Raw genomic sequence first — 57,671 nt, 5'->3', positions numbered from 1 at the left:
GACTCGCGGCGGCGATGGCAAACGCCACCAGCAACGCAGCCCAGCCCATACGCCGCCATGGAAATGGCCCGGCCTCTTGCGGATCGCCGTGATGGTGGTGATGACCATGATGATGGTGATGCCCGCCGTGGCCGTGGTCGTGGCCGCTGTGGTCGTGAATGTCATGAACAGGCGACTGGCTCAATGGGTGGCTCCTGGTTGAGCGGTGGTGCGGGGGGACGACGGATCAGTCGGCAGTGTGAAAGTACGCAGATCGATGGTTGGCGCATTTGCGCTGCCGCCGAGTCGATGATCGAGTATCAGCAACTTGGCTTTACTCATGCCCTGACTGAGCTGGCTGAGATATTGCTCCAGCACGAAGGCCTGGCCGGCATTGGTGAAAGCTTTCTGTTCGGCGCTGAATTTAAGGTCGGCGGTTTGCGCGGCTGCATTGATCTCCCGCGCATTGGCCATTGCCTGATCCCGCGCCGTGCTCGCCTGCAACTGCGCCTCGTTAGTGGCCTGCGCAGCCGCCCCGCGTTCGCGAGCGATCAACGCCTGCGCGCCGATCTGCGCCGCTTGCACACTGTGATAGGCATTCGCCGCGCCGGCCGGTGGATGAATCGCTTCGACAACTGTGGCGAGGATTTCCACACCGCTGTTCAATCTGTTCAGATCGCTTTGCACTGCGCGACCGATTTCCTCAGCCAGCCCAGCCCTGTCGTCGCCGAGCAGACCGTCGAGGGTGCGCGAGGCAAAATCGTGAACCAGGATGCGGCTGGCGGTGCTGCGAATCAGCGTCGGTACATCGGCGCTGTTATAGGTCGCGGCGAGCGCCGCCTCGTCGTTCAAACCGATGCGATAAACGAAGCGCACGTCCATGTTGACGATTTGCAGGCCCTGTTGCGCGCCGCGGCTGCTGGCGATGACCTGGGATTTGTCGTTGACGTGGCTGGCATCCCACAAACGGTTGGCGGTCAGCGGCGCTGGGCCTTCAGCGGAATCGGATTGCACGGCGGTTGGCTTGTCGCCGACACTGGTGGCCAGTTCATGGACCACACCGTTTTCAACGGAAATCACACGCCCCAATGGCCAGGGCAAACCGGCATGCAAACCCGGGCCGAACACCTGTACCGGTTTACCGAAGCGCTCGTAGATGCCGCGACCTTGCAGGGGAATCTCATGTACGCCGGTCAGCAGCCAGCCGCTCAGGGCGACCACCGCCAGCACCGGCAACAACGCCCGGCGCATGTAACTGAAGGCCCAGATCTGCCGCAGATCGATGCCGAACCGATTGTGCATTTCGTGCTGCAACGCCAGCAACGGCTGCGGCGGCCAACGCAGCATATCGGCGATAAAACTGCGCGCCAGCAGGGTCGGTTCCAGTTGTTCACGCCGCGGGCTGAAGACAGACAGTAACGCGCGCAACAGCAGTTCGCCGGCAACCAACATTGGCAGGACTGCGCTGAGCACCACCACGCGTACCGGCCAGACTGCGTTTTCGCTGGCAAACAACAGACACAGCGCACCGATCAACAGGGTGATGATCACCACCCGGGTCAGTTGCGCCAGCGCAGCCGCTTCCGGCCATTGCGCCGGCGGTTCCTGCGCCAGGTGCCGCTCCAGCACGAGCAGGGCAAACGCCAGCAACAACGCCAATGCCCCACCGATGCTCGCCGACAGCCCCAAGGCCGCCGCAGGCAACGTGAGATTCCACACCTGCTCAATACTGAGCACTACCAGCAACGCCCAGCCGCCGAGCCACAACGTCGGCGCACCGATTTGTCCAAGCAGATGGCGGCTGCGCTGGCTCAAGCGCTCCAGCAGCCTTTCGTACCAGCCCTCGGCTGCGGCGCCCTCCTCCACGACGGTCGATTGCGAAGCGGGCGGATGCATCACCCGCGCGCGCCATTGCGCCACCCACCCCGCCGATTGCAGACCGGCGACCAGCACCAGCAACGCTGCGCCCTGATTGACCAACAACGGCAACCACAGGGACTGCGGCGCAAACAAACCGACGAAAAACGCCAGCACCCAGCCCGACACAGCCACTGCGCCGAGTCCATACGCCAACCGACGCAATTTGCGTGACTGCACGGCTGCCTGCTGAAAGCGCGGCAGCCCGTTGACTGGCGTGGCGTCCAACTCAAGATCGACTTGCATAACACCCCGAAAATATAGGCTCTGCGTTCATAGCGTTACGATATAACGCAAGCTGTGAAATATTCGTACACAATTACGCTTATTCAAGGATGCCGCAGCTGTCGCTTGCCTGAAGCCTTGACCGAAATGTCCGGCGAAGCTCATATTACGCGCATAATTTTTATCGCGACTAATCTTGGCTATCCCCATCGAGCAATCTGGAGCAAGCGCATGAGCAACTATGACGTGGTAATTCTGGGCGGTGGCCCCGGCGGTTATAACGCGGCGATCCGCGCCGGCCAGCTCGGGCTCAAGGCCGCTTGCGTCGAAGGACGTGCAACCCTCGGCGGCACCTGTCTGAACGTCGGTTGCATGCCGTCCAAAGCCTTGCTGCACGCGTCGGAGCTGTACGCCGCTGCGGTGGGCACGGAGTTCGCCAATCTCGGCATCGAGGTCGAACCGAAGCTGAACCTTGCGCAGATGATGAAACAAAAAGACGAGAGCGTCGCCGGCCTGACCAAGGGCATCGAGTTTCTGTTTCGCAAGAACAAAGTCGACTGGATCAAGGGTTGGGGCCATATCGACGGCCCGGGCAAAGTGACGGTGACCGACGCTCAAGGCAACAAGAGCGAGCTCAGCGCCAAGGACATAATCATCGCCACCGGTTCCGAGCCCACTCCCCTGCCCGGCGTAGAGATCGACAACCAGCGCATCCTCGATTCCACCGGCGCGCTGTCATTGAGTGAAGTACCCAAACATCTGGTAGTGATTGGTGCCGGGGTGATCGGCCTGGAGCTGGGTTCGGTATGGCGCCGACTCGGCGCGCAGGTCACCGTGGTCGAATACCTTGATCGCATCTGCCCCGGCGTCGATGGCGAGGCCGGCAAGACCTTGCAGCGCGCGCTGAGCAAACAAGGCATTGCCTTCAAATTGAGTTCCAAGGTCACCAGCGCCACCAGTTCCGCCACAGGCGTGCAGCTGAGTGTCGAGCCTGCCGCTGGCGGCACGGCTGAACTGATCGAAGCCGATTATGTGCTGGTGGCCATCGGGCGCCGGCCGTACACCCAGGGCTTGGGGCTGGAGAACGTCGGCCTCAGTACCGACAAACGCGGCATGCTCGCCAACAAGCAACATCGCACCGAAGCCGCCGGGGTCTGGGTGATCGGCGACGTCACGTCCGGCCCGATGCTCGCGCACAAGGCTGAAGACGAAGCCATGGCCTGCGTCGAGCAGATCCACGGCAAGGCTGGCGAGGTCAATTACGCGCTGATCCCCAACGTCATCTACACCCAACCGGAGCTGGCCAGCGTCGGCCAGACCGAAGAACAGCTCAAGGCCGAGGGCCGTGCCTACAAGGTCGGCAAGTTTCCTTTCACCGCCAACAGCCGGGCGAAGATCAATCACGAAACAGAAGGCTTTGCCAAAGTCCTCGCCGACGAGCGCACGGACGAAGTGCTTGGCGTGCATCTGGTCGGGCCGAGCGTGAGCGAGATGATCGGCGAATTCTGTGTGGCGATGGAGTTCAGCGCCTCGGCCGAGGACATTGCCCTGACCTGCCATCCGCACCCGACGCGTTCGGAAGCGTTGCGTCAGGCAGCGATGAATGTCGAGGGGATGGCGACGCAGATGTAGGTTCCAAACCTTGCCGCCGTCTTCGCGAGCAGGCTCGCTCCCACTTTGGAATGCGTTCCCCCGTGGGAGCGAGCCTGCTCGCGAATGGCGCCACCCGGTCTACACCGGCAGATGCCCCAACGGCAAAGCCCCCGGCGCTTTCACCGTGTGAATGGCAAAGTTGCTGCGAATATCGCTCACCCCCGGCAGCTTCAGCAGGTGCGCGCTGACAAAGCGGTCATAAGCGCGCAAGTCAGGCACCACTACCTGCAACAAAAAGTCCGATTCGCCGGACACCAGAAACGCTGAGACCACCTCAGGCAACGCAGTGACGGCCGCATAAAAAGCCTCGGCGCGTTCTTCGTTGTGCCGCTCGACCTTGACCCCGACAAACACCGTCAGTCCCAGCCCGACTTCATCGCGATCCAGATTGGCCTGGTAGCCTCGAATCACCCCCGCCTCTTCCAGCATGCGCACCCGGCGCAGACACGGCGAAGCCGACAGGCCGATTTCTTCTGCGAGCTCGACATTGCTCAAACGCCCGTTGCGTTGCAGCGCGGCGAGAATCTTGCGGTCATAGGCGTCGAGTTTCATCTTTGGCAGATCCCGATAGTCTGACGGTTGAAAACCAGCAGGTTATGCCAAAGCTGCGAACAATTGAAGCCGACTACGCAAGCACCTGCCCTGCCCTCTCGCTCTAGACTGGCGCGAGCAAATCGACATCGAAAAGGGGTGTGATGTGGCAAGTCTGTGGCTGTTTATTTTGACGCTGGCTGTGGTTCTGCTACTGCCGGGACCGGACATGATCCTGCTGTTGCAAACCGGTGCGCGGCAAGGTCGAGGTGCAGCGCTGGCCACCGCGCTGGGCCTGGCCATCGCCCGCGGCTGCCACGTGGCACTGGCGGCATTGGGGCTGGCGGCGCTGTTCAAAACGGCGCCGTGGACGTTTGACGTGGTGCGCATCGCCGGCGCGGCCTATCTGCTGTGGATCGGCATCCAGTGTTTTCGCAGCTCGCTGGTGCCGAGCGTGCAAGCCCAAGAGCAGGCACCTGCTCCCGGCCAGCGGCGCGATGCGATCCGTCGCGGTTTGCTGACCAACCTGCTCAATCCCAAGGCGTTGCTGTTCTGCTCGGTACTGTTGCCACAGTTTATCGTCAGCGGCGGCGCGCCGGTGCTGACACAGTTCGCCGTGCTCGGCCTGGTGCTGGTCAGCGTCGGCCTGCTGTTCGACAGTGTTGTCGCCATGACCGGCGCGGCACTGGGCCGTTGGCTGCAACACAGTCCAACCGCCCAGCGCGCTCAGCAATGGCTGTTCGGCAGTCTGTTGATTGGCTTCGCCGTACGCCTGAGCTTCATTCAACAGGCCTAGCCTTTGCGCACCTTGCGCTGACGACGGCTGATCAGCAGTAGCGCAGCAACAGCGACCAGGATGACCGCGCCGATCTGCACCGGCCACTTGTACGGCCGCAGCGTCCCACGCACGGCATCGGTCACCTGGGTGACGTAGCGCTTGTCGGCATTCTCAAAATCCGGGTACGGGCATTGATTGCCGAAGTCTTGCGCCCACGGCACATAAGGACCTTCCTTGACGTAGCGCTGATACAGCGCACTCTGGTCTTCAAGGCTGCTGTTCCAGCCGGCGGCATTGCACAACACCGCAGCAAACGCCTGACTGGTGTGCGGCAAGTTATCGGCGGCGCGACTGGCCAGTGCCGTGGCGACAAAACGATAGTGATAACGCTGATCCGGTTGCGCGGCGCTGGCCTGCTGGCGCTGCACTTCCGCCGTGGAAATCAGCGGGCCGACATCCAGCTTCGTGCTCTCCAGCGTGTAATTGCCGCCGAAGGTGGCGTAATCAGGGGCCATCTCATAACCGAGGATGTCCATGCCCCACTCCCGGGCCGTCCATGCGGCGTTGTACAACGCACCGGCGCGTTTGCTCGGCCACCACGCCGACTCGGCCTTGAGCCGTTGCTCGCCATAGAGCCGGGCCTTGTGCTGCAGATCGTCACTGGCGAAATAACCGACCGCTTCCTCGTATCGCCCCTCACGCAGCAAGCGCCGACCGAGCAGATTGCGCAGATTGGCGGCCACCGACAGCGGCACATAGTTGTCGCGCTCCTGCTGCGTCAATGGCGGCGGCGCCGGCACGTTCTCATCGACGTACTGCTTGAGCTCATCGACCGTCAGCACCCGCTCGGCAACGGTGGCGGCATCGAACCAGTAAAGGCTGTTGCTGCGATACAGCTGCACGAACGCTTGCAGGTATTCGCCGCGTTGCAGCGCCAGGATCGCGCTTTCGCCCTCGACCCGGCATTTTGGCTGCACCGTTTCAAACGCCCAGTCCGGCGTGCGGCGATAACCCCAGTCTTCATTCTGCGGAAAGGCCTGGGCGGCTTTGGCGTAGGCGGCGGCAGCAGCAGTCGTGTCGCCGTCACGCACCGCCAGTTTTGCCCGCAGCCACCAGGCCAGTCCGCCGTCCCCGGCGTTTACCAGAAAGGCCTTGGCAGACGCGTAGTCGCCCTGTTGATAACTCATCGCTGCCAGTCGATCGGCATTGTCGAGGCTGCCACGGGTGCTGTTTTGCAAGAGAGTGACGAGTTTCTTTTCATTCGACGGCTGCTCACCGAAAGACCAGCCCTGACGGCTGACCAGCGATGCCGTGACCAGTTGCTGCACTGCTGGCTGCTGCAGCAGTTTGGCCAACTGAGATTCCGGCAACTCGGCCAGTTCGTTCATCAGTTGCTTGAGCGAGGTGTAGCCGACGGCCGAACCGTGCAGGTTCTGTGCTTCGTACAGTTCGATGGCGCCGCTCCAGTCGCCCGCGCTGCGCAACGCCCGCGCCTCTTCACCGAGGCTGGCAACGCCCAGTTCCAACGGATCGCTGAAGCCGTCGATGCTCAGTTGCCGGGCCTGCCGGAAGGCATCGCGCGCTTCTTCCAGCGCTTCGATGCGATCGTGCGCCTCGTTGCTCATGGCGAAGGCGATGCGCCCGAGGGAATACGCCGCCCACGTGCTGCGCAAAGGACGCTGGTCCGCCGGCAGCGCCAGCACCTTGTTGAAATACTCCGTGGCCAATTGATGGTCGCCGGTGGCAAAGGCCACCGCGCCGGCGACGTACAAGCGGATTTCCACCGGCAGACTGGCGCCCTGTTCCTCGGCCTGATGGGCATCGCTGAGCCCGCGCAGGCGCTTGACCACAGCGTATTGCTCGACGCTCAGGCCCACCTGCTCAGCCTGTTCGCGAGCCAGCTCAGCCGCGTTGTCTTCGGCATAGTCGTTGGGGTTATGGGTCGCCGCTGTGACATTTTTCAGCCCGGCAATGGTTTTACCGAGGCGACTGACTTCGAAGCTGAAACTGCCTTCGGGCAGATCGGCGAGGGTCTGCGCGCGGTTGTCGAGCAGGCGCATCGGGAAGTCCGGGCCGCAGGCCAGCGCCGAACCCAGCGGCAGGCTGAGGCTCAGGCAAAGCAGATGGCGGGGCCAGTTACGGGTCAACATGCGAACCTCCTTGATCAATATGTGCACAACGCGCCCAACCGACAGCGCGCTGTCCGCCCGCCGGCAAGCGGCCGTCACGCAGGCGGGTGAAGGTAAGCAGATTGGCACTTTGTTGCAACGAGTAACCGGTGAGCGCATCGGCGCCTGCACAATCCCGCGCCTTTAGGGTGATTTGCGCGGGCCACGGGCTGTCGAGATTGCCGCGGTTATCGAGCTGGATGTCATACAAACCGCCCTGCTCTTTGAATGACAGGCGCAACTGACTGTTCAGCACATCTCCGCGAGCCACCGCGCGTAAAGTAGCCAGGCTCCAGGCGCGACGATCGTTGGCCAGCGGCAGGCGAAACCAGATCAAACCGGTCAGATGCTCAGGCGGATCCTCGCGCAAAGTCTTGGCCAATTGGCTGAGTTGCTGCGGATCGGCGAGCAACTCCCGGCGCTGCCCGCCGCGCTCCAGTTGCACTTCGCTTTCCACTACCGGCGCGCCACCGTCATCGCTCAACAGCGCAACGCCGTAGGCCGGCAGCGCCAGATAGAACGGTTTGTCGCTGATACGTGCCCAGGCCTTGGCCCATTTCAACGCCTGCTCGGGATCGAACAGACCCAGTCGCGGATCGCTCACGGCGTGGACTTGCAACACGCTGCTGTCGACGCTTCGCAACAGCGCCGGCAACTGCGCGCTATCGAGCCACGCCGGTAGCGCGGTGATGCTCAAAGGCAACGATGGCGGCAAGACCGCACGCAAGTGTTTGAGGAATTCAGCGTACACGGGCAGCCGTGCATTGCCGGCATCGTGGTCGATTTCGATACCGTTCAGCGTGAGGCCTTGCGCTTGCCAATCGGCAATGACCTGCAGAATCTGCTCGGTGACCTGCTGCTGGTCCAGCGACTGCAACTGGCCATCGAGGCGAATCACTGCGATCAGAGCGCGACCATCAGCTTTCAACAACGCCGGATCAACTCGCGCCCTGCTCCACCGCTCGCCGGGAAAGGCCTGCAATGCCAGCACGCGCAGCGTCGAGAAATCGTCGTGGCTGTCACGCAGTGCCGGTTCATGGGCAGGTGTCCATTGCCGTTGCCAGACGTAAAGTTGTTGGTCGAGAGGCGGCGCGACGTGTTGCTCGCAACCCGCAAGCAAGACGCCGAGAAACAGACCCACAATAAACCGCATACCTTGAAAATCCCCGAAACCACAGGCCGCAAGGTTACACAAAAACCGTGTAGGAGCTGACGAGTGAAACGAGGCTGCGATCTTTTGATCTTGCTTCAAGACTCCAGATCAAAAGATCGCAGCGTGCCGCAGCGCCTACAGGGATGCCGCTGGTTTGCGCGCGATAATCACCTGACTCTTGGCCACCACCGCATCCAGCGCCTGCTTGATCTGTGCACCGCGCGGGGAATCCAGCACCGCTTGCCACGTGTTGGCCCAGTGCTCGAGCATCGGGTGATCGGGGTTGCTGAGATCGACCTTGGCTTCCCAGAACAACATCATCCACATCGACCAGTAGAAGCCATATTGGCTGTGGCTGATGATCTCCAGCCCGGCCTCGCTGACCATGGCCTTGAACTGGTCTTCGCTGATAATGCGTATGTGGTTGGGTTTCTGAAAATACTCCGGCGCGGCGATGTCCTTTTGCAGGTCCTCGGAGCTGGGATGCGGCACGCTCAGCAGATACAACGCGCCCGGTTTACCGACACGCACCAGCTCGGCAAGAAACTGCGCGGGATCATCAACGTGCTCGATCACCTCGGTGGAGACCACACGCGTTGCCGTTGCGTCGGCAATCGGTAGCGGGTTGCAGTCGGTAACGTGGCATTCGATGTCCCGGGCCGACGTGTCGCTCAGACGCTGGCGGGTGGCTTCGACCTTGGCCGCATCGATATCGGCAAGAATGATCTTCGCCCCGCGCATACCGCAGAAGTGCACGTTGCCGCCATCACCGCAACCGACATCCAGCAACGTGTCGTCAGCACTCACAGCGAATCCCGTATACAGCTCGTGGGTTGCCTGGTTGTACCAGCCGCTGAGTTTCGCGTCGTAAAGGCCGAGCGAGAACGGATCAACCTTGTCGGCAACCGCAGCGACCGGTTCTGCTGCAGTCTGTGCAGGCGTTATCGCCGAGAGTTTCTTCAAAAAGCTCAGCATGAGGTGGCTCCGGTGGAGGTAACAGCAGTTCGGGAAGCATTGAGGCGCTTGACCAGTGCAGCACCGCGATTGCGCATCGGCATTTCGACCAAGCGATAGTTGAGTTCGCTGAGCAGCGCGATCAGGCCAAAGGCAATCAGCACCGTAAGGATGGGATGTCCGGCCGGGCTCGGCAGACCGCTGCTCTGCAAGCGAAAGATCAGCTCACGCAGCAGCAGATAAGCGGGGATGTGGATCAGGTAGATGCCGTAGGAGCGGCTGCCGATCCAGGCCAGGCAGCGCTGAATGCGTCCGGCAGGCATCAGGTAGTCACGGTTGTACGAGGCGATCCAGACCAGCAGCGCACTGAGCACGGCGATCGAACCGATGCGGAAACTGGCCAAGGTAAAACGGTCGGTCGCCATGAAGCTCAACAGCGCTGCAATGACAATCAAGGCTGAAATGCCAAGCCATGGTCGGCGCAAGAACGAGGGCTGCCAGCGCTGATAACCCGGCTGCGCACTCCACATCGCCAACAGTACGCCAAGGGCCAGCGCGTCGGTGCGTACCACCATCAGCAACGGCGTGCGCACAGTCAGAATCTGCACCGCCACCAGCGCCAGCAATGCCCAGACCAAGCGTCGACGAAACAACAGGATCAGCAACGGAAAAAGCAGGTAGAACTGCTCCTCCAGCGCCAGGCTCCAGTAAACGAAACTGCTGCCATATTCGTATTGGAAGAAGCTGTCGGCGAAGCGGAAATTGGCGTATTGCAGCACCCCGGCCAGGGTCGCCTGAAGATTGGCGGATAGCGTGCCGAACGCACCGGATCGATTGAAAAACATACAGGCCAGCAGGATCAGCGCCAGCCACAGCCAGGCTGAAGGCAGCAACCGAAAAGCCCGGCGCAGCCAGAAATGGCGGACCTGTTGCCAGCGCTCCCGGCCCGTCGTGCAGCCTTGCAGCGCCGGGATCAAGCTCCGGGCGATGACAAAACCGGAGATCGCAAAAAACAGGTCAACGCCCCACCACGTCTGCGCCCATTCGTGGATCCGGGCCAGCGACGGCACCGGGTCGGTGAACAGATTGTCCGCCAGATGGTGGAACAACACCGCGAGCACCGCGACCGCACGCAGGACTTCAACGTCCATAATGCGCTTGCCGTTCATGCCTGGGGGGCTTCCAAGGCAGGCGCACGATGCTCGAACAACTGCGTCAGAAACCCTCGCAAACGCTGTTCAGCCACAGCCTGGCTGCAGAACGCCTGCAAACTGTCGACTGCCTGCGCGGACATATCGGCATAGCGCTGCGGCTGGTTTTTCGCGACGTCATAACTGGCCCGATAGGCCTCGCATAACGAGGTCCAGTTGGTCACGTAACGCAGGGTTCTAAAGGCCTTGCGCGGGTCGTGAGGCCAGGCTGTCAGCTCATCCGTGGACTCAATGAGAAAGGCATTCGCGGTGCTCAGGTAATCGATCATCGCCGTGGTACGCGGCGCGACCGCCGGCTTGCCGCAGGACATGAACTCCATCAGCGGCAGGCACTGCCCTTCACCGTACGAGGTGTTGACCACATACCGCGTGGCCTGCACCAGTTGCTCGTAGTCCGGATCGGCGAGGTAGCCGTAGATCAGAACGATGCGGCAGCGATAAGACTGGTTTTTGTACAAGTGATGAAGAATATCGCTGAGCGCTTCTTCGGCGTCATGGTGAGTGAGCTTGAGCACCAGCGTCGCGTCTTCGACATCGCGGAAACACACACAGAACGCACTGAGCATGTCTTCCCAGTTCTTGCGCCCGTCACCGGGATTGAACACCGAGGTGTAAACCACACCGTCAAGCATCAGCGTCTGTTCGGAGGCCGGCGCGGCGAAGTCGATGCCGTCGCCGCTGCGCAGGTGCGCCGGCCCGAATGCATTCAGATTGAGGGTGCGGCTGTCCGCGACCAGGCCTTTGATCGTCAGGCTGTACGCGGCGGCCAGCGCTTGCTCGGGCATCTTCGCGCCACGGGCCGCAAAACGGTCCCAGACCGGCGCCGGCACCGCGACGATCGGGTACTCGGCACCCATGGCCTCACGCACGGCGTTGACCGTATAACTGGAATGGGTAATCGCCGCCCCGCAGGCATGCAAGACGCTACGCCAGTCGTTGCGCGGCTCGCCCGCGAAGGCTTCGTTGGGGATCGTGCTGAACTCCCACGCAAACACCGGCAGCGTCGGACAGGCCAGGTGAACGGGGGTGCGATGCGGCGGCGAGAACGACAGAAACACGCAAGGCTCGCCACGGCTCAGGCATTCCAGATACAGCGCATCGACTTCTGTCTGCGGATCGGCCACTTCCACCACCCGACCGATGCGTTCGAGCACCGGACGATATTCCTTGAGCACGAAGTAATAGCTGTACTCCGAACGCCCGAGGTTCTGCGCAATGGTGTGCCGGTTGGTTTCCGAATGAATGATGATCAGCATCACGCGTTATCCTTCGCGAACACGACATCCCCAACCTTGGGCAAAGGTTGGAAGAAATTCGACAGGCGCGTTTGCACCTCGCTTAAACCACAATAACGCTGCATGCGTTCTACCGCCGCTGCCGACATGCGGTGGTAAGCCTGTGGCTGCGTCGTGGCCATGCGGTAGCTGCGTTCGTAGGCAGTTTTCAGCGAGCCCCAGTCGGGACGATGGCGCAGCGTGCGATAGATCAGGCGGCTGTCCTGCGGCCAGATGGCCGGCTCCTCGCTGGACTTGACCACGAATGCCACCGAATCATCGATGTAGTCTTGCATCGCCGTATGGTCCGGTGCGATCACCGGTTTGCCGCTGCACATGAACTCCATCAAGGGCAGGCAAAGACCTTCACAACGCGAAGCATTGACGTAAAAACTCGCAGCCTGATAGAGCCGAGCGTATTGCCCATCGTCCAGGTAACCGTGCAGGACCACCACACGGCAGGCGAACGGCGTGAGCTGGGCGAGCAGGGTCATCAGTTCGTCATAGTAGAGCGTCAGATCGTTCTGAGTGATTTTCAGCACCAGCGTCGCATCAGCCGTCTCACGAAACGCCCAGCAGAACGCCGTGATCAGTTGATGCCAGTTCTTGCGCCCGTCCTTGGGGTTGAACACGCTGACGTAGATAACGCCGTCAACCTGGGTTTCGACCACCGAAGAGGTGTCCGGCAGATTGCGCGGAACAGGTTCGACAATTGGCAGCGGTGGCGCGGCGCAAACGGCCGGCAGACGCTGCTCGAGCCAATCGTGAACGGCATCAGGCAGCAGATCGCGAACGCCCTCCCAATACCAGTTGGACAAGAATTTGACTCGATGTACCGGTTCGGCTTGCTGCTCACCGGCGTTCAACAGCCATAGCCGCAGGTAGTGCCGGGCAATGATCAAGCGCCGCTTGAGCGTCAACGGTGGTGGACGGGCCGCCTCCAGTTCCGCCGCCAGCGCAGCCTCTTCTTCGGCAGTCAGCGGGACAGGAAGCAAGCTGTCGGCCGAGAGACCCAATGTACGGCTGTCGAATATGCAGCCCTTGATTGCCAGTGCAGTGCCCGGGTTGACCGGCATCGGTTGGTGTTGCTGACGAATCGTTGCGAAGCTGTCCCACAACGGCGTCGGCAAAACCAGCACCGGGAACGCTTCGCCCATGGCGCGGCGGATGGCCGTTGCCGTGTGGCTCGACAGGGTGATTATCCGACCGTGGCGCGCGAGCATGCGTGTCCAGTCCTGACGCGGATCGTCGTCCCACTGTTCATCGGGGATCGAATCGAACTCCCAGGCCACCACGCAAATCGTCGAGCATTGCAGATCAACCGGAGTTTTCTGCGGCGGGGTGAAGGACAGGAACACACTGTCTTCGCCAGCGGCGAGCAATTGCCGGTAAATCACATCGACGTCGGCGACAGATCCGGCCACGTGCACGCGCCCAAGGCTTTCCAGCACCGGGCGATAGGCTTTGAGGACAAAGTAATAGCTGTATTCCGGACGCCCGAGACTGGCACTGATGGAGCTGTCGTTGACGTCCGAATAGAGAATGAAATTCATGGCATCCCACGATGAAGCACCATCCCGGCGACTTCATGCTATGACGGCCGCGCGGCGGATCGGGTCGGCAGGGCCGGCACTCGTCCGTCATCATCGGGCACGTCTCTGTTCTTGTTTTAGTGGTCAGTTTCACCCCGCGTCGCGGCGTCCGGAAAACAACCGGCCAACTCACGACGAAGGCCATTCTAAACACATCCATCGCGAGTCCGGGAACCGCCGGGCGAGAATAAATCGGACTATGCTGACGAGAACTGACCAGTCACGGTTTGCCCGGTTGAAATTGCCGAGCAATTGGCACAGATTGGCAACCAAACAACTACAACAACGGCTTCGCCTGCTGTTTCACCGGATATTTCCTCCGGTCTGACAGGGCTTTCCTCAAAGCGTGTAAGGAAAGCGGCGCGAGTCATGACCAAGGGGTCGCTGTTTGAAAAAACGTCTGTTCGTCACGGGCCTCAGCGGCTTCGTGGGACAACACATTCAGTCTCGTCTGGCTTCGCCGGGATCGTCGTGGGCGCTGCTGCCTGCCGCATCGGCCTACGACCTTACGAACGCCGACAGCCTCATCGACCTTTGGCCCGAGATGCCGGATGCAGTCATTCATCTGGCCGGCCAGACCTTCGTGCCGGAAGCCTTTCGTGACCCGGCCCGCACCTTCGATATCAATCTTTTCGGCACCCTCAACCTGCTGCAGGCGCTCAAGGCTCGCGGCTTTTCCGGCACTTTCCTGTACGTCAGCTCCGGCGACGTTTACGGGCAAGTCGCCGAAGAGCATCTGCCAATCACCGAGCAACAACCGCCGCTGCCGCGCAATCCTTACGCGGTGAGCAAACTTTCAGCGGAGTTCCTCAGTTTGCAATGGGGCCTGAGTGAAGGCTGGCCAGTGCTGGTGGCGCGTCCGTTCAACCACATCGGCACCGGGCAAAAAGACAGCTTCGTCATCGCCAGCGCCGCCCGGCAGATCTGCCGTATCAGACAGGGTCTGCAAGCGCCGCAATTGCAAGTCGGCGATATCGACGTTACGCGGGATTTTCTTGATGTCGGCGACGTGATCGCAGCGTATTTCGCCCTGCTGGAAAACGGCGCACCGGGGCAGGTCTACAACATCTGCTCGGGCCGCGAGCAAAGCATTCGCAGCCTGATCGAGCAATTGGCCGATCTGGCCGAAGTCGACGTAGAACTGGTGGCGGATCCGGCGCGCATGCGGCGCGCCGACCAGCGCCGCGTCTGCGGCAGTCACGCAAAACTGGCCAGCGCCACAGGATGGGCGCCAGCCACCACCACACAACAATCCCTGCGGGCGATCCTGTCCGACTGGGAGATGCGAGTACGACAACAATGACAAAAAGTGCACTGATTACCGGGATCACGGGCCAGGACGGCGCCTATCTGGCCAAACTGCTGCTGGACAAGGGTTACAAGGTTCATGGCCTCGTCGCCCGGCGCAGCAGCGATTCACGCTGGCGCCTGCGCGAGATGGGCGTCGAAGCCGATATTGTCTACCTCGACGGCGACATGGCGGACGCCTGCTCGGTGCAGCGTGCGGTAATCAAATCGGCACCGGACGAGGTCTACAACCTCGCCGCACAGAGTTTTGTCGCCGCCTCGTGGGATCAACCGGTGACCACCGGCATCGTCGATGGGCTGGGCGTGACACACCTGCTCGAAGCGATCCGCCAGTTCAGTCCGCACACGCGTTTTTATCAGGCCTCGACCAGCGAAATGTTCGGCCTGATCCAGGCTGAGCAGCAGGACGAGAACACTCCGTTCTACCCGCGCAGCCCTTACGGCGTGGCCAAGCTCTACGGCCACTGGATCACCGTCAACTACCGCGAAAGCTTCAACCTGCACGCCAGCAGCGGCATCCTCTTCAACCATGAATCACCGCTGCGCGGCATCGAATTCGTTACCCGCAAGGTCACTGACGCTGCCGCGCGCATCAAGCAGGGCAAACAGCAGGACCTGGCGCTGGGCAACATCGACGCGAAACGCGATTGGGGCTTTGCCGGCGATTACGTCGAAGCCATGTGGCTGATGCTGCAGCAGGACAAACCCGACGACTTCGTGGTCGCCACGGGCGTCACCACCACGGTGCGCGAGATGTGCCGCATTGCCTTCGATCACGTTGGCCTTAACTACCGCGATTACGTGAAGATCGACCCGGCGTTTTTCCGCCCGGCCGAAGTCGAAGTGCTGCTCGGCAACCCGGCCAAGGCCCAGCGTGTACTGGGCTGGAAACCGAAAACCGACCTGGATACCTTGATCCGCATGATGATGGATGCGGACATGAAACGCGTCGCCAAGGAGTAGGCCATGCTGATTCCGGTGATTCTGTCCGGCGGTGCCGGCACCCGTTTGTGGCCGGTGTCCCGCGAGGGCCACCCCAAGCCGTTCATGATCCTGCCCGACGGCCAGTCGCTGCTGGGCAAGACCTACCAGCGCGCGGCGGCGTTGCTGGACGGCTGGGGCGACATCGTCACCGTGACCAACCGCGAGTATTACTTCCAGAGCAAGGATCACTACTGCGCGGCGCATGTGTCGCGCCATCGCGGGCACTTTCTGCTGGAGCCGAGCGGGCGCAACACCGCACCGGCGATCGCAGCGGCAGCACTGTCATTGCAGGCGCTGCATGGTGACGACGCAATCATGGTGGTGATGCCGGCGGATCATTTGATCGTCAATCAGGACGCCTTGAAGAGTGCGGTCGAGCACGCAGTGAATCTGGCGAAGGACGGTTATCTGGTGACCTTCGGCGTGATACCAACCGCGCCGGAAACCGGCTTCGGCTATATCGAGACCGGTGCGCCGCTGGATGCCAAGGGTGCGGCCAAGGTGCAGCGTTTCGTCGAGAAACCCGACCTGCAGACCGCCACGCATTACCTGGAGAGCGGCAACTTCCTGTGGAATTCGGGGATGTTCTGCTTCACCACCGCGACGCTCATTGCCGAACTGCAACTGCACGCACCCGAGTTGCTGGAACAGACCCGCGCCTGCATGGCCGCCAGTGCACCGGTCGAAACGGTCGGCTGCCTGCAACAGGAGCTGTCACCGACGCTGTTTGCCGAAATCACCGACATCTCCATCGACTACGCGCTGATGGAGCGCTCGGAAAAAGTCGTGGTGGTACCTGCCGGTTTCGACTGGAGCGACATCGGTTCGTGGAATGCGGTCGCCGCGCTGATTCCCGCCGACGCCGACAACAACCGCGCCAGTGGCGAAGCGATCTTCATCGACAGCCACAACAACTTCGTGCAGAGCGAAGGCCGGCTGGTGGCAACCGTCGGTGTGGATAACCTGATCATCGTCGACACCGCCGATGCGGTGCTGGTGGCCCATGCCGACCGTGCACAGGATGTACGCCGCGTGGCGAAGCAACTCAAGGACAAGTCCCACGAAGCCTATCGCCTGCATCGTACGGTCAGCCGTCCCTGGGGCACCTACACCGTTCTGGAGGAAGGTCCGCGCTTCAAGATCAAGCGCATCGTGGTCAAACCCGGTGGCAAGTTGTCGTTGCAGATGCACCATCACCGCAACGAGCACTGGGTGGTGGTCGAAGGCATGGCCAAGGTCACCAACAACGGTTCCGGCACGACTCTGGTCGCCAAGAACGAATCGACGTTCATTGCTGCCGGCCACAAGCATCGCCTGGAGAACCCCGGAGTGATCGACCTGGTCATCATTGAAGTGCAAAGCGGCGAATATCTGGGCGAGGACGATATCGTTCGCTTCGAAGATCAATACGGCAGGACGGTCTGAATGCTGCTTTCCCTGTACCGCTCGCTGTACAGCTACCGTGGGTTCATCCTCGGCAGCGTGCAGCGCGAGTTTCAAGCGCGTTATCGCAACTCGCTGTTCGGCGCGCTGTGGCCGATCTTCAATCCGCTGTCGATGATCATCGTCTACACGGTGATCTTTTCCCAGATCATGCGCGCGCGCCTGCCCGGTGTGGACGACAGCATGGCCTACAGCGTCTACCTGTGCGCTGGTCTGCTGGCCTGGGGACTGTTTTCCGAAATCACCCTGCGCAGCCAGAACATGTTTCTGGAAAACGCCAACCTGCTGAAGAAAATCAGCTTCCCGAGGATCTGCCTGCCGGTGATCGTCCAGATCAACGCCGGGATCAATTTCGCCATCATCATCAGCCTGTTTCTCGGGTTTCTGCTGGTCACCGGGCGCTGGCCGGGGATCGCTCTGCTGGCGCTGATTCCGCTGATTGCTCTGCAAATGATGTTCTGCGCCGGGCTGGGCATGGTCCTTGGCGTATTGAACGTATTCTTTCGCGATGTCGGCCAGTTGTTCGGCATCTGCCTGCAGTTCTGGTTCTGGCTGACACCGATCGTCTACCCGATCACGATCCTGCCGGAATGGGTGCAGCGCCTGCTGCAACTCAACCCGCTGACCAACCTGTTCAGCAGTTATCAGAACCTGTTTCTCTACGGTCAGTGGCCGGTATGGAGCTCGCTGCTGCCGGTTTTCATTACTGGCGTGGTGTTCTGTCTGATCGGTCTGCGGCTGTTTCGCCAGCGCGTCGGCGAAATGGTGGATGAACTCTGATGGGACATATTCGTGTCACCGGCCTAGGCAAGGCCTATAAGCAATACCCCAACCGCTGGGCGCGCCTGGCCGAGTGGCTGATCCCGTTTTCGCCGATCCGCCATCAACAGCATTGGGTGCTGCAAGATGTCGAATTCGAGATTGCTCCGGGTGAAGCGGTGGGTATCGTCGGCGCCAACGGTGCAGGCAAAAGCACCTTGCTGAAAATGATCACCGGCACCACTCAACCCACCCAAGGCAAGATTGAATTGCAAGGGCGCGTCGCAGCCCTGCTGGAGCTGGGCATGGGTTTCCATCCGGACTTTACCGGTCGGCAGAACGCAATCATGGCCGGTCAGTTGTTCGGCATGCAGCTTGAAGAAATCCAGGCCCTGATGCCCGATATCGAGCGTTTTGCCGAAATCGGCGAAGCCATCGATCACCCGGTGCGCACTTACTCCAGCGGCATGCAGATGCGTTTAGCGTTCAGTGTCGCCACCGCCCGGCGCCCGGACATCCTGATCGTCGACGAAGCGCTGTCGGTGGGCGACGCCTATTTTCAGCACAAGAGCTTCGAACGCATCCGCAGCTTTCGTAAATCCGGCACGACGTTATTGATCGTGTCCCATGATCGTTTCGCGATTCAGTCGATTTGCGACTCGGCGATCCTGCTCAAGGACGGGCGCGTGGCCATGCGCGGCAAACCGGAGCCGGTTCTGGATTATTACAATGCGCTGATGGCCGAACGGGAGGGTCAGGTCGTACGCCAGGAAACGCTCGCCGGCGGCGAGGTGCAAACGGTTTCCGGCACCGGCGAGGCGGCGATTCTCGGCGTACGCCTGCTCGATGAAAACCAGCGCAGCATTGACGCTGTCGAAGTCGGCCAACCGGTGGTGCTCGAAGTGCAGGTCGAGGTACGCGAGGACATCGAACGGCTGGTGCTGGGCTTTATCCTCAAGGATCGACTGGGCCAGATGATGTACGGCATCAACACCCACCGGCTGAACAAGGCATTGACCGATCTGCGCGCCGGTGAACGCTTCACCTATCGCTTCGCCTTCATCATGGGCCTGGGTAAAGGCAACTATTCGGTGTCCCTTAGCCTGTCGCGTCTGGACTCGCACCTGGATCGCAATTTCGAGTGGCGTGACTACGCACTGGTGTTCCACGTGATCAACAACCCTCGGGAGGATTTCGTCGGTTGTGCCTGGCTCGACGCAAAAACCACCATTACCCGTGAAACCGAGGCCCGGCCTGTCGAGCGTGCGCCATGACCCGCCTCTTGGTTGAATGCACTCACGTATTCAAACACCCCAAGGTCAATTCGGGGATTCAGCGCGTGGTGCGCAACGTCATCAAGCAGCTGCCCGCCAGCGCTGAAAGCGTCGAGTGCATGCCGGTGGTGGTGATCAATGGCCAGCTCTACCGCGTGCTGCAACTGGCGCCACTCGATACACCGTTCTGGAACAGCCTGGAAACCTTCGGTGAACGCCTGGAGCGCCTCGCCCACCGCTTCTGGCAATGGCACCAGCGCCGCGATGCGCTATGCACTTCGAAACTGGCGCGGCGGCTCCTTTACGTCAGCTATCGGTTGACCCAGTTTGCCGTGCTCGGCCTGCCGATTCGGCTGGTCAGACGGATCAACCGCAGGCAGCTGCTTCAACGTTGCTCGCCGCTTCAACACCATCCGGGCGATCAACTGGTGCTGCTGGATTCATCCTGGCACTCGGACTTTTTCGCCCATGTCGAGCAGCTCAAACGCGACGGCGTCGGCATGATCGCGGTGATCTACGACCTGATTCCGCTGACGCATCCGCAGTTTTACGACACGCGGCTGGTCGAAGTTTTCAATGAGTGGTTCGACTGGATTACCCGCACGGCCGACGGCTACATGGCAATTTCCGCCACGGTGCGTGATCAGGTGCGTGGTGAATTGCAACGCAGAATCGGTGCCGAGCAGACTGAAAAGCGCTGGTTCGATTACTTTTATCTGGGGTCCGAGCTCGACCTGCATCACGGCACGGCAACGATCGAACCACGCCTCAAGGATCTGTTCGCTGCATCCGGCCCGGTATTTCTGATGGTCAGCACCATCGAGCCGCGCAAGAACCATGGGTACCTGCTCGACGCCTTCGAACGCGCCTGGGCTGCCGGCTCGACGGCACGCCTGTGCATCGCCGGGCGTATCGGCTGGAAATGCGACGCGCTGCTCGAGCGAATCCGCAATCATCCGGAACTGAATCGGCGCCTGTTCATGTTCAATGACCTGAGCGACACCAGCCTGGAATACGCATACACGCAGGCCAGCGCGCTGGTCTTCCCCTCGTTCGTTGAAGGCTTCGGCCTGCCGCTGGTGGAAGCCATGCAGCGCGGTTTGCCGGCAATGGGCAGCGACATCGCGGTATTCCGCGAAATCGGTGGCCAGTTCATGGCGTATTTCGATCTGCTGGATCCACAAAGCCTTGCCGATCTGATCGAAACCTATCAGCGCAGCGGACAGTTTCCCGCCGCCCGCGACGTCGCTGACTGGCGCTGGATCGGCTGGCGCGAGGCCAGTGAGCAGTTGGCGACACACAGCCTTGCCCATGTTCAGCAGGCCCCGCGCGTGCAAGCGAGGCCGCATGCGCATTGCTCTTAACGCCCGCATCCTGCAAGCACCGCGCACCGGCATCGGCCACTACGTCGCCGAACTGGTCAACGCCTTGCGCAGCGAACCCGATGTGGACGTAAGCCTGTTTCACGGATGGGGCTGGAGTTCGGCCCTGCCGGCCGCAGCCATGCCCGGCTACTCGCGCATGACGCCATTGCTGCGGCAAATTCCCGGGGCTTATCAGGCACGCCGCTGGCTGGAGCAGAAACGTTTTGATCAAGGGCGTGCACAAGGGCTCGATCTTTATCACGAGCCGAGCCTGTGGCCGCTGGCCTTCGACGGCCCGACCGTGATCACCCTGCATGATCTGACGCACCTGCATTTTCCAGAAACCCAGCCACCAGCACGTTTGAGGGAAATCGAACGTCGTCTGGCCGCCGGCGTGGAGCAGGCGCGGGTCATTCTGACCGATTCGCAGGCGATCGCTGACGAAGCGCAGGCCTACTTCAATCTCCCTGCACAGCGATTCGTGGTGGCGCCGTTGGGTGTGGCCGAACGCTTCCGTCCTCGGCCACTTGAGGAAATCGACAGTGTGCTCAAGGCTCACGCTGTCCAGGCACGGGAATATTTCCTCTGTGTCGGCACCCTCGAGCCACGCAAGAACCTGAACCTGGCGTTGCAGGCCCACGCCCTGCTGCCAGACGCTGTGCGCCAGCGCTTTCCCTTATTGATTGCGGGCATGGCCGGCTGGCAACGCGAGCAGTTCAGCGAGCCACTGCGCCAGGCATTGGCCAGCGGCCACGTGTGCCTGCTCGGCTATCTGCCCGATGAACAACTGGCGCAACTGCTGGCCGGCGCGCGGGCACTGATATTTCCATCCTTGTATGAAGGCTTTGGCTTGCCGGTGCTGGAAGCCATGGCCAGTGGCACGCCGGTGGTGACCACCCGTTCTTCGGCGATGCCGGAAGTGGCCGGTGCGGCTGGCAACTATATTGAAGCGAACGATGCCGAGGGCCTGCGCGATGCAATGAGCCGTCTGCTTGACGACTCGCAGCATTGGCAGGCCTGCCGCGAAGCAGGATTGCAGCAGGCGCGGCTTTTTTCCTGGCAACGTTGTGCACAGGCTACGGCCGGTGCCTATCGCCAGGCCATGGGAGGTTGAATGCGCGTTCTTCATTTCTTCAAGACGTACCTGCCCGATTCGGTCGGCGGCATCGAACAAGTCATCTTTCAGTTGTGCGAAAGCGGCGCCCAGCATGGCATCGATGGGCAAGTGCTGACCCTCAGCACCAATCCGACGCCGCCTGTGGTGCAACTGGGCCAGCACGAAGTACATCGGGCGAAGCTGGATATTCAGTTCGCCTCGACCGGTTTTTCCTGGAGCGTGTTCAAGCAGTTCCGTGAGCTGGCCGCCGAAGCCGACGTGATCAACTATCACTTCCCGTGGCCATTCATGGACCTGGTGCATTTCGCCAGCGCCGTGAACAAGCCGAGCGTGGTCACCTATCACTCGGACATCATTCGCCAGAAGCATCTGCTCAAGCTCTATCGGCCACTGATGAATCGCTTCCTCGCCAGCGCCGACCGCATCGTTGCTGCATCGCCGAACTATCTGCACACCAGCGATGTGCTGCAGCAGTTTCAGGACAAGACCCGCGTTATCCCCTACGGCCTGAATAAAGCAGGTTATCCACAGCCTGGTACCGAACGCATGAACCGCTGGCGCCAACAGCTTGGGGATAAGTTTTTTCTGTTCGTCGGGGTGATGCGTTATTACAAGGGGCTGCACATCCTGCTCGATGCGCTCAAAGACATCGATTATCCCGTGGTGATCGTCGGTGCCGGTCCGCTGGAGCAGGAACTGCATGCACAGGCCGCCGCGCTGGGCCTGCGCAATATTCACTTTCTCGGCCGTCTGAGTGACGAGGACAAAGTGGCGTTGCTGCAATTGAGTTACGCGATCGTATTTCCTTCGCACCTGCGCTCCGAGGCTTTCGGTATCTCGTTGCTCGAAGGCGCGATGTACGGCAAACCGATGATCTCCAGCGAAATCGGCACCGGTACCAGTTTCATCAATATCCACAACGAAACCGGACTGGTGGTGCCCCCGAGCAATCCACAGGCCTTTCGTGAAGCCATGCGTACGCTTTGGGAAAACCCTGAGCGTGCTGCCGAGATGGGGGTCAAAGCGGAAGCGCGCTATCGGCAGCTGTTCACCGCCGATGAGATGGGTCGCAAGTGGACAGAGCTGTATCAGGAACTGCTGGCTGAAAAGGCTCTGTCCTACGCTTGAGTGGAGGTCACGCGGTTTTCTGCAACCCGGCCACCGTGCGCGGCATTGCGACAAAACCCGGCAAGGCTTCGATCCGTGTCAGCCAGGCGCGAACGTTGGCGTAGTCATCCAGCGAGACATTGCCCTCCGGCGCATGTGCGATGTAGCTGTAGGCAGACACGTCAGCGATGGTCGGCTCTTCGCCCGCCAGATATGCAGTTTTGCCCAACTCCAGTTCCATGACCTTGAGCAGGTTGTGCGCACGGCCAATGACTTCCTCGGCATTCAGTTGCGCACCAAACACCGTGATCAGGCGTGCCGCCGCCGGGCCAAACGCAATCGGTCCCGCCGCTGCCGACAGCCAGCGCTGCACACGCGCTGCGCCCACCGGGTCGGTCGGCAGCCAGCGTCCGTTGCCATATTTCTGCGCCAGATAAACCAGAATCGCGTTGGAATCAGCCAGCACCACGCCGTCGTCATCAATTGCCGGCACCTGACCAAAGCTGTTGATCGCCAGGTACTGCGGTTGCTTGTGCTCACCTTTGGCCAGATCGACGAAGATCAGCTCGGTCGGCAGTTGCAGCAGCGACAGCATCAACTCGACGCGGTGGGCGTGGCCGGAACGTGGGAAGTTGTAGAGTTTGATCGCTTGCATGGTCGACTCCGCTGAAAAGTGACGTCGCTACGGGAATGAGCGCGCCGATGGAGTCATCATCTATGGGTTGCCGGAACAACAGAATAACCAGCCGCTGCAATCGATTATTTCATCTCGTGCAATAACGCCGCTGCGCTCAAGGCCGGATGCTCGCGCAGCGCCTTCACGGCGAAGTCGACAAAACTGCGGATCCGCGCCGGTGCCTTGCGCCCGCCTTGATACACCACATGGATCGGCAACGGCGGCAATTCAAACTCGGCGAGGACGATTTCCAGCTCCCCCGCCGCGACTTTGTCCGCCACTTGATAGGACAGCACTCGCGTCAGACCCAGGCCTTTGCGCGCGGCGGTGATCGCCGACTGATTGGCCGTGACGGTCAGGCGCGGTTCGGTGCGCACGCTAAAGGCTTCACTGCCGTCGAGAAACGGCCAGTTGCGTTGCTGCCCGATCGCCGACGTCGCCACCACCGGCAACCCGGCCAAGGCCTGCGGATGCTCCGGTCGGCCGTGTTCAGCCAGAAACGTCGGCGAAGCGCAAATCACCCGTCGCACTTCCCCGACGCGGATTGCATGCTGATTGCTGTCCGGCAGCTCACCGATACGCACCGCGACATCAATGCCCTCCTCGACCATGTTGACGACCCGGTCCAGCAACAGCGCATTGATCGATACCTCCGGGTAGCGACAAAGGTAATCGGCCATCACTGGCGTCACGAACAGATCGCCGAACAGCACCGGCGCAGTAATCGTCAACTGCCCGCGCGGCAAGGCATGGCTGCCTGCCGCCGAATCCTCGGCCTCCTGCACTTCGGCAAGAATCCGCCGGCAGTCATCGCAGTAACGTTGCCCGGCTTCGGTGAGATGCACGGTGCGCGTGGTACGCACCAGTAACTGTGTACCGATATGCTGCTCCAGCGCCGCCACCGCCCGGGTGACACTCGCCGCCGACAGCCCCAGACGCCGCGACGCCGCCGAAAAGCCTTGCTCCTGGGCGACGACAACGAAGATCTGCATTTCCTGAAAGCGGTCCATGGGATTCCTCGGCGGCGGATACGACAATCGCAGCCGAGGCTGCGATTGTGGGAGAGCTTAGATCAACGGTGGATAACTTATTCCACAGTGACCGATTTCGCCAGGTTGCGCGGTTGATCAACGTCGGTGCCCTTGAGCACGGCGACGTAGTACGACAACAGTTGCAACGGGATCGTATAAAGGATCGGCGAGAGAATGTCGTGGATGTGCGGCATTTGCACCACGTGGGTACCTTCGCCGTTGGTCATCGCAGCCTTCTCATCCGCGAACACGATCAACTCGCCGCCGCGAGCGCGGACTTCCTGCAGGTTGGATTTGAGCTTTTCCAGCAGTTCGTTGTTCGGTGCGACAGTGACCACCGGCATGTCGTTATCCACAAGTGCCAGCGGCCCGTGTTTGAGCTCGCCGGCCGGGTAGGCTTCGGCATGGATGTAGGAGATTTCCTTGAGCTTCAAGGCACCTTCCATCGCGACCGGGAATTGCGCACCACGGCCGAGGAACAGGGTGTGGTTTTTCTCGGCAAACAGCTCGGCGATTTTTTCCACGGTGCTGTCCATCGCCAGCGCTTCGCCGAGACGGGTCGGCAGGCGACGCAGTTCTTCGACGAGTGTGGCTTCGACGCCGTTAGCCAGAGTGCCGCGCACCTGACCCAGCGACAGGGTCAGCAGCAACAGGCCGACCAGTTGCGTGGTGAAGGCTTTGGTCGAGGCCACGCCGATTTCGCGGCCGGCCTGGGTCAACAGGGTCAGATCGGATTCGCGCACCAGCGAGCTGATGCCGACGTTGCAGATCGCCAGGCTGGCGAGGAAGCCCAGCTCCTTGGCATTGCGCAGCGCCGCGAGGGTGTCAGCGGTTTCACCGGACTGCGAGATGGTCACGAACAGCGTGTCCGGCTGCACCACCACTTTGCGATAACGGAATTCGCTGGCGACTTCGACCTGGCACGGGATGCCGGCCAGTTCCTCGAGCCAGTAGCGCGCGACCATACCGGCGTGATAACTGGTGCCGCAGGCGACGATCTGCACATTGCGCACTTTGGCAAACAGCTCGGCAGCTTGCGGACCGAAGGCCTCAACCAGCACTTGATTGTTGCCCAGGCGACCTTCGAGGGTGCGCTGGACCACGGCCGGTTGTTCGTGGATTTCCTTGAGCATGTAGTGGCGGAACTCGCCCTTGTCGGCGGCTTCGGCACCGTCGGTGTACTGCACGGTCTGGCGCTCGACAGCGTTGCCGTTTACGTCCCAGATCTGCACGCTGTCGCGACGGATTTCAGCGATATCGCCTTCTTCCAGGTACATGAAGCGATCAGTGACCTGACGCAGAGCGAGTTGGTCGGAAGCGAGGAAGTTCTCGCCCAGGCCCAGGCCGATCACCAATGGACTGCCACTGCGCGCGGCGACCAGACGATCCGGTTGCTGTGCGTTGATCACTGCCAGACCGTAGGCGCCATGCAGCTCCTTGACGGTCGCTTTGAGCGCGGCAGTCAGGTCCGGTTGGTCCTTGAGCTTGTGGGTCAGCAGGTGCGCGATGACTTCGGTGTCGGTGTCCGAGCTGAACGAGTAACCCAAGGCTTTGAGTTGTTCGCGCAGGGCTTCGTGGTTCTCGATGATGCCATTGTGCACCACTGCAATGTCACCGGAAAAATGCGGGTGAGCGTTGCGCTCGCACGGCGCGCCATGGGTCGCCCAACGGGTGTGGGCGATACCAAGACGGCCGGCCAGCGGCTGTTCGGCCAGTGCGGTTTCCAGTTCGCTGACCTTGCCCGGACGGCGCATGCGCTCCAGGGTCTGGTCGTTGGTATAAACCGCCACACCGGCGCTGTCATAGCCGCGGTATTCGAGGCGCTTCAGGCCTTCGAGAAGGATGGCGGTGATATTACGTTCAGCTACTGCGCCGACAATGCCACACATGGTTATTTCTCCTGACTGACAGCCGCACAGATCAAAGTGATCCCGCGGGCCTGAAGCTGATCGCGTGCCTCGACAGACAGGCGATCATCGGTAATGAGGGTATGGATGCTGCTCCAGGGCAGCTCCAGGTTGGGAATCTTGCGACCAATCTTGTCGGCTTCGACCATGACGATGACTTCTCGCGCAACGTCGGCCATCACCCGGCTGAGACCGAGCAGTTCATTGAAGGTGGTGGTGCCGCGCACCAGATCGATGCCGTCGGCGCCGATGAACAGTTGGTCGAAGTCGTAGGAGCGTAGTACTTGCTCGGCGACCTGGCCCTGAAAGGATTCCGAGTGCGGATCCCAGGTGCCGCCGGTCATCAGCAGCACTGGCTCGTGTTCCAGTTCGCTCAAGGCATTGGCGACATGCAGCGAGTTGGTCATCACCACCAGGCCCGGTTGCTGGCCCAGTTCGGGAATCATTGCGGCGGTGGTGCTGCCGCTGTCGATGATGATGCGCGCGTGCTCGCGGATGCGTTTGACCGCCGCGCGGGCGATCGCCTGCTTGTACTTGGAAATACTCTGCGCCGTTTCTGCGACCAGCTCTTGCGGCATGGTGATCGCTCCGCCGTAACGACGCAGCAAAAGACCATGGGTTTCCAGCGCGGCAAGATCCTTGCGAATCGTAACTTCGGAAGTTTCGAAACGCTTGGCCAGCTCATCGACACTGACTTCGCCCTGCTCATTGAGCAAGGCGAGGATGTTATGACGACGCTGAGGTGTGTTGCGTTTGGACATGGCGGCTTAAGTTTCGATTCGAAAGATAACGCAAGCAATGAAACTCTATCGAAAGGTTGCCGTCAAGACGCGGGGAGAAAAATTCAGAAAGATTGAAATGACTGTGGGAGCGAGCCCGCTCGCGAAAGGGAGTCTCAGCCACTGAAGACGTGACTGACAAACCGCATTCGCGAACAGGCTCGCTCCCACAAGAGGTTGTGGATAAATCAGGATTTTTTGATTTTTTCCGGCCGCTTCCAGCCGTCGATGTTCTTCTGACGGGCTCGGCCAACCGCCAGCTGAGCGTTATCCACATTTTGCGTGATGGTCGATCCGGCCGCAGTGGTTGCACCGTTGGAGATATCCACAGGGGCAACCAGCGAGTTGTTGGAACCGATGAACACATCAGCGCCCAAAACGGTTTTCCACTTGTTCGCGCCATCGTAGTTGCAGGTGATGGTGCCGGCGCCGATGTTCGTGCGTGCGCCGATTTCGGCATCGCCCAGATAGGTCAGGTGGCCAGCCTTGGCACCTTCGCCCATGTGAGCATTTTTCAGCTCAACGAAGTTACCGACATGGGCGCGCGCTTCGAGCACAGTGCCCGGGCGCAAACGCGCGAAGGGACCGGCGTCGCTGCCTTCACCGAGAATGGCACCTTCGATATGACTGTTGGCCTTGATTACCACGCCTTTGCGCAGGGTACTGTCCTTGATCACGCAGTTCGGACCGATCTCTACGTCGTCTTCGATAATCACCTTGCCTTCGAGGATCACGTTGATGTCGATCAGCACATCGCGGCCTACGCTGACTTCGCCACGCACATCGAAACGCGCCGGGTCACGCAGGGTCACGCCCTGAGTCATAAGGCGACGGCCGGCGCGCAACTGGTAATGACGCTCCAGTTCAGAGAGCTGCTTGCGATCATTGGCGCCCTGCACTTCCATCGGGTCGTGCGGTTGTTCGGTAGCCACGACCAAACCATCGCTGACCGCCATTTCGATCACGTCGGTGAGGTAGTACTCGCCCTGCGCGTTATTGTTCGAGAGGCGACTCATCCAGTCAGCCAGACGATCGGCTGGCACAGCGAGGATGCCGGTGTTGCCTTCGGTGATCGCACGTTGCGCTTCGCTGGCGTCTTTATGCTCGACGATTGCCGCGACCTTGCCGTCAGCATCACGCACGATGCGGCCGTAACCGGTCGGGTCATCCAGCTCGACAGTGAGCAAACCCATCTGGCCCGGCACGACATGCTTGAGCAGACGTTGCAGGGTTTCCACTTCAATCAGCGGCACATCGCCGTAAAGAATCAGCACAGTGTCGGCGTCAATGAACGGCACCGCCTGGGCGGTGGCATGGCCAGTGCCCAGTTGCTTGTCCTGCAACACGAAATTCAGATCATCAGCTGCCAGACGCTCACGCACCACATCGGCACCGTGACCGATCACCACGTGAATGCGCTGTGGATCAAGTTGCCGAGCGCTGTGGATAACATGGCCGAGCATGGAGTTGCCGGCAATCGGGTGCAGCACTTTGGGCAGCGCCGAACGCATGCGAGTGCCTTGACCGGCCGCGAGGATAACGATTTCGAGAGACATGACTGGCTACCAATCCTGGGTGGTCAGCAACTGCGACCGGTTTGTGGGAATTCGGAAAAGAAAAAAGGGTAGCCGAGGCTACCCTTTTTTATCAATCGCACAACAAGCGGCTGACGGATTAACCGCCAAACTTCTTGCGGATCTGCTGGACGGTGCGCAGCTGGGCTGCAGCCTCGGCCAGACGTGTGGCAGCGGCGCCGTAATCGAAGTCCGCGCCTTTTTCGTTCAGGGCATTCTCGGCAGCCTTGAGAGCTGCCTGAGCCTGAGCTTCATCCAGGTCGGCGGCACGTTGCACGGTATCGGCAAGTACCTTGACCATGTTCGGCTGAACCTCGAGGAAACCACCGGAGATGTAGAACACCTCGGCTTCCCCGCCTTGCTTGATCAGGCGGATCGGACCCGGCTTGAGATTAGTGATCAGCGGCGCGTGACCCAGAGCGATACCAAGATCACCCAGTGCACCGTGCGCAATCACCATCTCGACCAGGCCGGAAAAGATTTCCCCTTCCGCGCTGACGATATCGCAATGGACTGTCATAGCCATCTGATTGCCTCAACCTAAATTAGCGCCCGTTGCCGGGCGCCGGGATTACAGTTTCTTGGCTTTCTCGATCGCTTCTTCGATGCCGCCAACCATGTAGAACGCTTGTTCTGGCAGGTGGTCGTAGTCACCGTTGAGGATGCCTTTGAAGCCAGCAATGGTGTCTTTCAGGGAAACGTATTTACCCGAAGCACCGGTGAAGACTTCAGCCACGAAGAACGGCTGCGACAAGAAGCGCTGGATCTTACGAGCACGGTTAACCAACTGTTTGTCGGCTTCCGACAGCTCGTCCATACCCAGGATCGCGATGATGTCTTTCAGCTCTTTGTAACGCTGCAGAACGTACTGAACGCCGCGAGCGGTGTCGTAGTGGTCCTGACCAATCACGTTCGGGTCCAGCTGACGCGAAGTCGAATCCAGTGGATCTACCGCTGGGTAGATACCCAAGGAAGCGATGTCACGGGACAGAACGACGGTGGCGTCCAAGTGGGCGAAGGTGGTCGCTGGCGACGGGTCGGTCAAGTCGTCCGCAGGTACGTATACCGCTTGGATCGAGGTGATCGAACCTTCCTTGGTCGAAGTGATACGTTCTTGCAGAACGCCCATCTCTTCAGCCAGGGTCGGCTGGTAACCTACTGCCGAAGGCATACGGCCCAGCAGTGCGGATACTTCAGTACCGGCCAGGGTGTAACGATAGATGTTGTCGACGAACAGCAGAACGTCGTTACCTTCGTCACGGAACTTCTCGGCCATGGTCAGGCCGGTCAGTGCTACGCGCAGACGGTTTCCCGGCGGCTCGTTCATCTGACCGTAAACCAGCGCCACTTTGTCCAGAACGTTGGAGTCCTTCATCTCGTGGTAGAAGTCGTTACCCTCACGAGTACGCTCACCCACACCGGCGAACACGGAATAACCGCTGTGCTCGATGGCGATGTTACGGATCAGTTCCATCATGTTTACGGTTTTGCCTACACCGGCACCACCGAATAGACCGACTTTACCGCCCTTGGCGAACGGGCAGACCAGGTCGATAACCTTGATGCCGGTTTCCAGCAGGTCGTTGCCGCCTGCTTGCTCGGCGAACGAAGGTGCTGCGCGGTGAATGCCCCAGCGCTCTTCGGTGTCGATCGGGCCAGCTTCGTCGATCGGGTTACCGAGGACGTCCATGATCCGGCCCAGGGTCGCTTTACCGACCGGTACGGAGATGGCTGCGCCAGAGTCGGTGACTTCCAGACCGCGCTTCAAGCCCTCGGTGGAACCCATCGCAATGGTACGCACCACGCCGTCGCCCAGCTGCTGCTGAACTTCCAGGGTGGTTGCGGCCGCGCTTTGTACAGTCAGCGCGTTGTAGATGCTCGGTACGCTGTCGCGTGGAAATTCCACGTCGATAACGGCGCCGATGATTTGAACGATACGTCCGCTACTCATAGCTGGATCCTCTGAATATTTGAACCGTTAAACCGCGGCAGCGCCGCCGACGATTTCCGAGATCTCTTGGGTGATCGCAGCCTGACGCGCCTTGTTGTAGATCAGCTGCAAATCGCTGATCAAATCACCGGCGTTGTCGGTAGCGTTCTTCATCGCGATCATCCGCGCAGCCTGTTCAGCCGCGTTGTTCTCGACCACCGCCTGGTAGACCTGCGACTCGACGTAACGGACCATCAAGCCGTCAAGCAGCTCTTTGGCGTCCGGTTCGTAGAGATAGTCCCAGTGGTGCTTGAGATCCTGATCCGGGGTTGCCACCAGTGGAATCAACTGCTCCACGGTAGGCTGTTGCGTCATGGTGTTGATGAACTTGTTGGACACCACGGACAGGCGGTCGATACGGCCGTCCAGGTAGGCATCCAGCATCACCTTGACGCTGCCGATCAGATCATTGATCGACGGCTCTTCACCCAGGTGGCTGATAGCTGCAACGACGTTACCGCCGAAGTTGCGGAAAAAGGCCGCACCCTTGCTACCGACTACACACAGATCAATCTCGACGCCGTTTTCGCGGTTTACCGCCATGTCCTTGACCAGGGCCTTGAACAGGTTGGTGTTCAAGCCGCCGCACAGACCACGGTCACTGCTCACGACGACATAACCGACGCGCTTGATTTCGCGGTCGATCATGAACGGGTGGCGGTATTCCGGGTTGGCGTTGGCCAGATGCCCAATTACCTGGCGGATACGCTCCGCATAAGGACGGCTAGCAGCCATGCGCATTTGTGCCTTGCGCATTTTGCTGACCGCCACTTTTTCCATGGCGCTGGTAATCTTTTGCGTGCTTTTGATGCTCGCAATCTTACTGCGAATCTCTTTTGCGCCTGCCATGTAACACCTATCAGGTTAGCAAGCGGGAGCCTCGCGGCTCCCGCTGCGGCTTACCAGGTTTGGGTGGCCTTGAACTTCTCGATACCGGCTTTCATGCCAGCGTCGATTTCGTCATTGAAGTCACCTTTAACGTTGATCTTGGCCATCAAATCGGCGTGATCGCGGTTGAAGAAAGCGATCAGCGCTTGTTCGAAGCTGCCGACCTTGGCGATTTCAATGTCAGTCAGGAACCCACGCTCAGCGGCATACAGCGACAGCGCCATGTCAGCAATCGACATTGGTGCGTATTGCTTCTGCTTCATCAGCTCGGTAACGCGCTGACCATGCTCAAGTTGCTTGCGGGTCGCTTCGTCCAGGTCAGAAGCGAACTGGGCGAATGCCGCCAGTTCACGGTACTGAGCCAGAGCGGTACGGATACCACCGGAGAGCTTCTTGATGATCTTGGTCTGAGCGGCACCACCCACACGGGATACCGAAACACCGGCGTTCACTGCAGGGCGGATGCCCGAGTTGAACATGGCCGATTCCAGGAAGATCTGACCGTCGGTGATGGAAATCACGTTGGTCGGAACGAACGCGGAAACGTCGCCAGCCTGGGTTTCGATGATCGGCAGTGCGGTCAGGGAACCGGTTTTGCCGGTCACTGCGCCGTTGGTGAACTTCTCTACGTATTCTTCCGAAACGCGGGATGCGCGCTCCAGCAGACGGGAGTGGAGATAGAACACGTCGCCTGGGTAAGCTTCACGACCTGGTGGACGGCGCAGCAGCAGGGAGATCTGGCGGTAAGCCACTGCCTGCTTGGACAGATCGTCATAAACGATCAGCGCGTCTTCACCGCGGTCGCGGAAGAATTCACCCATGGTGCAACCGGAGTACGGTGCCAGGAATTGCAGCGCAGGAGATTCCGAAGCACTGGCAGCCACGATGATCGTGTTGGCCAGGGCGCCGTTTTCTTCCAGCTTGCGAACCACGTTGGCGATGGTCGATTGCTTCTGACCGATGGCTACGTAGACGCAGAAAATGCCGCTGTTTTTCTGGTTGATGATCGCGTCGATCGCCAGAGCGGTTTTACCGATCTGACGGTCACCGATGATCAGCTCACGCTGGCCACGGCCGACAGGGATCATGGCATCGACAGCCTTGTAGCCAGTCTGTACAGGCTGGTCTACCGACTTACGCCAGATCACGCCTGGAGCAACTTTCTCGACCGCGTCGGTCTCGGTGTTGCCCAGTGGACCTTTGCCGTCAACAGGGTTACCCAGAGCATCGACTACGCGGCCCAGCAATTCCTTACCAACAGGAACTTCGAGGATGCGGCCGGTGCACTTGGCGCTCATGCCTTCAGCCAGCGACTGGTAGGAGCCCAATACCACGGCACCTACGGAGTCCTGCTCCAGGTTGAGGGCCATACCGTAGACGCCGCCCGGAAACTCGATCATCTCGCCGTACATGACGTCGGCCAGACCGTGAATCCGCACGATGCCGTCAGATACGCTGACGACAGTGCCTTCGTTACGGGCTTGGGAGGTCACATCGAGCTTGTCGATGCGGCCCTTGATAATTTCACTTATTTCGGAAGGATTGAGTTGCTGCATTGCTCTGCTGCCCCTTCAAACTCAAGATTTCAATGCTTCGGCAAGTTTCGCGATTTTGCCGCGAATCGAGCCATCGATAACCAGGTCGCCGGCGCGGATCACGACACCACCAATCAAGGCAGCGTCCTCCGCAACTTGCAGGCGCACTTCCCGGTTGAGTCGTGCACTGAGAACCTTGGCGAGTTTGTCTTGCTGTTCTTGGTTCAATGCAAATGCACTGGTTACTTCAACGTCTACCGATTTCTCTTGTTCGGCCTTGTACAGGTCGAATAGAGCAGCGATCTCCGGCAGAAGCAGGAGACGGTCGTTTTCGGCAACGACGTTGATGAAATTGCGTGCCTTTTCATCAAACTTGTCGCCGCACACGTCAATGAACGTGGCGGCCTTTTCTGCGCTCGTCAGTCGCGGGGCCTTGAGCACGCGCTGCAGGGTGTCGTCTTGCGACACCGCTGCTGCCAGGCCGAGCATGGCTGACCAATTGGCCAGTTGCTGGTGGGCCTGAGCGTGCTCGAAGGCCGCCTTAGCGTAAGGTCGGGCCAACGTGGTCAGTTCTGCCATGATCGCCCTCGCTTAGATTTCAGCAGCCAGTTGGTTAACCAGCTCTGCGTGCGCGTTTTGATCGATTGTGGCACCCAGGATCTTCTCGGCGCCGCCAACAGCCAGCAAGCCCACTTGGGCACGCAGCTTGTCTTTGACGCTGTTCAGTTCCTGTTCGATCTCGGCTTGAGCCTGAACCTTCACACGGTCAGCGTCGATACGGGCTTTTTCAACAGCCTCTTCGACGATCTGGTTACCGCGTTTCTTGGCTTGCTCGATGATTTCAGCTGCCTGAGCTTTCGCTTCGCGCAGTTGCTGACCCGCTTTCTCTTGGGCCAACTCCAGGTCGCGAGCTGCACGGCTGGCAGCGTCCAGACCATCAGCGATCTTCTTTTGACGTTCGTGCAGAGCAGCGATGACCGGAGGCCATACATACTTCATGCAGAACAGTACAAAAATCAGGAACGCAACGGACTGGCCAATCAGGGTCGCATTAATGTTCACGCCAACACCTCGCAGTTACGTTGTCCATCACACCAAATTACCCGGAAGATCCGAGTAATCAGCCAGCGATCTGACCAACGAACGGGTTCGCAAAGGTGAAGAACAGAGCGATACCAACACCGATCATGGTTACGGCGTCGAGCAGACCGGCAACGATGAACATTTTCACTTGCAGCATTGGAACCATTTCTGGCTGACGCGCTGCGCCTTCCAGGAACTTGCCGCCCAGCAGGCCGAAACCAATTGCGGTACCCAGTGCGCCCAGGCCGATCAACAGTGCAACAGCGATAGCGGTTAGACCAACTACAGTTTCCATCTTTCCTCCCGACTTTTACGTCGTATGGTTTAGGTTTTTTAGATTAAAGCGGTAAAACAAATCGTTTCAGCTGCCCCGCAAGGAGCTCCCTCCCGTTTGACCGGGAGGAACATCAGACTAGTCGAGACTGGTCTTAATGGTTTTCTTCGTGCGCCATCGACAGGTAGACGATGGTCAGCATCATGAAGATGAACGCCTGCAGGGTGATGATCAGGATGTGGAACACTGCCCACGCCCACTGCAGAACAACGCCCAGGCCGCTGAGCCAGAGCAGGCCGCTGCCGAACATCACAGCGATCAGAATGAACACCAGCTCGCCGGCATACATGTTGCCGAACAGACGCAGAGCCAGAGAGATCGGCTTGGCGATCAGGGTGACGAATTCCAGCAGGAAGTTCACCGGGATCAGCAGGGCCTGAACGAAGATGTTCTTGCTGCCGAACGGGTGCAGGGTCAGTTCGCCGATGAAGCCGCCGATGCCCTTGACCTTGATGCTGTAGAAAATGATCAGTGCGAACACCGAGAACGCCATGCCCAGAGTCGCGTTCGGGTCGGTAGTCGACACGGCGCGGAATGGGATGTGGGCATCGCCGGAGATCAGGATGGCCAGTTGAGGAATCCAGTCGACCGGTACCAGGTCGACGGCGTTCATCAGGAACACCCAGACGAAGATGGTCAGCGCCAGCGGTGCAATCACCGGGCTACGGCCATGGAAGCTGTCTTTCACGCTGCCATCGACGAATTCGACCAATACTTCAACGAAGTTCTGCAAGGCACCCGGCTGACCCGACGTCGCTTTCTTTGCCGCCATGCGGAAAAGAAGAACGAAGATCAGACCCAGCGCGACCGACCAGCCGAGGGTATCGACGTGGAAAGCCCAGAAGCCCATTTCCTTGGCCTCTGCTGCGGTGTGGGCAAAGCCCCAGCCGCCGTTGGGTAGCTGACCGAAAGTCAGGTTCTGCAAGTGGTGCTGGATATAGCCCGAAGCGGTTGTCTCTGCCATGGTTGCCTCAAACGCCCTAAGGTCTCGAAAGTCTTGTTCTCATCAGCAGGGGAGCGAACCAGCTGACCGACTGCGTCAGCACGAACACGCCGAATACTTCGATCGGCGCCAGTGGCTTCACACCTGCGAACAACAGTGCAAACAGCACTGCCGTCAAAATAAGTTTGCCTGCCTCGCCGGCATAAAATGACCGGACGATGGACTGGGCTGCTCGGGCGCCGGAAAACCGAAATGCCCTGTGAGCGAAATAAACATTGGGCAGCAAGGCTATCAGGCCTCCGCAAAGTCCCGAGTATCCGGCAACGACTCCGTGCCATTGCCAGAGCGCCAAAGCGGCAATGAGCAGAATGACAAATTGAGCCATCAACACCGGAAAAACCGCCAGGCGATGGAAAGGCAAGCGGTTTGGCGTGCGGGTTTCCATCACAGTTGCTCTCCAATGGTCGGCTGCCGAAATTCAATAACTTGGCATAATTTGTGCCGACAAAATGCGCGCAGAGTATAGGGGCGGTTCTGCCCCTATTCAACTGTCAGGTAGTGATTTCCGACTGCGCGCTACATGAGGAAATGTTTCAGCGGATGTGTGCGAGCACACCTTGAAGCTCGTCGAGCGAGTTATAACCAATCACCAATTGGCCTTTGCCCTTCTTGCCATGGCGAATCTGCACCGCAGAGCCTAGGCGCTCGGCCAAACGCTGCTCGAGGCGAGCGATGTCCGGGTCGGGTTTTGCAGCTTCCACAGGCTCCGGTTTGCCACTCAACCACTGGCGAACCAGTGCCTCGGTTTGGCGCACAGTCAGCCCTCGTGCGACAACATGTCGCGCCCCTTCGACCTGCTGATTGTCCGGCAGACCGAGCAAGGCACGCGCGTGACCCATTTCCAGGTCACCGTGCGACAGCATCGTCTTGATCACTTCAGGCAGTGCAATAAGTCGCAACAGGTTAGCCACAGTCACCCGCGACTTACCCACAGCCTCGGCGACCTGCTGCTGAGTCAGCTGGAATTCCTGCTGCAAGCGCTGCAAGGCGACGGCTTCTTCGATCGGATTGAGGTCTTCACGCTGGATGTTCTCGATCAGCGCAATCGCAATGGCGGTTTCATCCGGCACATCGCGAACCATCGCCGGGATGGTTTCCTGCCCGGCCTGCTGACTGGCGCGCCAGCGGCGTTCACCGGCAATGATCTCAAACCGACCGCCGCCAATCGGGCGCACCACGATCGGCTGCATCACGCCTTGGGCCTTGATCGACTGCGCCAGCTCTTCCAGGGCCTGCGGGTCCATGTCACGGCGCGGCTGATATTTGCCGCGCTGCAGCAGGTCCAGCGGCAGGTGTTGCAGTTCGCGGGTGTCGGCCTGCGCGGCTTGTTCTTCCAGCGCGCTGACCGTCGGACCACTCAGCAGTGCATCCAGTCCACGTCCGAGACCTCGTTTCTTGACGGCCATGGGGATTCCTTAAGTTGGCTGAGCAGCAGCAATGCGTGAATTTTTGCGCTGACGACGAACCATCTCGCCCGCCAGAGCCAGATAGGCCAGAGCGCCACGCGATTGCTTGTCGTAAGCCAGCGCCGGCATGCCGTAGCTCGGTGCTTCGGCCAAGCGAATGTTGCGCGGGATCACCGTGTCGTACAGCTGATCGCCGAAGTGTTCCTTGAGCTGCGCCGAAACATCGTTCATCAGGCTCAGGCGCGGGTCGTACATGGTCCGCAGCAGGCCTTCGACTTTCAGGTTCGGATTGAGCAGTTCAGCGATGCGCTTGATGTTATCCACAAGGTCGCTCAAACCTTCCAGCGCAAAGTATTCGCACTGCATGGGAATAATCACCCCATCAGCGGCGACCAGTGCATTGAGTGTGAGCATCGACAGCGACGGTGGGCAGTCGATCAGAATGTAGTCGTAGTTGTCCCGGATCGGCGCCAGCGCACTGCGCAGACGGCTTTCCTTCATCTGCATTTCCAGCAGCACCACTTCGGCCGCGGTCAGATCGCGGTTGGCCGGCAGCAGTTGATAACCGCCGTGCTCGGAGAAGTGCATCGCCTGGCCGAGGTCGCATTCACCGATCAGCAGATCGTAGACCGAGTTTTCCAGACCATGTTTATCCACACCGCTACCCATGGTGGCGTTGCCCTGTGGATCGAGATCGATCAACAGCACCCGGCGCTTGGTCGCGACCAGGGATGCTGCGAGGTTGATGCAGGTGGTGGTCTTGCCCACACCACCCTTCTGGTTCGCTATCGCGAATACCTTAGCCATTCTTGCTTGTGTTCCCAATCATGCCGTGCGGCGCAGTATCAGCAGATGGCGTTGGCCTTGGCAACCGGGGACGGCCAGGGCGTGTTCGCTATCGAGTTTGAAATCTGCCGGCAATGCTACCAGCTCATCGGCCGGATGAACGCCCTTCATTGCCAGCCAGCGTGTATCGGCATCGCCCAAGTGGCGAGTCCAGTTGGTGAAGTTTTCCATGCTGCTGAATGCCCGGGAAATGATCCCGTTGAATGGCTGCGCAGGCTGGAAGGCTTCTACGCGACTGTGGATAACTTGCAGGTTATCCAGCTTCAGCTCCAGTTTGACCTGAGTCAGGAAGCGGGTTTTCTTGCCGTTGCTGTCCAGACAGGTCACTTGCGAGTCCGGATAAAGGATTGCCAGCGGAATACCAGGCATGCCACCGCCACTGCCGACATCGAGCCAGCGACCGTTTTCGATGAACGACATCACGCTGAGACTGTCGAGCAAGTGCCGCGAAACCATTTCGTCTGGATCGCGCACGGCGGTCAGGTTGTAGGCCTGGTTCCATTTGATCAACAGGGCCAGATAACCCAGCAGCAATGCGTGCTGGGTTTCTGTGAGATTGACACCGAGCTCGCGGGCTCCTGTGGATAACTCTTCGGCATGTTGCGAAGTGACCTTGGCACTCAAGCGCTTTGCTCCAACTGACGGCCCGCGCCGCGTTTTTTCAAATGAATCATCAACAGCGAAATCGCTGCCGGGGTCACGCCCGGGATCCGCGAAGCCTGGCCCAGAGTCTCGGGACGTGTGGCGCCGAGCTTGCTCTGGATCTCCTTGGACAGACCCGAGATGTTGGTGTAATCGATATCCACAGGCAATTTCGTGTCTTCGCTGGCGCGCAGACGGGCGATTTCGTCCTGTTGGCGGTCGATGTAACCGGCGTACTTGGTCTTGATCTCGACCTGCTCGGCGACCTGTGGATCTTCCGCGCCCTGCCCGGTCACTTCGACCAGACCGGCGTAATCGATTTCCGGACGGCTCAACAGGTTGAGCAGGTTGTACTCGTGAGTCAGCGGCGTGCCAAATTTCTCGGCAATCGCATCGCCCTGCGGGGTGTTCGGCCGCACCCAGGTGCTTTTCAGGCGCTGTTCTTCAAGCTCGATGCTTTCGCGTTTCTTGCAGAAGGCCGCCCAGCGCGCGTCATCGACCAGACCGAGCTCGCGACCTTTTTCGGTAAGACGCAGGTCGGCGTTGTCTTCGCGCAGAATCAGGCGGTACTCGGCTCGGGACGTGAACATGCGGTACGGCTCTTGGGTACCGAGGGTGATCAGGTCGTCGACCAGAACGCCGATGTACGCTTCATCGCGGCGCGGACACCAGGCTTCTTTGCCCTTCGCGCGCAGTGCAGCGTTGGCCCCGGCGAGCAGACCTTGAGCGCCAGCTTCTTCGTAACCGGTGGTGCCGTTGATCTGCCCGGCGAAAAACAGACCGCCGATGACTTTGGTTTCCAGGCTGTACTTCAGGTCGCGCGGATCGAAGTAGTCGTACTCGATCGCATAACCCGGACGCACGATGTGTGCGTTTTCCATGCCGCGGATCGATTGCACGATCTGCAATTGCACGTCGAACGGCAGGCTTGTGGATATCCCGTTCGGGTACAGCTCATGGGTGGTCAGACCTTCCGGCTCGATGAACACCTGATGGCTTTCCTTGTCGGCAAAGCGATGAATCTTGTCTTCGATCGACGGGCAATAACGCGGGCCGACGCCTTCGATCTCCCCGGCAGCGGAATACATCGGCGAACGATCGAGGTTCGCCGCGATGATTTCGTGGGTACGTGCATTGGTATGGGTAATCCAGCAACTGACCTGGCGCGGATGCTGCTCCTTGCTGCCCATGAACGACATCACCGGGATCGGAGTGTCACCCGGCTGCTCGGTCATCACCGAGAAATCCACAGATTTGCCATCAATACGCGGCGGTGTACCGGTTTTCAGGCGCCCGACACGCAATGGCAACTCACGCAGACGGTGGGCCAGAGCAATCGACGGTGGATCACCGGCGCGACCGCCGGAGAAATTCTGCAAACCGATGTGGATAAGTCCGCCGAGGAAGGTACCGGTGGTCAACACCACGGAATCGGCGAAGAAACGCAGCCCCATCTGTGTAACCACACCACGGACTAGTTCCTGCTCGACGATCAGGTCGTCAGCAGCCTGTTGAAATATCCACAGGTTCGGCTGGTTTTCCAGGATTTCGCGAACAGCTGCCTTGTAGAGAATCCGGTCGGCTTGTGCACGGGTGGCCCGTACGGCCGGACCCTTGCGGCTGTTCAACACGCGAAACTGGATGCCGCCCTTATCGGTAGCCATGGCCATCGCGCCGCCGAGGGCGTCGATTTCCTTGACCAGGTGGCTTTTGCCGATGCCTCCGATGGCCGGGTTACAACTCATGGCACCGAGGGTTTCCACGTTATGCGTCAGCAACAGGGTTTTTGCCCCCATGCGTGCTGACGCCAGTGCTGCCTCGGTACCGGCATGACCGCCGCCGATGACGATCACTTCAAAACGGGAAGGGAAATCCACCACGCACCTCGTGCCTGCTTAAGTAGGTCATTCAGGAAATAGTTGAGCTCAGGTTTCTGGACCTGGTCGGCAAGTATAGGGACTTCGCCCTTTCTAAAGAACCCTTTGCACAAAATTTAACCAGCTGTGGAGAACTCGAGGTTAAAAGAATAAAAAAGAGAGAAATTTATAAAACCTTTGTTTTTATGTTTATTCTTACTGAACCACCTTTCTGTGGATACATCGCTACAGGCCTTATTTTTTAACATGTACAGAGATTCAAAACTCTGTGTTCATGTAGCAATGAGGCCATTGGATAACCGGTTTAAGCCTGTGGATGAAAGGGGTTGTTATCCACAGTGCAGGTTATATCCAGTTTTCAACCCCATTTATCAACTGCCCTCAGTGGCAGTTATTCACAGGGCTTAATCCACAGAAAATCGCCAACAAGGCTTTTTCCGGACGCAAAAAAGCGCCAGCGAAGGATCGGTGACGCTTGGCAAGCCAAGGGCAGGAAAATAAAAAGGCTATTGTGAGAGGACGTAACAGAGGCTAATAATAGCCATTATCATTAACTCATCAGTTTTTCCCATGTCCCTACCCGCCCACACCGCTGCGATCGAGCGAATCTACGAGCAACATCATTCGTGGCTGTATGGTTGGCTCAAGGGCAGACTGCACAACGCCTGCGATGCCGCCGATGTGGCGCATGACACGTTTTTGCGAGTTCTGGCGGCGCGCAATGCAGCTCATATTCGTGAGCCGAGGGATTACCTGACGACCATTGCACGCGGGCTGGTCATTGATCGTTATAGACGCAGGGCCATTGAAAGCGCTTATCTGCAGGCCCTCGCAGCTCGGCCGGAAGCGACGACCGTCAGCGAAGAAGACAGAGCGCTGATCATTGAAACCCTGGTTGCTGTGGATAAAGCATTGACCGGATTGGGCACGCGCACACGGCAGATCTTCATGCTTTCGCAAGTCGACGGACTGACTTATCAACAGATCGCTGTGCAATTGGAGGTTTCGCTGACCACAGTGAAAAAACACATGGTTCGCGCCCTGACTGAATGCGCGCTGATCATGGCGCAACCATGATGGCCGTCGCTGCAGACCGTCAGGTCTTCGAAACTGCCGCCAGCTGGTATGTGCAGTTTCAATCCCAGCCACCGAGCCCTGCCGAACAGAAAGCCTGGCAGTTGTGGATAGACAGCGATCCGGCGCATCTGGCGGCGTGGAACCAGATGGAACAATTACAGCGCCACCTCGGTACGCTGCCGCAGGATCTGAAACGACGTGCGCTCAATAGCGGCCAACAAAGACGCCAGGTACTCAAACTGCTGTTGCTTGCAGCGGGAACAGGTTTCGTTGGCTGGAACGTTCAACGACACACATCTCTCGGCAACGTCTGGGCCGACTATAAAACCGGTGTAGGTCAGCGTCGCACCATCAGCCTGGCCGATGGCAGCCAGGTCCAGCTCAACACCGACTCGGCCATTGATGTCTCTTTCGATGCAGCACAACGCCTGATCCAACTGCGTGCCGGTGAAATCCTCGTCCAAACCGGCAAGCTTGGCGATCAGCGGCCGTTCTATGTGCAAACCCGTGACGGGCGGATCCATGCATTAGGCACCCGGTTCTCGGTGCATCAGATGCGGAACTCAACCCGGGTCGGCGTACTGGAGGATCGGGTCAGCGTTCAACCTGCGCAGTCATCCAGTGCTGCGCTCATCCTGAACGCAGGCGAAGGCGCGGATTTCGACAGTCGGCACAGCGGCCTCAGGCATCCCTTCCAGTCATCAGAAGTGGCCTGGATCAGCGGCCAGTTGATCGTTCTCGATGCGCGCCTGGGCGATGTCATCACAGAGTTGGGGCGCTATCGCAGCGGTGTATTGCACTGTGATCGCCGCGCTCGGAATCTGCGGGTCTCCGGGACCTTCCAGCTCGATTCGACCGACGCAGTGCTGGCCAATCTCAAGGCTTCGTTGCCGATCAACGTCCGCTATTTCAGTCGTTACTGGGTCTCGATCAGCCACAACGTTTGATCAAAAAAACGCCTGGGAAAAATAATCGCAAACGGGGTTATCTTTTTGCGTCCTGAGCCGGCCCTACAGGTAATCGCGATCAACGCGGCTCTTCGCCACCTTCAGCGCTTTTCTCCACACTGCATTGCATACAGCTTATTGATGGCCAGCGCTGCGTCCTGTCTGGTGATCAGCAACAGCGCCTTCGCGGCGTCGACATCCCAGCGCTTCGCCATTGCCGCCGGCCCGCTGGATAGTGCCTTGAGCCAGTTCGCCGCTACCGCCAATGTGATTCTGTCGTTCTCGCCGCAGCAGACCAGCCGCTTGCGCAGTGCCGGGCTGAACGGCGACTTCAGCGTCGAACAAGGTTTCGCTCAATTGCTGCAAGGCTCGGGTTTACAGGCAGTGCCACAAGCACCCGGCAGTTTCATTCTGCAGAACGTGCCCAACGGTGACTCCCTGGAACTGGCGCCGACCAACATCAATGCGCAGTTGGGCAATCCAATGAATCTCGATTACGCCGCCGACGTCGGCTACAAGGCGCAAAACAGCCGGATCGGTACGAAAACCAGTACGCCGCTGTCGGAAACACCGCGTTCCGTGTCAGTGGTGACCGGGCAGCGGATCAAGGATCAGAAATCCCAGACACTCACCGACGTACTCGGCTACGTGCCGGGGATCTTCGCCCCACCTTTTGCCGCCGGCGACAGCTTGGCTGGCGACCTGTTCTATATCCGTGGTTTCAACGCCACCGATTACGGCTACGGTTTGCTGCGCGACGGACTGCGCGTGCAGGGTAATCGCTATGACACCAGCACCGAGCCGTACGGACTTGAGCGGGTCGAGGTGTTCCGTGGCCCGTCTTCGCTGCTGTATGGCGAAAATGCGCCAGGCGGTCTGGTCAATCTGGTCAGCAAACGCCCGACCGCCGCGCCTCAGGGCGAAGTGCAACTGGGCTATGGCTCGAACAATCGCCGGCAAATCGGCGTAGATGTCTCCGGCCCGCTCAATGACAGCGGCAACGTTCTTGGACGCGTGGTGATGCTGGGGCGCAAATCCGATACCCAGACCGATCACGTGCCTGACGACCGTATTTATATCGCCCCTTCGCTGACCCTGAATTTCGACGATTTCAATACGCTGACGCTGCTGGCCAACTACCAGAAAGACCACACCAACATGGAGCTTGGCCTGCCGGCCGCCGGCACATTGCTGAGCAACCCCAACGGCCAGCTATCCAAAGACACCATGCTCGGTGACCCGGACTGGAATACCTTCGAACGGGAAACCTGGAGCACCGGCTACGAGTTCAGCCACTCGTTCAACGATGACTGGCAGTTCCGCCAGAACTCGCGCTACATGCAGTCGCGCATCACTCGCCACGAAACCTGGCCGGGCAATCTGAACAACGCCGGTTTCGGCACGCGGTTGAACGTGACCGCCTACGATCGCTTCAACAAATCCATGGTGTATTCGCTGGATAACCAGCTCGAAGGCAAGTTCCAGGCGGGGGATCTGGAAAACACCGTGCTGTTTGGCGCCAGCTACGATCGCACCTCGTTCAACCAGGACTGGAATGCCGGCATTGTCGGGCCGATCGACATCTACAACCCGGTTTACCTGCGTGATCCGACCACGCCGATTGCCGTACAAAACACATTGCTCGAGCAGCAGATGAAGGGTGTTTATGCACAGATTCAGAGCAAGTACGACAACTGGCTGTTCCTGCTCGGCGGGCGCCAGGACTGGGTCGACAGTGACTTCCGCGACAAGGTGGCCCGAGGCAGCAACATCAGCTCCGAGGACAAGAAGTTCACCTATCAGGGCGGCGTGATGTATCAGTTCGACAACGGCATGACGCCGTATGTCAGCTATTCCACGGCGTTCGTGCCGGTGCAGCAGATTTCCAACGCCGGAGCGCCGCTTGATCCGATCACCAGCAGCCAGTACGAATTGGGCTTGAAGTACGAACCGATCGGCTGGGACACCGCGTTCACCGCTTCGGTGTATGACCTGCGCAAGAAGGACGACACCTATTTCGACGCAACGACTTCGACCTATCGCCAGGTGGGCGAAAGCCGCGCCAAGGGCGTCGAGCTGGAACTAAACAGCAACCTGACGCAGAACCTCAATGTCACGGCGGCCTATACCTACACCGACGCGAAGATCACCAAGGATGCAGCAACATCTTTGGTCAAAGGCCATCAAATGACCGGCGTGCCGCGTAATCAGGCCTCGGTCTGGGCGAAATATCGCTTCCTCGACAGTGATTTGAAAGGCTTGTATGTCGCCGGTGGCGTGCGCTATTTCGACAGTGCGTTTGCCTACACTTCGCCTTCTCTATACGGAAAGCTGGATGCCGGAGACGTTACATTGGTCGACGCGGCTGTTGGATATCAGATCGACACACACTGGAGTGTTGATCTGAATGCGAAGAACCTGTTCGACAAGGAATATGTGTCGGGATGCAACGACGCAGGCCGCTGTTACTGGGGCGAGGATCGTACTTTGCTCGGTACGGTGTCCTATAACTGGTGAACAAAAAGGGGCTGCGGATGAATTATCCACAGCCCCTTCTTTTATTTGCCGATGCAGAAGCTGGAGAAAATCCTTCCGAGCAAATCATCAGAGCTAAACGCCCCGGTAATTTCACCCAGCGAATGCTGAGCCTGGCGCAGATCTTCGGCGAGCAATTCGCCTGCCCCGGCCAGGGTCAGTTGCGCGCGGCCATGTTCCAGTGCCGCGCTGGCGTGACGCAGTGCTTCCAGATGCCGGCGACGTGCGCTGAAGCTGCTTTCCGAAGTCTGCTCGTAACCCATGCACGCCTTGAGGTGGTCCCGCAGCAGGTCTAGGCCTTCGGCGGATTTGGCGCTGAGACTGATGGTCACGTGGCCGTCGTCACTGGTTTCCAGAGAAACCGCTTCACCGGTCAGATCGGCTTTGTTCCGGATCAGCGTGACTTTCGCCGGGTCCGGTCGAGACTCGAGGAATTCAGGCCACAAGGCAAAAGGATCCAGTGCCTCTGGTGCGGTCGCATCCACCACCAGTAAAACCCGATCCGCTTCACCAATGGCTTTCAAGGCCCGTTCCACACCAATCTTTTCCACATGATCGTCCGTGTCCCGCAGTCCTGCGGTATCGACAACGTGTAACGGCATGCCGTCGATGTGGATATGCTCGCGCAGGATATCCCGCGTGGTGCCGGCAATCTCGGTAACGATGGCAGCCTCGCGACCGGCCAATGCATTCAACAGGCTGGATTTGCCCGCGTTGGGACGGCCGGCAATCACCACCGTCATGCCATCACGCAATAACGCGCCCTGCCCCGCTTCGCGCATCACTGTGGATAACTCCTCGCGTACTTTGTCGAGCATGCTCAATACATGGCCGTCGGCGAGAAAGTCAATCTCCTCTTCCGGGAAGTCGATGGCGGCTTCGACGTAGATACGCAAGCCGATCAGTTGCTCGGTCAGGTTATGCACACGCTGGGAAAACGCACCCTGCAATGAACGCAGCGCATTGCGCGCAGCCTGGGCAGAACTGGCTTCGATCAAATCGGCGATTGCCTCGGCCTGGGCCAGATCGAGTTTGTCATTGAGGAAGGCGCGCTCGCTGAATTCCCCAGGACGGGCCAGACGACAACCCAGTTCCAGGCAGCGCTTGAGCAACATGTCCAGCACGATCGGGCCGCCGTGACCTTGGAGTTCCAGCACGTCTTCGCCGGTGAACGAGTTCGGCCCCGGGAAATACAAAGCCAGACCTTCATCCAGTACTTGCCGGTCGTCACTGAAAAACGGCCCGTAATGGGCGTAACGCGGTTTCAGTTCTCGGCCGCTGATGGCTTTTGCCGCCATGCTGGCCAACGGCCCGGAAATACGGACGATGCCCACACCGCCGCGCCCTTGAGCAGTGGCGACAGCAGCGATGGTTTCACGGGGTGTGCTCATAAAGCGGCATCCAGACAAAAGTGGCAGATAGCAAAACGCCCCACTAGGGGGCGTTTTGAGTGGTGTTATCCACAGTGCAAGTTACGCCTCGGCTTTTTTCGTCGCCGCTTCGATCTTACGCGTGATGTACCACTGTTGTGCAATCGACAGGCAGTTGTTCACAACCCAGTACAGCACCAGACCCGCCGGGAACCACAGGAAGAAGAAGGTGAAGATGATTGGCATCATTTTCATGACCTTCGCCTGCATCGGATCCGGAGGCGTCGGGTTCAACTGCTGCTGGATGAACATGGTTGCGCCCATGATGATCGGCAGAATGAAGAACGGATCCTTGATCGACAGGTCAGTGATCCACAGCATGAACGGCGCCTGACGCATTTCCACGCTTTCCAGCAGAACCCAGTACAGCGACAGGAAGACCGGCATCTGCACGAGGATCGGCAAGCAGCCGCCCAGTGGATTGATCTTCTCTTTCTTGTACAGCTCCATCATGGCTTGCGACATTTTCTGCCGGTCATCGCCATGTTGCTCTTTCAGCGCAGCCAGTTTCGGAGCCACGGCACGCATGCGCGCCATCGATTTGTAGCTGGCAGCCGACAGCGGGAAGAAAATCCCTTTGATCAGCATGGTCAGGAAGATGATCGACCAGCCCCAGTTACCGACAATGGCGTGAATGTGTTGCAGCAGCCAGAAGATCGGCTGGGCAATGAACCACAGAATGCCGTAGTCGACGGTCAGTTCCAGACCTGGGGACAACTCTTTCAGTACAGCCTGGCTTTTCGGACCGGCGTACAGCACAGCGCTGGTTTCAACTTTCGCACCTGGAGCAGCGGTCAGAGTAGGACCGGTGTAACCGATGATGTAGTTGCCTTTGCTGTCTTTACGGGTTTGGACGATATTGTTCTCGCCCTTGGCCGGAATCCACGCGGTCACGAAGTAGTGCTGCAGCCAGGCTACCCAACCACCGGTGACGGTTTCCTTGAGCTGCGCCTTGTCCATGTCCTTCATCGACACTTTCTTGTACGGCTCGGAACTTGTCCACAGGGCAGCGCCCAGGTAAGTCGCGGTGCCAGTAGCAGTGGTCGACGAAGGATCAGCGCTGGCATCGCGCTTCAACTGGGCAAACATTGCGCCGTTCCAGGGCTGAGCGCTCTGGTTATCCACAATGTAGGAGACAGCAACGTCGTACAGGCCACGTTTCAGGGTGAAACGCTTGATGTAGTTGACGCCGTCCTTGCTGAATTTCAGGTCAACGACGAGTTGATCCTGACCGTCAGCCAGTTGGTAAACCTTCTTCTCCGAGGAATAAACCGGACGACCGGCCGGGTTAGCATCCGGGCCGTTGGTACCGATCAGGCCGCTTTGCGCCAGATATACACGTTCGCCGCCGTTATCGAACAGCTGGAACGGAACGTCAGGACGATCCTGACGACGCGGATACAAAGGCAGAGTCAGTTGTGCAACGTCACCACCCTGTGGATCGATCGCCAGATCGAGCACATCGGTCTTGACCTGAATCAGATCCTTGCTGGCGGCGACCGGCGTTTCGGCAGGTGCGCTGGTATCGCTGGCGGCGCGCGGAATATCGTCACTGGCGGCATTTGTGCCAGTGGCGGTGTCCGGCAAACCGGATGTAGTCGTACTGGAAGCAACATTCTGAGTCGGCAGGGCAGCCTGGCCATAATCCTGGTTCCATTTAAGAACCATGACGTAGGACACGATTGCCAGGGCGACGATCAGGATCGTGCGTTTGATATCCATGATTACTCGGCCATCGAAGAAGAACGGGAGGTAGGGACAGGTGGAACCGGGTCATAACCACCGGGATTCCACGGATGACAGCGACCTAAACGACGAAAGGTCAGCCAGCCACCGCGCAGAAGGCCATGATTTTCAATGGCTTCATACGCGTAGCAGGAACAACTGGGGTAGAAGCGACAGTGGCTGGCCATTAAAGGACTAATGGCATAGCGATAAAACTGGATCGGAACGAGGGCCAGTTTACGCATCGGTACTGTCTACCCCTACAGTTTCGGTTTTGACTGCCGGAACGGGCTTGTTGCGTGCCAGACGCTTCCAGAGTTTGCCGAAATGCTGAATCAATTCGGGGTTTTCTACATCACCCAAACCTTTGCGCGCGACGATAACGATGTCCCAGCCGACCAGTGAATCCTGGTGCAGACGGAACGATTCGCGCATCAGACGTTTGAGGCGATTGCGCTCAACGGAGAGCTTTACGCTCTTTTTCCCGATAACCAGCCCGAGACGGGGGTGATCAAGATCGTTGTTGCGTGCAAGGAGCAGGAGATTTTTCCCCGGAACCTTGCCGGTAGGGGAGTCAAAGACTGCCTTGAAATGCCGGGGGGTAAGCAGACGCTTTTCCCGACTGAAGTCCTGACTCACCTCCAGTACCGGATTATCAAACTGCCAGACGCGCACGACCTTTGGCGCGACGACGCGACAGGACTGCGCGGCCGTTCTTGGTAGCCATGCGAGCACGGAAACCGTGGGTACGAGCGCGTTTGATAGTGCTTGGTTGGAAAGTACGTTTCATGTCGTGTTACCTGGTTCGTCCACAACGGGCCGGAATGGCCCCCGTTTTAAGAGACCGGGGATTCTAGAGAAAGCAAGCCTTCAGGTCAATTTCCAACCAGCGTTTCCTTATAAATAGATCCGGGCAGGTTTTTAGCTTGAACGCCTGTTAGCCAGATATAGAAATAAAGAAGGGAATTATTTAAAGCTTTTCTGTAAAGCTTGTAAAAGCTAGGCACGCCATCTTCTGTGGATAACTGCCATGAAGCCTTATTCCACGGGATGTACAGAGAATGACAACTACAGTGGAAAACCGTGTTCAGCCTGTGCTGCGCTATCGGATAAGCTGTGTGTGGAATGGCCTGTTATCCACAGGCTGGTTATCCACCGGGTTTAGCCCCCAGTTGTCCAGTGCCCTCAGAGGCATTTATCCACAGGGCTTATTCACATGCCGTTGGTCGCCTTTTAATGCGTTAACGCGTTGATAAATGATGGTGACGAACCTACCTGCATGTGGATAAGTGAATCGCTCGCCGCTACAATGGCCGCTTGTTTTTGCCTCACCGGCTTTCAACTTAGGGGATATCCGTGTCAGTGGAACTTTGGCAGCAGTGCGTGGAGCTTTTGCGCGAAGAGCTGCCTGCCCAACAATTCAACACCTGGATCCGTCCACTACAGGTCGAAGCCGAAGGCGACGAGTTGCGCGTTTACGCACCGAATCGTTTCGTGTTGGACTGGGTCAACGAAAAGTACCTGGGCCGCGTCCTTGAACTGCTGGATGAGCACGGCAATGGCTCGACGCCGGCGCTGTCCTTGTTAATAGGCAGCAAACGCAGCTCGGCACCTCGTGCCGCACCCAATGCGCCACTGGCGGCCGCGCAGGTTGCTCAGGCGCAGGCCAATAATGTGCCAGCGAGCAATCCGGCACCGACGCCAGCCCCTGCTCCGGCCAAACGTTCCACACAGAAGGCCGCTGAAGTCAGCGAAGAACCTTCCCGCGACAGCTTCGACCCGATGGCCGGCGCCGCTTCGCAGCAGGCCCCTGTTCGCGCGGAGCAGCGCACCGTGCAGGTAGAAGGTGCGCTCAAGCACACCAGTTACCTGAATCGCACGTTCACCTTCGAAAACTTCGTTGAAGGTAAATCCAACCAGCTCGCCCGTGCGGCGGCCTGGCAGGTGGCGGACAATCCCAAGCACGGTTACAACCCGCTGTTCCTCTATGGCGGCGTCGGCCTGGGTAAAACCCACTTGATGCACGCGGTGGGCAACCATCTATTGAAGAAGAATCCGAATGCCAAGGTCGTGTACCTGCATTCCGAGCGCTTTGTGGCCGACATGGTCAAGGCGTTGCAACTGAACGCCATCAACGAATTCAAGCGTTTCTACCGGTCGGTGGACGCCTTGCTGATCGACGATATTCAGTTCTTCGCTCGCAAGGAGCGTTCCCAGGAAGAGTTTTTCCACACCTTCAACGCTCTGCTTGAAGGTGGTCAGCAGGTCATTCTCACCAGTGACCGCTATCCGAAAGAAATCGAAGGCCTTGAAGAACGCCTCAAATCCCGCTTCGGTTGGGGCCTGACGGTTGCCGTCGAGCCGCCGGAATTGGAAACCCGCGTGGCGATCCTGATGAAGAAGGCCGATCAGGCCAAAGTCGAGTTGCCTCACGATGCCGCGTTCTTCATAGCCCAGCGCATCCGCTCCAACGTCCGTGAGCTGGAAGGTGCGCTGAAACGGGTTATCGCCCACTCGCACTTCATGGGCCGCGACATCACCATCGAGCTGATCCGCGAATCCCTGAAAGACTTGCTGGCGTTGCAGGACAAACTGGTCTCTGTGGATAACATTCAGCGCACCGTCGCCGAGTATTACAAGATCAAGATTTCCGACTTGCTGTCCAAGCGGCGTTCGCGCTCGGTGGCTCGTCCGCGTCAGGTCGCCATGGCATTGTCCAAGGAACTGACCAACCACAGCCTGCCGGAAATCGGCGATGTGTTTGGCGGCCGCGACCACACCACCGTGTTGCACGCCTGCCGCAAGATCAACGAACTTAAGGAATCCGACGCGGACATCCGCGAGGACTACAAGAACCTGCTGCGTACACTGACCACTTGATGAACACCAGCGCAGCTTATTAAGGCAAGGGACTAGACCATGCATTTCACCATTCAACGCGAAGCCCTGTTGAAACCCCTGCAACTGGTCGCAGGCGTCGTCGAGCGCCGACAGACCTTGCCGGTACTGTCCAACGTGCTGTTGGTCGTCGAAGGCCAGCAACTGTCGCTGACCGGTACCGACCTGGAAGTCGAGCTGGTCGGTCGTGTGCAACTCGAAGAGCCGGCCGAAACGGGCTCGATCACCGTGCCGGCGCGCAAACTGATGGACATCTGCAAGAGCCTGCCCAACGACGCGCTCATCGACATCAAGGTCGACGAGCAGAAGCTGGTGGTGAAGGCCGGCCGTAGCCGCTTCACCCTGTCGACCCTGCCGGCCAACGACTTCCCGACTGTTGAAGAAGGCCCGGGCTCGCTGACGTGCAGCCTGGAGCAGAGCAAACTGCGTCGCTTGATCGAACGCACCAGCTTCGCCATGGCCCAGCAGGACGTGCGTTACTACCTCAACGGCATGCTGCTGGAAGTTTCCGCTGGTGTGATCCGCGCCGTGGCCACCGACGGACACCGTCTGGCGATGTGCTCGATGCAGGCCGATATCGGTCAGCCGGATCGTCATCAGGTGATCGTGCCGCGCAAAGGTATCCTCGAACTGGCGCGTCTGCTCACCGAGCCGGACGGCAATGTCAGCATCGTCCTTGGTCAGCATCACATCCGCGCCACCACGGGCGAGTTCACTTTCACCTCGAAACTGGTCGACGGTAAATTCCCCGATTACGAGCGCGTCCTGCCGAAAGGTGGCGACAAACTGGTACTCGGCGATCGTCAGGCATTGCGTGAAGCCTTCAGCCGTACGGCGATTCTGTCCAACGAGAAGTACCGCGGTATCCGTCTGCAACTGGCCAGCGGTCAGTTGAAGATCCAGGCCAACAACCCGGAGCAGGAAGAAGCGGAAGAAGAAGTGGGCGTTGAGTACAACGGCGGCTCGCTGGAGATCGGTTTCAACGTCAGCTACCTGCTCGACGTGCTGGGCGTGATGACCACCGAGCAGGTTCGCCTGATCCTGTCCGACTCCAACAGCAGTGCGCTGGTGCAAGAGTCCGACAATGACGACTCGGCTTACGTTGTCATGCCGATGCGTCTGTAATCAGCTGATCCTGAATGTCGTTAAGTCGTGTTTCGGTCACCGCGGTGCGTAATCTGCACCCGGTGACCTTCTCCCCCTCCCCCCGCATCAATATTCTTTACGGCGCCAACGGCAGCGGCAAAACCAGTGTTCTGGAAGCCATTCATCTGCTGGGGCTTGCCCGTTCGTTTCGCAGCACGCGGCTGTTGCCGGTCATTCAGTACGAACAGCTCGCCTGTACTGTATTTGGTCAGGTTGAGCTGGCTGAAGGCGGACACAGTGCGCTGGGGATTTCTCGCGACCGTCAGGGCGAGTTCCAGATTCGCATCGATGGCCAGAACGCCCGTAGCGCTGCGCAGCTGGCGGAGATCCTGCCGTTGCAGTTGATCAACCCGGACAGCTTTCGTCTGCTGGAAGGCGCGCCGAAGATTCGCCGGCAGTTTCTCGACTGGGGTGTGTTCCACGTCGAGCCGCGTTTCCTGGCCACTTGGCAGCGTTTGCAGAAGGCGCTGCGCCAGAGAAACTCCTGGCTGCGGCATGGTACACTTGACGCCGTTTCGCAAGCGGTTTGGGACAGGGAACTGTGCCAGGCCAGCGCTGAAATCGATGAATACCGCCGCGCTTACATCACAGCCTTGAAACCGGTCTTCGAACAGACCTTGAGCGAACTGGTTGAGCTCGAGGGTTTGACGCTCAGCTATTACCGAGGCTGGGACAAGGACCGCGAATTGAGCGCCGTGCTTGCCGGTTCCGTGCAGCGGGACCAGCAGATGGGGCACACCCAGGCCGGACCGCAACGAGCTGATTTGCGTCTCAGATTGGGCGCACACAATGCCGCGGACATCCTGTCCCGGGGTCAGCAGAAGCTTGTGGTCTGTGCACTACGGATTGCCCAAGGGCACCTGGTCAGCCAGGCCCGCCGCGGACAGTGTATTTATCTGGTGGATGACTTGCCGTCCGAGCTGGACGAGAGCCACCGTCGCGCGCTGTGCCGCTTGCTGGAAGACTTACGCTGCCAGGTGTTCATCACCTGTGTAGATCACGAATTACTGAGGGAAGGCTGGCAGACGGAAACGCCAGTCGCTTTGTTCCACGTGGAACAGGGCCGTATCACCCAGACCCACGACCATCGGGAGTGAAGGCATTGAGCGAAGAAAATACGTACGACTCAACGAGCATTAAAGTGCTGAAAGGCCTGGATGCCGTACGCAAACGTCCCGGTATGTACATTGGTGACACCGACGATGGCAGCGGTCTGCACCACATGGTGTTCGAGGTGGTCGACAACTCGATCGACGAAGCCCTCGCCGGCCATTGCGACGACATCAGCATCATCATCCACCCGGACGAGTCCATCACCGTTAAAGACAACGGTCGTGGCATCCCGGTAGACGTGCATAAAGAGGAAGGCGTTTCTGCCGCTGAGGTCATCATGACCGTCCTTCACGCTGGCGGTAAGTTCGACGACAACTCCTACAAGGTTTCCGGCGGTCTGCACGGTGTAGGTGTTTCGGTAGTGAACGCGCTGTCCGAAGAACTGGTCCTGACTGTTCGCCGCAGTGGCAAGATCTGGGAACAGACCTACGTCCACGGTGTGCCGCAGGCACCGATGGCCATCGTTGGCGACAGCGAAACCACCGGTACCCAGATCCACTTCAAGGCTTCCAGCGAAACCTTCAAGAACATTCACTTCAGCTGGGACATCCTCGCCAAGCGCATTCGTGAACTGTCCTTCCTCAACTCCGGTGTCGGCATCGTCCTCAAGGACGAGCGCAGCGGCAAGGAAGAGCTGTTCAAGTACGAAGGCGGCCTGCGTGCGTTCGTTGAGTACTTGAACACCAACAAGACTGCGGTCAATCAGGTGTTCCACTTCAACATTCAGCGTGAAGACGGCATCGGCGTGGAAATCGCCCTGCAGTGGAACGACAGCTTCAACGAGAACCTGTTGTGCTTCACCAACAATATTCCGCAGCGCGACGGCGGCACCCACCTGGTGGGCTTCCGCTCGGCACTGACGCGTAACCTGAACAACTACATCGAGCAGGAAGGTCTGGCGAAGAAGCACAAAGTCGCCACCACCGGTGACGATGCCCGTGAAGGCCTGACCGCGATCATTTCGGTGAAGGTACCGGATCCGAAGTTCAGCTCGCAGACCAAAGACAAGCTGGTGTCTTCCGAAGTGAAGACTGCGGTCGAGCAGGAGATGGGCAAATACTTCTCCGATTTCCTTCTGGAAAATCCGAACGAAGCCAAGCTGGTGGTCGGCAAGATGATCGACGCCGCCCGTGCCCGTGAAGCCGCGCGCAAGGCCCGTGAGATGACCCGCCGCAAAGGTGCGCTGGACATCGCCGGCCTGCCAGGCAAACTCGCTGACTGCCAGGAAAAAGATCCGGCGCTGTCCGAACTGTACCTGGTGGAGGGTGACTCCGCGGGCGGTTCTGCCAAGCAGGGACGTAACCGCAAGACCCAGGCGATCCTGCCGTTGAAGGGCAAGATCCTCAACGTCGAGAAAGCCCGTTTCGACAAGATGATCTCGTCCCAGGAAGTGGGCACGCTGATTACCGCGCTGGGCTGCGGCATCGGTCGCGAAGAGTACAACATCGACAAGTTGCGCTATCACAACATCATCATCATGACCGATGCTGACGTCGACGGTTCGCACATCCGTACCCTGCTGCTGACCTTCTTCTTCCGTCAATTGCCGGAGCTGATCGAGCGCGGCTACATCTACATCGCCCAGCCACCGCTGTACAAGGTCAAGAAAGGCAAGCAAGAGCAATACATCAAAGACGACGACGCCATGGAAGAGTACATGACGCAGTCGGCCCTGGAAGATGCGAGCCTGCACCTGAACGAAGAAGCCCCGGGCATTTCCGGTGAAGCGCTGGAACGTCTGGTCAACGACTTCCGCATGGTGATGAAGACGCTCAAGCGTCTGTCGCGCCTGTACCCGCAGGAACTGACCGAGCACTTCATCTACCTGCCGGCCGTCAGCCTCGAAACCCTTGGCGACCACGCAGCGATGCAAGAGTGGCTGGCCCAGTACGAAGTCCGTCTGCGTACCAACGAGAAGTCCGGCCTGGTCTACAAGGCCAGCCTGCGCGAAGACCGTGAACGTGGCGTCTGGCTGCCAGAGGTCGAACTGATCTCCCACGGCCTGTCGAACTACGTCACCTTCAACCGCGACTTCTTCGGCAGCAACGACTACAAAACCGTGGTCACCCTGGGCGCGCAACTGAGCACCCTGCTCGACGAAGGCGCGTACATCCAGCGTGGCGAGCGCAAGAAAGCCGTTACCGAGTTCAAGGAAGCCCTCGACTGGCTGATGGCCGAAAGCACCAAGCGCCACACCATCCAGCGCTACAAAGGTCTGGGCGAAATGAACCCGGATCAGCTGTGGGAAACCACCATGGACCCAAGCGTGCGGCGCATGCTGAAGGTCACCATCGAAGACGCCATCGGCGCAGACCAGATCTTCAACACCCTGATGGGTGATGCGGTCGAACCTCGCCGGGACTTCATCGAGAGCAATGCACTGGCGGTTTCCAACCTGGATTTCTGATCCTGATTGCTACCCGCTCATGAAAAACCCCGGCCAATGCCGGGGTTTTTTTGGCCTCACTCATTCCCAGTGCCGACACTCTCCAACCGATACCCATACCCATAAATCGTCAGCAACTGCCAACCCCGATCCGCTGTCAGCCCGAGCTTGTTGCGCAATCGGTAGATATGCGTGTCGAGCGGCCGTGAGGAAGTCGTCTCTTCGTTCGGCCAGAAGCGCTCGTACAGATAATCCCGCGACAATGGTCGACCCAGGTTGCTGAACAGGCAGCGCGCCAAGCGGTATTCGCGTTCGGTCATCAGGATCGGTTTGCCTTCTCGGGTGACGGTCAGTTCGGCATCGTCGAAAGTCAGATCGTGAAACGTCTGTACTTCGCCCGCCGCGCTGCGCGGTTGACTATGCCGACGCAATACCGCAGCCACCCTCGCCTTCAACTCATTCGGGCGAAACGGCTTGCTGACATAATCGTCGGCCCCGGCATTCAAGGCTTGAACGATATCGCTCTCGCCATCGCGGCTGGTGAGCATGATTGCAGCGGGTGGCGCGTCCATGTGTTCGCGGGTCCAGCGCAGTAGTGCCAGGCCCGTGAGATCAGGAAGTTGCCAATCGAGAATCAACAGGTCGAAGGTTTCCCGGCGCAACTGGCGCAACAAGTCTTCGCCGCGCTCGAAGCTGTGCAGTGACCACGGCTGTTCGCCAGCTTCGGCCATTTGCTCCAGGGTTTGCTCGACCCGGCGCAGTTCGGCGGGTTCGTCGTCCAGAATGGCAACGCGCATCGGCGGTGTTCCTTGTCGCTGGGGCTGGGATGTCGACAATAACGACTCCCCGGCCGCGATGAAAGAAGCAGCCCGTCGGTGGTCGACGTCCGCTATGATTCTTCGGGTCTACGCCTTAGACCTGAGACCTATGAAACCATTCCCACTGCCCTGCCCTGTGCCTCATGCATAACACTCAACGCCGACGTGAAAGTCGTGAGCCGAGCCAGGTCCAGCGTCTGTTCCGCCGGCTGGTGCGCGAGTGGTTGTGGATAAGTCTAGTGCTGTTGCCGCTGACTGCCTTGTTGTCTCATCGCGCCCAGATCAATCTGCATAATCCGTCGCCAGCGCCCGGCGCGCTGTTGTCCGTGGCGATGGTCGCGGGTGTGCTGGGATTGTTGCTGTGGCGGCCGCGTTGGGCGCTGTGGGTCACCTTGATCGGCATGGCCTGTGCGCTGATTGCCAGCGCCCTCCTGGCCGAAGTCCGCTACTGGTGGTCGCCAACGCCAGCAGCGCTGGGGATGTTGTTCGGTTACCTGATCTGGAACTGGCGACGCCTGAGCGTGGTGCTGACCTATTTCGGCTGGGAGCTGGCACGTCTGGACAGCGAACCGAAAGTCTTCCCAGAACGCCGCCGGACCCGCTTCACCGGTGCCGACCGTTTGCAGGGCCAGATCATGGCGCTCGAACAAGCCATGAGCCGCACCCGCGACACCCGGCGGTTCATTGCCGATGGCCTGGAATACCTGCCGGTGGCGACGCTGATCAGTGATCCGCTGGGCAAGATTCTGCTGGGCAATCGCAAGGCGCGCGAACTGTTCGAAGATTCGCTGGTGGGCGATGACGTACTCGAGCAACTGGCGCGGCTCGGCTATCCGGAATTATCCACAGCGCCGCGACCGCCGCTGGCCACCCTGCCGCTGCTGGAATTTCGCGATCACAAAGAGCGCAGTCTGCGCCTGGAAAGAGCGGCGCTGCTGCCGGTCGACGGCGATACGCCAATCGGTTGGCTGCTCAGCCTGACGGACTTTAGTGCCGAGCGTGCGGCCGAGGAGCAGCGCGGCGTGCTGCTGCGTTTTCTTTCCCACGACCTGCGCGCCCCCCATTCGGCGATCCTCGCCCTGCTGGATGTGCATCGTCACCAGGCGGGTGCTGATGCGCCGCTGTTCGAGCAGATTGAGCGTCAGGTGCGCCGCGCGCTGGATCTGACCGATGGCTTCGTATTGTTGGCGCGGGCTGAGTCCGAGACCTACCAGTTCCGCCCGACATTGTTCGC

51 protein-coding genes (2 of these 51 running past the window's edge) are annotated in these 57,671 nt (G+C 59.4%); 18 read left to right on the top strand and 33 right to left on the bottom strand.

Annotated features, from left to right (window positions below):
• Together hflC and hflK are read right to left on the bottom strand one after the other, a co-directional pair.
• A protein-coding gene (hflC, locus tag JWU58_RS00795; protein ID WP_243432829.1) for a protease modulator HflC crosses the window boundary here: on the bottom strand, positions 1-184 show its 5' end (the start). Its footprint begins 860 nt before the window's first position; the window shows 184 of its 1,044 coding nt (coding positions 1-184); it begins with the start codon at positions 182-184; the stop codon falls past the left edge of the window.
• The gene (gene hflK, locus JWU58_RS00790; RefSeq protein WP_206421340.1) at positions 181-2,142 is read right to left on the bottom strand and encodes a protease modulator HflK; all 1,962 of its coding nucleotides are present in this window, start codon (positions 2,140-2,142) and stop codon (positions 181-183) included. The genes hflC and hflK overlap by 4 nt, the downstream gene beginning before the upstream one ends.
• A gap of 210 nt (positions 2,143-2,352) precedes the next feature.
• Between hflK and lpdA the strand changes: the two genes are divergently transcribed.
• Entirely contained in the window at positions 2,353-3,753 is a 1,401-nt protein-coding gene (gene lpdA / locus JWU58_RS00785; RefSeq protein ID WP_071171353.1) for a dihydrolipoyl dehydrogenase, read from the top strand.
• 99 nt (positions 3,754-3,852) lie between these two features.
• Here the strand turns inward: lpdA and JWU58_RS00780 are convergent, their stop codons facing one another.
• A complete protein-coding gene (locus JWU58_RS00780) occupies positions 3,853-4,326 on the bottom strand; it encodes an Lrp/AsnC family transcriptional regulator (protein WP_122612807.1) in 474 nt (157 codons plus the stop codon).
• A 145-nt stretch (positions 4,327-4,471) separates the two neighbouring features.
• Between JWU58_RS00780 and JWU58_RS00775 the strand changes: the two genes are divergently transcribed.
• A complete protein-coding gene (locus tag JWU58_RS00775) occupies positions 4,472-5,101 on the top strand; it encodes a LysE family translocator (protein ID WP_016772426.1) in 630 nt (209 codons plus the stop codon).
• Here JWU58_RS00775 and JWU58_RS00770 read toward each other — a convergent pair.
• The 6 genes from JWU58_RS00770 to JWU58_RS00745 form a co-directional block, all read right to left on the bottom strand.
• Positions 5,098-7,233 (bottom strand): hypothetical protein, encoded by a 2,136-nt coding sequence (locus tag JWU58_RS00770; protein ID WP_130900245.1) that lies wholly within the window; start codon positions 7,231-7,233, stop codon positions 5,098-5,100. The two genes, JWU58_RS00775 and JWU58_RS00770, sit on opposite strands and share 4 nt — an antisense overlap.
• Positions 7,220-8,404, bottom strand: coding sequence for a DUF3142 domain-containing protein (locus JWU58_RS00765; protein ID WP_206421339.1), 1,185 nt, complete (start codon positions 8,402-8,404; stop codon positions 7,220-7,222). Before JWU58_RS00765 ends, JWU58_RS00770 begins: the two co-directional genes overlap by 14 nt.
• A 135-nt stretch (positions 8,405-8,539) precedes the next feature.
• Positions 8,540-9,379, bottom strand: a complete 840-nt coding sequence (locus JWU58_RS00760) for a class I SAM-dependent methyltransferase (protein WP_206421338.1) — start codon at positions 9,377-9,379, stop codon at positions 8,540-8,542.
• Positions 9,373-10,527, bottom strand: coding sequence for an acyltransferase family protein (locus JWU58_RS00755; RefSeq protein WP_206421337.1), 1,155 nt, complete (start codon positions 10,525-10,527; stop codon positions 9,373-9,375). Before JWU58_RS00755 ends, JWU58_RS00760 begins: the two co-directional genes overlap by 7 nt.
• Positions 10,524-11,825 carry a glycosyltransferase gene (locus JWU58_RS00750; protein ID WP_122612813.1) on the bottom strand — a complete coding sequence of 434 codons (1,302 nt, stop codon included), beginning with the start codon at positions 11,823-11,825 and terminating at the stop codon, positions 10,524-10,526. Before JWU58_RS00750 ends, JWU58_RS00755 begins: the two co-directional genes overlap by 4 nt.
• On the bottom strand, positions 11,825-13,396 hold the full coding sequence (locus tag JWU58_RS00745) for a glycosyltransferase (protein ID WP_206421336.1): 1,572 nt from the start codon (positions 13,394-13,396) through the stop codon (positions 11,825-11,827). The genes JWU58_RS00750 and JWU58_RS00745 overlap by 1 nt, the downstream gene beginning before the upstream one ends.
• Before the next feature lie 427 nt (positions 13,397-13,823).
• On the opposite strand from JWU58_RS00745, the gene JWU58_RS00740 reads away from it, so the two are divergent.
• Genes JWU58_RS00740 through JWU58_RS00705 form a run of 8 tightly spaced genes read left to right on the top strand, consistent with a single transcriptional unit; the run spans position 13,824 to position 22,812 of the window.
• Positions 13,824-14,738, top strand: a complete 915-nt coding sequence (locus JWU58_RS00740; protein ID WP_206421335.1) for a GDP-mannose 4,6-dehydratase — start codon at positions 13,824-13,826, stop codon at positions 14,736-14,738.
• Positions 14,735-15,706 carry a GDP-mannose 4,6-dehydratase gene (gene gmd, locus JWU58_RS00735; protein ID WP_056791064.1) on the top strand — a complete coding sequence of 324 codons (972 nt, stop codon included), beginning with the start codon at positions 14,735-14,737 and terminating at the stop codon, positions 15,704-15,706. Before JWU58_RS00740 ends, gmd begins: the two co-directional genes overlap by 4 nt.
• A 3-nt stretch (positions 15,707-15,709) precedes the next feature.
• Complete coding sequence (locus JWU58_RS00730) at positions 15,710-17,152, top strand: mannose-1-phosphate guanylyltransferase/mannose-6-phosphate isomerase (RefSeq protein WP_206421334.1); 1,443 nt, start codon at positions 15,710-15,712, stop codon at positions 17,150-17,152.
• Positions 17,153-17,950, top strand: a complete 798-nt coding sequence (locus JWU58_RS00725; RefSeq protein WP_206421333.1) for an ABC transporter permease — start codon at positions 17,153-17,155, stop codon at positions 17,948-17,950.
• Positions 17,950-19,203, top strand: a complete 1,254-nt coding sequence (locus JWU58_RS00720) for an ABC transporter ATP-binding protein (protein WP_206421332.1) — start codon at positions 17,950-17,952, stop codon at positions 19,201-19,203. The genes JWU58_RS00725 and JWU58_RS00720 overlap by 1 nt, the downstream gene beginning before the upstream one ends.
• On the top strand, positions 19,200-20,567 hold the full coding sequence (locus JWU58_RS00715) for a glycosyltransferase family 4 protein (RefSeq protein WP_206421331.1): 1,368 nt from the start codon (positions 19,200-19,202) through the stop codon (positions 20,565-20,567). The genes JWU58_RS00720 and JWU58_RS00715 overlap by 4 nt, the downstream gene beginning before the upstream one ends.
• Positions 20,551-21,681: a glycosyltransferase family 4 protein gene (locus JWU58_RS00710; protein ID WP_206421330.1), complete on the top strand. Its 1,131-nt coding sequence runs from the start codon at positions 20,551-20,553 to the stop codon at positions 21,679-21,681. The genes JWU58_RS00715 and JWU58_RS00710 overlap by 17 nt, the downstream gene beginning before the upstream one ends.
• Positions 21,682-22,812: a glycosyltransferase family 4 protein gene (locus JWU58_RS00705; RefSeq protein ID WP_122612820.1), complete on the top strand. Its 1,131-nt coding sequence runs from the start codon at positions 21,682-21,684 to the stop codon at positions 22,810-22,812.
• 7 nt (positions 22,813-22,819) lie between these two features.
• On the opposite strand, the gene JWU58_RS00700 is transcribed toward JWU58_RS00705, so the two are convergent.
• The 18 genes from JWU58_RS00700 to mnmG form a co-directional block, all read right to left on the bottom strand.
• Entirely contained in the window at positions 22,820-23,446 is a 627-nt protein-coding gene (locus JWU58_RS00700) for a glutathione S-transferase family protein (protein ID WP_122612821.1), read from the bottom strand.
• A gap of 104 nt (positions 23,447-23,550) precedes the next feature.
• Positions 23,551-24,477, bottom strand: a complete 927-nt coding sequence (locus tag JWU58_RS00695; RefSeq protein WP_125916961.1) for a LysR family transcriptional regulator — start codon at positions 24,475-24,477, stop codon at positions 23,551-23,553.
• A 77-nt stretch (positions 24,478-24,554) separates the two neighbouring features.
• Complete coding sequence (gene glmS / locus JWU58_RS00690; RefSeq protein ID WP_206421329.1) at positions 24,555-26,387, bottom strand: glutamine--fructose-6-phosphate transaminase (isomerizing); 1,833 nt, start codon at positions 26,385-26,387, stop codon at positions 24,555-24,557.
• 2 nt (positions 26,388-26,389) lie between these two features.
• Positions 26,390-27,166 carry a DeoR/GlpR family DNA-binding transcription regulator gene (locus JWU58_RS00685; RefSeq protein ID WP_016772409.1) on the bottom strand — a complete coding sequence of 259 codons (777 nt, stop codon included), beginning with the start codon at positions 27,164-27,166 and terminating at the stop codon, positions 26,390-26,392.
• A 206-nt stretch (positions 27,167-27,372) separates the two neighbouring features.
• The gene (gene glmU / locus JWU58_RS00680) at positions 27,373-28,740 is read right to left on the bottom strand and encodes a bifunctional UDP-N-acetylglucosamine diphosphorylase/glucosamine-1-phosphate N-acetyltransferase GlmU (protein ID WP_123441910.1); all 1,368 of its coding nucleotides are present in this window, start codon (positions 28,738-28,740) and stop codon (positions 27,373-27,375) included.
• 118 nt (positions 28,741-28,858) lie between these two features.
• Positions 28,859-29,284, bottom strand: coding sequence for a F0F1 ATP synthase subunit epsilon (locus tag JWU58_RS00675; RefSeq protein WP_016772407.1), 426 nt, complete (start codon positions 29,282-29,284; stop codon positions 28,859-28,861).
• A gap of 45 nt (positions 29,285-29,329) precedes the next feature.
• Positions 29,330-30,709, bottom strand: a complete 1,380-nt coding sequence (gene atpD, locus JWU58_RS00670) for a F0F1 ATP synthase subunit beta (protein ID WP_016772406.1) — start codon at positions 30,707-30,709, stop codon at positions 29,330-29,332.
• A gap of 27 nt (positions 30,710-30,736) precedes the next feature.
• Positions 30,737-31,597 carry a F0F1 ATP synthase subunit gamma gene (gene atpG / locus JWU58_RS00665; RefSeq protein WP_007911960.1) on the bottom strand — a complete coding sequence of 287 codons (861 nt, stop codon included), beginning with the start codon at positions 31,595-31,597 and terminating at the stop codon, positions 30,737-30,739.
• 50 nt (positions 31,598-31,647) lie between these two features.
• A complete protein-coding gene (atpA, locus tag JWU58_RS00660) occupies positions 31,648-33,192 on the bottom strand; it encodes a F0F1 ATP synthase subunit alpha (RefSeq protein WP_206421328.1) in 1,545 nt (514 codons plus the stop codon).
• A 21-nt stretch (positions 33,193-33,213) separates the two neighbouring features.
• Entirely contained in the window at positions 33,214-33,750 is a 537-nt protein-coding gene (locus JWU58_RS00655; RefSeq protein ID WP_016772404.1) for a F0F1 ATP synthase subunit delta, read from the bottom strand.
• A 12-nt stretch (positions 33,751-33,762) separates the two neighbouring features.
• On the bottom strand, positions 33,763-34,233 hold the full coding sequence (locus JWU58_RS00650; RefSeq protein WP_016772403.1) for a F0F1 ATP synthase subunit B: 471 nt from the start codon (positions 34,231-34,233) through the stop codon (positions 33,763-33,765).
• Positions 34,234-34,291: 58 nt separating this feature from the next.
• Positions 34,292-34,549, bottom strand: a complete 258-nt coding sequence (gene atpE, locus JWU58_RS00645; RefSeq protein ID WP_003097235.1) for a F0F1 ATP synthase subunit C — start codon at positions 34,547-34,549, stop codon at positions 34,292-34,294.
• Between the two features lie 133 nt (positions 34,550-34,682).
• Positions 34,683-35,552, bottom strand: coding sequence for a F0F1 ATP synthase subunit A (gene atpB / locus JWU58_RS00640; RefSeq protein WP_016772402.1), 870 nt, complete (start codon positions 35,550-35,552; stop codon positions 34,683-34,685).
• A 16-nt stretch (positions 35,553-35,568) separates the two neighbouring features.
• The gene (locus JWU58_RS00635) at positions 35,569-35,976 is read right to left on the bottom strand and encodes a F0F1 ATP synthase subunit I (RefSeq protein WP_206421327.1); all 408 of its coding nucleotides are present in this window, start codon (positions 35,974-35,976) and stop codon (positions 35,569-35,571) included.
• A gap of 148 nt (positions 35,977-36,124) precedes the next feature.
• Positions 36,125-36,997 carry a ParB/RepB/Spo0J family partition protein gene (locus JWU58_RS00630; RefSeq protein ID WP_007960777.1) on the bottom strand — a complete coding sequence of 291 codons (873 nt, stop codon included), beginning with the start codon at positions 36,995-36,997 and terminating at the stop codon, positions 36,125-36,127.
• A 9-nt stretch (positions 36,998-37,006) separates the two neighbouring features.
• Positions 37,007-37,804, bottom strand: coding sequence for a ParA family protein (locus JWU58_RS00625; protein ID WP_016772400.1), 798 nt, complete (start codon positions 37,802-37,804; stop codon positions 37,007-37,009).
• Between the two features lie 18 nt (positions 37,805-37,822).
• Positions 37,823-38,467, bottom strand: coding sequence for a 16S rRNA (guanine(527)-N(7))-methyltransferase RsmG (gene rsmG / locus JWU58_RS00620; protein WP_123441912.1), 645 nt, complete (start codon positions 38,465-38,467; stop codon positions 37,823-37,825).
• Complete coding sequence (gene mnmG, locus JWU58_RS00615) at positions 38,464-40,362, bottom strand: tRNA uridine-5-carboxymethylaminomethyl(34) synthesis enzyme MnmG (protein WP_206421326.1); 1,899 nt, start codon at positions 40,360-40,362, stop codon at positions 38,464-38,466. Before mnmG ends, rsmG begins: the two co-directional genes overlap by 4 nt.
• Before the next feature lie 570 nt (positions 40,363-40,932).
• On the opposite strand from mnmG, the gene JWU58_RS00610 reads away from it, so the two are divergent.
• The 3 genes from JWU58_RS00610 to JWU58_RS00600 all read left to right on the top strand — a co-directional run bounded on the left by JWU58_RS00610 (position 40,933) and on the right by JWU58_RS00600 (position 44,903).
• Complete coding sequence (locus tag JWU58_RS00610) at positions 40,933-41,439, top strand: sigma-70 family RNA polymerase sigma factor (protein ID WP_125916969.1); 507 nt, start codon at positions 40,933-40,935, stop codon at positions 41,437-41,439.
• On the top strand, positions 41,439-42,386 hold the full coding sequence (locus JWU58_RS00605) for a FecR domain-containing protein (protein ID WP_206421325.1): 948 nt from the start codon (positions 41,439-41,441) through the stop codon (positions 42,384-42,386). The genes JWU58_RS00610 and JWU58_RS00605 overlap by 1 nt, the downstream gene beginning before the upstream one ends.
• A gap of 141 nt (positions 42,387-42,527) precedes the next feature.
• Positions 42,528-44,903: a TonB-dependent siderophore receptor gene (locus tag JWU58_RS00600; RefSeq protein ID WP_206421324.1), complete on the top strand. Its 2,376-nt coding sequence runs from the start codon at positions 42,528-42,530 to the stop codon at positions 44,901-44,903.
• Between the two features lie 41 nt (positions 44,904-44,944).
• Here JWU58_RS00600 and mnmE read toward each other — a convergent pair whose 3' ends face one another.
• The 5 genes from mnmE to rpmH form a co-directional block, all read right to left on the bottom strand.
• Positions 44,945-46,312, bottom strand: a complete 1,368-nt coding sequence (gene mnmE / locus JWU58_RS00595; RefSeq protein ID WP_206421323.1) for a tRNA uridine-5-carboxymethylaminomethyl(34) synthesis GTPase MnmE — start codon at positions 46,310-46,312, stop codon at positions 44,945-44,947.
• 81 nt (positions 46,313-46,393) lie between these two features.
• Positions 46,394-48,073 (bottom strand): membrane protein insertase YidC, encoded by a 1,680-nt coding sequence (gene yidC / locus JWU58_RS00590; protein ID WP_071173916.1) that lies wholly within the window; start codon positions 48,071-48,073, stop codon positions 46,394-46,396.
• A gap of 2 nt (positions 48,074-48,075) precedes the next feature.
• On the bottom strand, positions 48,076-48,321 hold the full coding sequence (yidD, locus tag JWU58_RS00585; protein ID WP_027901580.1) for a membrane protein insertion efficiency factor YidD: 246 nt from the start codon (positions 48,319-48,321) through the stop codon (positions 48,076-48,078).
• On the bottom strand, positions 48,314-48,715 hold the full coding sequence (gene rnpA, locus JWU58_RS00580; protein ID WP_024014946.1) for a ribonuclease P protein component: 402 nt from the start codon (positions 48,713-48,715) through the stop codon (positions 48,314-48,316). The genes yidD and rnpA overlap by 8 nt, the downstream gene beginning before the upstream one ends.
• Before the next feature lie 16 nt (positions 48,716-48,731).
• Positions 48,732-48,866 (bottom strand): 50S ribosomal protein L34, encoded by a 135-nt coding sequence (rpmH, locus tag JWU58_RS00575; protein WP_003213577.1) that lies wholly within the window; start codon positions 48,864-48,866, stop codon positions 48,732-48,734.
• A 566-nt stretch (positions 48,867-49,432) separates the two neighbouring features.
• Between rpmH and dnaA the strand changes: the two genes are divergently transcribed.
• Genes dnaA through gyrB form a run of 4 tightly spaced genes read left to right on the top strand, consistent with a single transcriptional unit; the run spans position 49,433 to position 55,640 of the window.
• Positions 49,433-50,956, top strand: a complete 1,524-nt coding sequence (gene dnaA, locus JWU58_RS00570; RefSeq protein ID WP_024014947.1) for a chromosomal replication initiator protein DnaA — start codon at positions 49,433-49,435, stop codon at positions 50,954-50,956.
• 39 nt (positions 50,957-50,995) lie between these two features.
• Positions 50,996-52,099, top strand: coding sequence for a DNA polymerase III subunit beta (gene dnaN / locus JWU58_RS00565; protein WP_016772390.1), 1,104 nt, complete (start codon positions 50,996-50,998; stop codon positions 52,097-52,099).
• 14 nt (positions 52,100-52,113) lie between these two features.
• The gene (recF, locus tag JWU58_RS00560) at positions 52,114-53,217 is read left to right on the top strand and encodes a DNA replication/repair protein RecF (RefSeq protein ID WP_206421322.1); all 1,104 of its coding nucleotides are present in this window, start codon (positions 52,114-52,116) and stop codon (positions 53,215-53,217) included.
• Between the two features lie 5 nt (positions 53,218-53,222).
• Positions 53,223-55,640 (top strand): DNA topoisomerase (ATP-hydrolyzing) subunit B, encoded by a 2,418-nt coding sequence (gene gyrB / locus JWU58_RS00555; RefSeq protein ID WP_024014948.1) that lies wholly within the window; start codon positions 53,223-53,225, stop codon positions 55,638-55,640.
• Between the two features lie 56 nt (positions 55,641-55,696).
• Here gyrB and JWU58_RS00550 read toward each other — a convergent pair whose 3' ends face one another.
• Positions 55,697-56,416, bottom strand: a complete 720-nt coding sequence (locus JWU58_RS00550; RefSeq protein ID WP_024014949.1) for a response regulator transcription factor — start codon at positions 56,414-56,416, stop codon at positions 55,697-55,699.
• Between the two features lie 164 nt (positions 56,417-56,580).
• Between JWU58_RS00550 and JWU58_RS00545 the strand changes: the two genes are divergently transcribed.
• Positions 56,581-57,671, top strand: the 5' portion of a protein-coding gene (locus JWU58_RS00545) for a sensor histidine kinase (protein WP_206421321.1). The gene runs 445 nt beyond the window's last position; 1,091 of the gene's 1,536 nt are visible here — the first part of the coding sequence; it begins with the start codon at positions 56,581-56,583; its stop codon lies beyond the right edge, outside the window.

The organism is Pseudomonas atacamensis (assembly GCF_017167965.1).
Classification (GTDB): domain Bacteria; phylum Pseudomonadota; class Gammaproteobacteria; order Pseudomonadales; family Pseudomonadaceae; genus Aquipseudomonas; species Aquipseudomonas atacamensis.
Note: the sequence above shows the minus strand (reverse complement) of the source record. Positions and strands in the feature narration are given on the sequence as shown.

Excerpts from the sequence above, each read along its gene's own strand:
- hflK (WP_206421340.1), bottom strand. The coding sequence starts at position 2,142 with ATGCAAGTCGATCTTGAGTTGGACGCCACGCCAGTCAACGGGCTGCCG.
- lpdA (WP_071171353.1), top strand. The coding sequence starts at position 2,353 with ATGAGCAACTATGACGTGGTAATTCTGGGCGGTGGCCCCGGCGGTTAT.
- JWU58_RS00780 (WP_122612807.1), bottom strand. The coding sequence starts at position 4,326 with ATGAAACTCGACGCCTATGACCGCAAGATTCTCGCCGCGCTGCAACGC.
- JWU58_RS00770 (WP_130900245.1), bottom strand. The coding sequence starts at position 7,233 with ATGTTGACCCGTAACTGGCCCCGCCATCTGCTTTGCCTGAGCCTCAGC.
- JWU58_RS00765 (WP_206421339.1), bottom strand. The coding sequence starts at position 8,404 with ATGCGGTTTATTGTGGGTCTGTTTCTCGGCGTCTTGCTTGCGGGTTGC.
- JWU58_RS00760 (WP_206421338.1), bottom strand. The coding sequence starts at position 9,379 with ATGCTGAGCTTTTTGAAGAAACTCTCGGCGATAACGCCTGCACAGACT.
- JWU58_RS00755 (WP_206421337.1), bottom strand. The coding sequence starts at position 10,527 with ATGAACGGCAAGCGCATTATGGACGTTGAAGTCCTGCGTGCGGTCGCG.
- JWU58_RS00750 (WP_122612813.1), bottom strand. The coding sequence starts at position 11,825 with ATGCTGATCATCATTCATTCGGAAACCAACCGGCACACCATTGCGCAG.
- JWU58_RS00745 (WP_206421336.1), bottom strand. The coding sequence starts at position 13,396 with ATGAATTTCATTCTCTATTCGGACGTCAACGACAGCTCCATCAGTGCC.
- gmd (WP_056791064.1), top strand. The coding sequence starts at position 14,735 with ATGACAAAAAGTGCACTGATTACCGGGATCACGGGCCAGGACGGCGCC.
- JWU58_RS00730 (WP_206421334.1), top strand. The coding sequence starts at position 15,710 with ATGCTGATTCCGGTGATTCTGTCCGGCGGTGCCGGCACCCGTTTGTGG.
- JWU58_RS00725 (WP_206421333.1), top strand. The coding sequence starts at position 17,153 with ATGCTGCTTTCCCTGTACCGCTCGCTGTACAGCTACCGTGGGTTCATC.
- JWU58_RS00720 (WP_206421332.1), top strand. The coding sequence starts at position 17,950 with ATGGGACATATTCGTGTCACCGGCCTAGGCAAGGCCTATAAGCAATAC.
- JWU58_RS00715 (WP_206421331.1), top strand. The coding sequence starts at position 19,200 with ATGACCCGCCTCTTGGTTGAATGCACTCACGTATTCAAACACCCCAAG.
- JWU58_RS00710 (WP_206421330.1), top strand. The coding sequence starts at position 20,551 with ATGCGCATTGCTCTTAACGCCCGCATCCTGCAAGCACCGCGCACCGGC.
- JWU58_RS00705 (WP_122612820.1), top strand. The coding sequence starts at position 21,682 with ATGCGCGTTCTTCATTTCTTCAAGACGTACCTGCCCGATTCGGTCGGC.
- JWU58_RS00700 (WP_122612821.1), bottom strand. The coding sequence starts at position 23,446 with ATGCAAGCGATCAAACTCTACAACTTCCCACGTTCCGGCCACGCCCAC.
- JWU58_RS00695 (WP_125916961.1), bottom strand. The coding sequence starts at position 24,477 with ATGGACCGCTTTCAGGAAATGCAGATCTTCGTTGTCGTCGCCCAGGAG.
- glmS (WP_206421329.1), bottom strand. The coding sequence starts at position 26,387 with ATGTGTGGCATTGTCGGCGCAGTAGCTGAACGTAATATCACCGCCATC.
- JWU58_RS00685 (WP_016772409.1), bottom strand. The coding sequence starts at position 27,166 with ATGTCCAAACGCAACACACCTCAGCGTCGTCATAACATCCTCGCCTTG.
- glmU (WP_123441910.1), bottom strand. The coding sequence starts at position 28,740 with ATGTCTCTCGAAATCGTTATCCTCGCGGCCGGTCAAGGCACTCGCATG.
- JWU58_RS00675 (WP_016772407.1), bottom strand. The coding sequence starts at position 29,284 with ATGGCTATGACAGTCCATTGCGATATCGTCAGCGCGGAAGGGGAAATC.
- atpD (WP_016772406.1), bottom strand. The coding sequence starts at position 30,709 with ATGAGTAGCGGACGTATCGTTCAAATCATCGGCGCCGTTATCGACGTG.
- atpG (WP_007911960.1), bottom strand. The coding sequence starts at position 31,597 with ATGGCAGGCGCAAAAGAGATTCGCAGTAAGATTGCGAGCATCAAAAGC.
- atpA (WP_206421328.1), bottom strand. The coding sequence starts at position 33,192 with ATGCAGCAACTCAATCCTTCCGAAATAAGTGAAATTATCAAGGGCCGC.
- JWU58_RS00655 (WP_016772404.1), bottom strand. The coding sequence starts at position 33,750 with ATGGCAGAACTGACCACGTTGGCCCGACCTTACGCTAAGGCGGCCTTC.
- atpE (WP_003097235.1), bottom strand. The coding sequence starts at position 34,549 with ATGGAAACTGTAGTTGGTCTAACCGCTATCGCTGTTGCACTGTTGATC.
- atpB (WP_016772402.1), bottom strand. The coding sequence starts at position 35,552 with ATGGCAGAGACAACCGCTTCGGGCTATATCCAGCACCACTTGCAGAAC.
- JWU58_RS00635 (WP_206421327.1), bottom strand. The coding sequence starts at position 35,976 with ATGGAAACCCGCACGCCAAACCGCTTGCCTTTCCATCGCCTGGCGGTT.
- JWU58_RS00630 (WP_007960777.1), bottom strand. The coding sequence starts at position 36,997 with ATGGCCGTCAAGAAACGAGGTCTCGGACGTGGACTGGATGCACTGCTG.
- JWU58_RS00625 (WP_016772400.1), bottom strand. The coding sequence starts at position 37,804 with ATGGCTAAGGTATTCGCGATAGCGAACCAGAAGGGTGGTGTGGGCAAG.
- JWU58_RS00610 (WP_125916969.1), top strand. The coding sequence starts at position 40,933 with ATGTCCCTACCCGCCCACACCGCTGCGATCGAGCGAATCTACGAGCAA.
- JWU58_RS00605 (WP_206421325.1), top strand. The coding sequence starts at position 41,439 with ATGGCCGTCGCTGCAGACCGTCAGGTCTTCGAAACTGCCGCCAGCTGG.
- JWU58_RS00600 (WP_206421324.1), top strand. The coding sequence starts at position 42,528 with ATGGCCAGCGCTGCGTCCTGTCTGGTGATCAGCAACAGCGCCTTCGCG.
- mnmE (WP_206421323.1), bottom strand. The coding sequence starts at position 46,312 with ATGAGCACACCCCGTGAAACCATCGCTGCTGTCGCCACTGCTCAAGGG.
- yidC (WP_071173916.1), bottom strand. The coding sequence starts at position 48,073 with ATGGATATCAAACGCACGATCCTGATCGTCGCCCTGGCAATCGTGTCC.
- yidD (WP_027901580.1), bottom strand. The coding sequence starts at position 48,321 with ATGCGTAAACTGGCCCTCGTTCCGATCCAGTTTTATCGCTATGCCATT.
- rpmH (WP_003213577.1), bottom strand. The coding sequence starts at position 48,866 with ATGAAACGTACTTTCCAACCAAGCACTATCAAACGCGCTCGTACCCAC.
- dnaN (WP_016772390.1), top strand. The coding sequence starts at position 50,996 with ATGCATTTCACCATTCAACGCGAAGCCCTGTTGAAACCCCTGCAACTG.
- recF (WP_206421322.1), top strand. The coding sequence starts at position 52,114 with ATGTCGTTAAGTCGTGTTTCGGTCACCGCGGTGCGTAATCTGCACCCG.
- JWU58_RS00550 (WP_024014949.1), bottom strand. The coding sequence starts at position 56,416 with ATGCGCGTTGCCATTCTGGACGACGAACCCGCCGAACTGCGCCGGGTC.